Genomic DNA, 43830 nt, shown 5'->3' with positions numbered 1-43830 from the left:
GCCTGACTCCTGCGTCGTCAGGCGACCTTGACGTCGACCTCGTGGATGCCCGCGCCGGACGGTGCAACGCTGGCATCGCCGTTGCCGGCCGACGACAGGGCGCGCAGCGTCCAGGTGCCGGGGGCGGCGAAGAACCGGAAGTCGCCGGTGGCCGAGGCGACAACCTCGGCGGTGAACTCGTCGGAGCTGTCCAGCAGACGCACGAACGCGCCGGCGACACCTTGACCCGAGCCGTCGACGACACGACCGGTGATCACCGTCTCCTTCTCGAGGTCAACGCTCGCCGGCAACGTCAGTCCTTGTTTCGGTGCAGAGCACATATCAACTTCCCAACTCGATCGGGGCACCCACCAGGGAGCCGTATTCAGTCCAACTGCCGTCGTAGTTCTTGACGTTCTTGTGTCCCAGCAACTCCTGCAGCACGAACCAGGTGTGCGACGAGCGCTCACCGATGCGGCAGTAGGCGATGGTCTCCTTCTCGCCGTCGAGTCCGGCCTCGGCGTAGAGCTTGGCGAGGTCCTCGTCGGACTTGAAGGTGCCGTCTTCGTTGGCGGCCTTGCTCCAGGGCACGTTGATGGCGCTGGGGACGTGGCCGGGACGCTGGCTCTGCTCCTGCGGGAGGTGCGCCGGGGCGAGGATCTTGCCCGAGAACTCGTCGGGGGATCGCACGTCGACCAGGTTCTTGGTTCCGATCGCGGCGATGACCTCGTCGCGGAAGGCGCGGATGGTGTTGTCGGGGTCCTTGGCGGTGTAGCTCGTCTGATCGCGGTTGACCGCATCGGTGGACAGCGGACGTGCGTCGAGTTCCCACTTCTTGCGGCCGCCGTCGAGCAGCTTGACGTCCTGGTGTCCGTACAGCTTGAAGTACCAGTACGCGTACGCGGCGAACCAGTTGTTGTTGCCGCCGTAGAGGATCACCGTGTCGTCGTTGGCGATGCCGCGCTCGGACAGCAGCTTGGAGAACTGCCCGGCGTCGACGAAGTCGCGCTTGACCTGATCCTGCAGATCGGTTTTCCAGTCGAGCTTCACCGCCCCCGGGATGTGACCGGTGTCGTAGGCGCTGGTGTCTTCGTCGACCTCGACGAAGACTGTCTTCGGCGCGTCGAGATTGCTCTCGGCCCAGTCGGCTGTGACCAGGACGTCGGAGCGTGCCATGTAGGAAATCCTTTCGGTTGCTTTTCAGGAAGCGGACAGTGCGGGGGTGGATCCACGCAGCTTCGTGCGAAGCCGCGCGCCGAGCGGATACAGCCGGGTGATGGTGATGGTGTTCGACATAGTTGTGCTCCTGTTGTTTCGATCGGCTGGACGCGGCAGGACCCGGGGCCCGCTCGCAGAGTGCGGCGCGAAAAAGAGTGCGCGGCTACTCAGCAGCTGCAACAACAACAGCAACAACCCGCGACGCGGCACAGATCGACTGCGCGGCGCTTGGTGAGCAAGAGCTCGAGGCGGGCTGACACGGGAGACAGCTTACCCAATGACAGGGTGATCAAGCCAACAGCGGTTCCAGGGCCGACCGCAGGTCAGAAGTGGTCGGCACCCCTGAGGTGCGGTAGCGCTGCCGGCCATCGGCATCGAAGACGAACGTCGTCGGCAGCGACAGGACCGAAAGCTTGCGCGCAGCCTCCGGATTGGCGTCCATGTCGATCTCCAGGTGGGAGACGGCGGGCAGGTCCGCACACACGTCATCGACCACTTTGCGCACGCTCACGCACGGCGCACACCACTGCGCGGTGAAATGCACGACGGTCGGTCCGGTCGTGGAAAGCCCCAGGTCGCTGGTGTCCATGTTGGCGATCTCCGCTTCGGCCGCCGCTCCTGCGGCGGCCAGGGCAGCGCGCAGCGTCAGCAGCTTGCTGATCACGAACGCCAGGCCGAACACCCCGATCAGCGCGGCGATGACCACTATCCAGGTCGGGCTCATGACAGCCTGAAGTCGTCGAGATCGATGGTCATGTCCTCGGCGATGCCCTCGATGATGACGTCGGAGCCACGGGCGCCCTCACTGGTGGGTGCGATGCCGAACGGGAGTTTCTGGCCGGGAAGGCTCGTGGAGAAGGCGGCCAGGACCTCGGGTAGGCGGTCCTCCGGCACCTCCTGATCGGCGGTCCCCGGTCCGGTCAGCACCCCGGTCGCGGTCATCACCAGCGTGGTGGCCTCGGGCCCGGTGATCGACAGGTCGACCGCGATGCTCACCTTCTGGTCGAATCCCGCCTTGGTCGGGGTGCCGGTGAAGACGAGCCCGCGGTTGCTCGAGATGCCGGACTCGGTGGTGCCGCCCGTGGAGTCGTTCGTTTCCACCGTGGGCGCCTCCACGAGCAGGTCGATCACCCCCAGATAGCGGCCGAGGTGAGTGGAATCGATGATGATCCGGCTCTCCACCTTGCCCACGTGCAGCGTCGCGTCGGGGGGGATCAGCCAGGAATTCTCGCCGAGGTCGATCGAATGAAGGGTCGCCTCCAGCGATTCCTTGCCGACGACAGGGTGATCAACACCACTCGCCTTGATCTCCACCTCGTCATAGTGGGCCCGCGCCGCCTGTGGTACGAACGGGAAACCCAGGATCGCCACCGACGGGTCCCAGTTCAGGTCCGCGGCACTGCGCACGCTCCTGGCCAGGCGATATTCAGCATAGATGGCAGCGCCGAAGTCCGCGCCGAGGGCGCCGACCAGCACCGCGGTCAGGGTCGCCAAGGCGCTGATGACGAGTTTGCGCACGCCGACATTGTTGCCCACCGCACGATGATGATCGGTTCGGCACCGCTTAACGGTAGGTGGCACGCTATCGTTATGGAACCATCGGTCGAGTAACGGCCGTGTGTCAGGCATGAATCTGGGAAGTCACCGCGCGACAAGGTTGTCCCGGCGAATGATCTCCACTGCTGTTGGAGGGCCAGTTGGATCTACTGCTACTGACGGTTGACCCACATCCCGAGTCGGTGCTGCCCTCGTTGTCGCTACTGGCTCACAACGTGCGCACGGCGCCTACCGAAGTGTCGTCGCTGCTCGAGGCCGGCACCGCGGATGTGGCGATCGTCGATGCGCGCACCGACTTGGCCGCCGCGCGCGGTCTGTGCCGGCTGCTGGGGACGACCGGATCGTCGGTCCCGGTGGTCGCGGTCGTCAACGAAGGTGGGCTCGTCGCCGTCAACGTCGAATGGGGTCTGGACGAGATCCTTCTGCCCAGCACCGGCCCCGCCGAGATCGACGCCCGGCTGAGGCTGCTCGTGGGGCGCCGTGGCGGGATGGCCAGCCAGGAGAACCAGGGCAAGATCAGCCTGGGCGAGCTCGTCATCGACGAAGGCACCTACACGGCGAGACTGCGGGGAAAACCGCTGGATCTCACCTACAAGGAATTCGAGCTGCTGAAGTACCTTGCTCAGCACGCCGGGCGGGTGTTCACCCGGGCCCAGCTCCTCCAGGAGGTGTGGGGGTACGACTTCTTCGGGGGCACCCGCACCGTCGACGTGCACGTGCGGCGACTGCGCGCGAAGCTCGGCACCGAATACGAATCGCTGATCGGCACCGTGCGCAACGTCGGTTACAAGGCGGTCCGGCCGGCGCGCGGTCGGTCGTCCACGGCTGAACCGGAAGTCCCTGACGATCTGGATGAACCGGAGGACGCTGACTACGGCCACATTCCGGATGGTGTGCCGACCCCCCTTGCCGACCACCTGCACAGTAAGTGAGCCGGACCGACTGGCGCCCGAAGCTGTCCGCCGCCGAGCAGCAGGCGGTGCGTGAGATCATCGCCGCCGCAACGGATTTTGATGCGGTGCCTCCGGTCGGGGAACAGGTCCTGCGGGAGTTGGCGCACGATCGCACCCAGCACCTGATCGCGGTCGACGAGGTGGGCGAAGTCACCGGCTATCTGAACCTGGCGCCGGAGATGGCCGAGCTGGTGGTGGCTCCGCGGGCCCGCAGGAAGGGAACCGGGACCGCACTGATCCGCGCGGCTCTGGACCGGACGCAGGGACGCGGCCGGTTCTGGGCGCACGGCACGCTGGCCGCCGCGGAAGCGACAGCGGCCGCGCTCGAATTGACCCCGGTCCGCCGGTTGCTGCAGATGCGGCGCCCGCTGCGGGACGTCCCGGACGCCGCCGTCCCCGACGGCGTGCAGATCCGTTCGTATGCCGGTCCGGCCGATGACGCCGAACTCCTGCGGGTGAACAACGCGGCGTTCTCCTGGCATCCCGAGCAGGGCGGCTGGACCGACGCGGAGATCGCCGAGCGCCGGGGTGAGGCATGGTTCGACCCTGACGGGTTGTTTCTGGCCTTCGATCGCACCGGCGAGCGATTGCTCGGGTTCCATTGGACCAAGGTGCATCTCGACAAGCCCGGTGTCGGCGAGGTGTATGTCGTCGGTGTTGACCCAGCAGCCCAGGGGATGGGTCTGGGGCGAACCCTCACCGTCGTGGGGATGGCATCACTGGCCCAGCGGCTGGCCGATGCGGACGAGCCCACCGTCATGCTCTACGTCGAATCCGACAACACCGCTGCGGTGCGCACCTACGAACGGCTCGGGTTCACCGTGTACAGCACCGACACGGCATACGCATCCGCTCCGTGAACCGGGGGATGGCTTGATGGTGGCGAGGTCGGTCGCGTTGTTCGTCGTCGCGGCCCTGTTCGAGATCGGCGGGGCCTGGCTGGTCTGGCAGGGAGTGCGGGAACATCGAGGCTGGATGTGGGTCGGGTTCGGGGTCTTGGCGTTGGGGGCGTACGGCTTCGTCGCGACGTTGCAACCCGATGCCCACTTCGGCCGCATCCTTGCCGCTTACGGCGGCGTGTTCGTCGCGGGCTCGTTGTTGTGGGGGGTGGCCCTCGACGGATTCCGGCCGGACCGGTGGGATGTCGTGGGTGCGCTGATCTGCCTGCTCGGGGTCGCGGTGATCATGTACGTGCCTCGCGCACACTGAACAGTGAACGCTGTCGGCCGACACCGGAAGCTCCCGCCAACAGCGCCGCCATCGCTGCGACAACACCGAGTACGACGAACATGGCGCCGTAGCCGCCGAGCAGACCGGCCAGGGCGGCGCCGATGAACGGGCCGAGGGCCGTGGTGATCATGACCGGTGCGGACAGGATCCCGCTCAGGTGGCCGTAATGGGTGATGCCCCAACGTTCGGTGACCGCCGTGGCCTGGAGCAGTGTCATCACCCCGCGCGCCACCCCGGCGGCGACGGCCACGACCACCAGAACCGCCAGCGAGGTGAATACCCCGATCAACACCGTCGTGACCGCCACCGCGGCCATGACGAGCACGGTGCGTGGCACCACGCTGACCCGGCGGACCAGCGTGCGGTAGCCGAGCCTGCCCAGCACCTGGCCCACGCCACCCAACCCCAGCGCGACCGCGGCCGCCCCCGTGCTGATGCCGCGCTGGTGCATCAACGGGACGAGGTTGACGATGACGGCGTAGGACGCGCAGGCCGCCATCGCGTACGCCACGGTCAGGACGACGAATGGACGACTGCGGGCCGTCGTCCCTGGCGACGCGACCGGATGTGAGTGATCGAGGTGGGGCCAGGTGCGGCGCAAGCCGAGGGCGTGCGCCGGAATCGTGACGACGGCCAGCACCCCGGCGAGGGCCAGATACGTGTTCCGCCAATCCATCTGGGAGGCGAGCACGGCGGTCAGCGGCGCGAACACCGTGCTGGCCAGCCCAGCCACCAACGTCAGGACCGTCAACGCGCCGACTGCCTGATGTCCGTACCAGCGCGTCAGCGCGGCGAAGGCCGGCGCGTAGAACACCCCGCTCATCGCGAGCCCGGCGACAACCCAGGCGGTGAGAAACCACCAGTAGTTGGGGGCGGTTGCGATCCCGCAGAGGGCTGCGGCGCCCAGCACCGACCCGGTGGTCATGACGCCGCGTGGTCCGTACCGGTCCAGCCAACGTCCGACGGCGATGCCGGCCACCGCTGAGACCACCAGGCCGGTGGAAAACGCTGCGGTGACCGCCGCGGCGGACCAACCGGTGTCGGCACTGATATCCGGCGACAGCACGGCGAATGCGTAGTAGAGCACCCCCCAGCTGGTGATCTCCGTGACACACAGGGTGAGCAACACAGCGCGCAGCCCCACACCGGGGGCTGCGGCCGTGCTCTCGCTCTGGACTTGCGTCACGCGTCAATCGGGTCGAGCTCCGACGACAGTGGCGACACGTCGGCTTGGGTGGGTCCGCCGCAGCCGCCCTGGTGCGCCTCGGCCGGTGCGTCGGGCAGGCCGGCGCCGGTGCACACGCCGGTTTCGGGCAGCACCAGTTCGACCCGGCCGGCACTGTCATGATCGCCGCTCAGTTCTGCTGCCACACTGCGCACCTGCTCATAGCCGGTCAACGCGAGGAAGGTGGGGGCTCGCCCGTATGACTTCATGCCGACCAGGAACAGTCCCGGCTCTTCCGGATGGGCGAGTTCGGCGGCGCCGTGCGGGGGAACGCTGCCGCAGGAATGCAGGTTGGGGTCGATCTCGGGTGCGAGCTTCAGCGGCGCCTGCAGGACGGGGTCCAGTTCCAGGCGAAGCTCCGACAGGAAGGACAGATCGGGCCGGAAACCGGTCAGCACGATGACCTGGTCGGCGGCGGACAGGGTTCGGCCGTCCTCGGCGATCAGGGTGGCCCGTCCGCTCTCCACAGCGATCCGTTCCGTGCGGAATCCGGTGACCATCTGCACAAGTCCCGCGTTCACCGCGGCGTGGACGCGGGTGCCCAGTGCGCCGCGTTGTGGCAGAGCGTCCGACTCTCCGCCGCCGAAGGTATCCCCGATGCTGCCGCGACGAAGGACCCAGGTCACCCGGGTCGCGGGGTGCTGCCGTGCCACTTCGGCGAGTTCGATGACCGCCGTCATCGCCGAATGGCCGCTGCCCACGACGATGACGTGTTGACCGGCCCGGGCTGCCGAGTTCTCGGGTGCAGGCGGGGTGTGGGTCACGACACCCGCCGACGCGGCCGCCGCCTCCCCGAGAGCTGGAAGTCCATCGGCGCCGGCAGGATTCGGTTGCGACCAGGTACCTGAGGCGTCGACGACCGCGCGGGCTGACAACGTCGACTCGTGTCCGTGGTGGTCGACGACGTGCACCACGAACGGTGCCTCGTCGCGGTCCTTGGTCAGCACGCGGTCGTGGCCCTGTCGCGACACTCCGGTGACCCTGGTGCGATAGCGCACGTGATCACCGAGCGCGTCGGCCAGTGGGGTCAGGTAGCCGCTGATCCACTCGCCGCCGGTGGGGTACCCCGTCGAGGGAGCGACCCAGCCGTGTCGTGCGAGCAACCGCGTGGCTGCGGCGTCCACGAGTTCCGGCCACGGGGAGAAGGTCCGAACGTGTGACCACTGGGCCACCGCGGCGCCGGGGCCGGTGCCCGACTCGAGAACCACGGGTTGCAGGCCCCGCTCCAATAGGTGAGCGGCCGCGGCCAGTCCCTGGGGGCCGGCCCCGATGACAACAACGGGCAGGTCGGACATCCTCACTCCTCGCATCGATGAACTTCAATCTATTGCACCATGCGTGATGCATCGAAGTTTGTCAATATGTGTGGCATGATCGTGTCATGAGCCGCTCAGTCACCCTCGAAGCTGTTGATGGAGTCGAGGCCTGTTGCTCGCCGTTGACCGGCGGAATCCTCGCCGACGCCGCAGCCGAGCAACTCGCCGGGGTCTTCAAGGCGATGGCCGATCCGGCCCGGGTCAAGCTGCTGTCGCTGATCGCCGCGAGCGAGGGTGGTGAGGCGTGCGTCTGTGACCTGACTGCTCCGCTGGGCCTCAGCCAGCCGACGGTGTCACACCACATGAAATTGCTCGTCGGAGCCGGGTTGATCGAGCGCGAACAACGCGGCAAGTGGGCGTACTACCGCGTCAACGACGACACCCTGGACCGGCTCGCCAGGGCGGTCGCGCCGGGATGATGACAGCGGTGTCGGTCATGGCGCGGCGGCTCGCGACCCGGTAAGCGCTTCCAGGGCGGGAATGCCGACGGGCTCGGCAGCCAACAGCGGCACCACCGCAACCCGCTGCGCGTGGCCGGATCGCACCTTGTCGATCTCGGGCAGTTCGGCGACAGCTCGCCGACGGAGCAGCGGTGACGTCGGCTGCGCGGCGGCCAGCGAGTTGTTGACCACCCAGGCCCACGGGCGGATCTGGGCGCGTTCGAGTTCCTCCTCGAGACCGGTGGCCTCGAGGACTGGCGTGGTTTCGGCCAGAGTGACGATGATGACTTTGGTGTGGTCAGGATCCTGTAGGCGCATCAGCGGAGTGGTGAACTGGCGGTCACCCAGTTGACGGGCGACCTCGCGGTGATACGAGCCGGTGGCATCCAATAGCAGCAGGGTGTGTCCGGTCGGTGCGGTATCAACAACGACGAACTTGTGTCGCGATTCCCCGATCACTCGCGAGAATGCTTGGAACACAGCGACTTCCTCAGTGCACGGCGAGCGGAGATCCTCTTCGAGCATCCTGCGTCCCTGGTCATCGAGTGCAGCTCCCTTCGTGGCGAGCACATGGTCGCGGTAGGCGCGGGTGGCCTCTGCCGGGTCGATGCTCGAGACGTGCAAGGTCTCCATCGAGCCGTGAATCATGTCGGTCAGGTGTCCCGCGGGGTCGGTGGTGGTCAGGTGCACCGGATGCCCACGGTCGGCCAGGGCGACGGCGATCGCCGCGGCGACGGTGGTCTTGCCGACACCACCCTTCCCCATGCACATGATCAAACCGTGCTCGGCGGCAGCGAGTTCGTCGATCAGTGCTGCCAGTGGGGCGTCCGCCAGGTCGAGGGCCGTCTCCTCGTCGGCGTCCGGTGTGCCCGCGGCCGAATCGAACAGCGATGCCAGCGCTTCCAATCCGACGATATTGGTGTCCTTGAGCTCGACCTGATCAAGGGGTAGCGAACGCAGTTCGCCGGGAAGGTCTGAGATGGCTTGCTGTTCACGCGCATGGAGCGCCGCGGCGAGCGGGTCGCAGTCTCCCGCGGAGGCGGGCAGCACGCCGTTGATCACGACGTACTGGTGGGTTAGGCCGATGACGGTCAGTTCGCGCTGAGTGCGGGCGATTTCGGCGAGCGCTGAGCGCTGGGCGCGGGCCACGAGCACGAGACGGGTGCGCTGCGGGTCTGCCAACGCTGCGACCGCGCCGGCGTAGAGGTCCCGCTGTTTGTCGAGTCCCGACAGCGGTCCCAGACACGACGCGTCGCCCTTGCCTGCGGTGAGGAAGTCTGTCCACGAGCCGGGCAATTGCAGCAACCGAATGGTGTGCCCGGTCGGTGCGGTGTCGAACAGCACATGATCGAACTGGCCGACCGGACCATCGGAATCGGTGAGCAGTTCCGTGAATTCGTTGAAGGAGGCGATCTCGGTGGTGCAGGAGCCGGAGAGTTGTTCGGTGATCGACCTGAGCTCGTCGTCGGGCAACAATCCGCGCACGGGGCCGACGATGCGTTCCCGGTAGGCCTCAGCCGCCTGGTCGGGGTCGATCTCGAGGGCGGAAAGCCCTTCGACTGCGGGGATGGCGGTGATGGTGTTGCCGATCGTGATCCCGAAGACCTGGCCCACGTTGGACGCCGGGTCGGTGCTGACCAGCAGAACGTTTCTGCCGCGGCCGGTCAGGTGGATCGCGGCGGCGCATGCGATGGAGGTCTTGCCGACCCCGCCCTTGCCGGTGAAGAACAGAAACCGCGGCGCGGTATCAAGGAACTTCACGGGTTCTGGCAGCAGCCGGTGGTGCTGGAACCGTCGCTGCTGCAGCAGCTGTCCTCGGCGGTCGTGGTGTCGAGCAGGTTCATGTCGGCAGCCGGTTCGACGCCGGCCCAGGCGGCGAGCTGGGCTCGATCGGGGTATCGGCCGGTCATCGCGGTGACGCCGTCGACCAAGATCAACGGCAACCCGCCGGATCCCGCGACGTGAAGAAAAGCCCGCACCGTGTCGTTCTCCGCAAAGGTCTGCGGCTCGCTCGCCAGGTTGTAGCGGGAGACGTCGCCGCCGCGGCTGCAGACGAAATCCAGGTCCGCAGAGAACATCACCAGCTGCTGGTCCACGTCCTCGCCGCAGACGCCGGTGGCGCAACACAGCGCGGGTTCGAATACTTCGACCTTGCTCATGGGACCGTCTCTTTCAGTTGGGCTAGAAGCTCGGTGACCCGGACCGCGATATCGTCGCGCACCAGGCGCATCCGATCGATGCCGTCGATGCCACGCTCAGATGGTTCGTCGGTGTCCCAGTTCTGGAATTCGGTGCCGGGCACCGGTTCCAGCTGAGCCTCTCGTCCCAGGATCACGACCACGTCGACATCCCGAACAATTTGTGGATCAACCAGTGTCGGTGTTTCGCCGCTGATGTCGACACCGACTTCGCGCAGGCTGTCCGCCGACAGCGCATTGACCGACGCTCCCGGTTTGGTCCCTGCGGAATGCACGTCCACCGTGTCGCCGGCGAGCTGGCGCATCAGCCCCGCAGCCATCTGCGACTTACCGCCGTTCTTCACGCAGACGAACAGCACGGACGGCCGGTGCGTCACGGTTTCGTCTCGATCACGGTGGAATCACGTTGCGCGAAGCGCCCTCTGAGCGCCAGCGACACGTACACCAGAGCCACCAACACGGGCACTTCGATCAGCGGACCGACGACCCCGGCCAGGGCCTGCCCGGAGGTCACCCCGAAGGTGGCAATGGCGACCGCGATCGCCAACTCGAAGTTGTTGCCGGCGGCGGTGAACGCAAGAGTGGTCGTGCGGTCGTAGCCCAAACCGATCACGGCACCGAGGACGAAGCCACCGCCCCACATGATGGCGAAGTAGGCCAGCAGCGGCAGCGCGATCCGTGCGACGTCCCACGGGCTGGAGATGATCTGGTCGCCTTGCAGCGCAAAGAGAATCACGATGGTGAACAGCAATCCGTAGAGCGCCCACGGCCCGATCCTGGGCAGGAACGTGCTCTCGTACCACTCGCGACCCTTGGCCTTCTCGCCGAACCGCCGGGTCAGGTATCCGGCCAGCAGTGGAATCCCGAGGAAGATGAGCACCGACTTGGCGATCTGCCACACCGAGGTGTCGATCGTGGTCTGCTCGAGTCCGAGCCAACCCGGCAGCACCGAAAGATAGAACCAGCCCAGGACCGCGAACATGAACACCTGGAACACCGAGTTGATCGCGACGAGCACGGCGGCGGCCTCCCGGTCACCACATGCCAGATCGTTCCAGATGATCACCATCGCGATGCAGCGGGCGAGGCCGACGATGATCAGGCCGGTGCGGTACTCCGGCAGGTCCGGAAGCATCAGCCACGCCAACGCGAACATCAACGCCGGACCGAACACCCAGTTCAGCACCAGTGACGACACCAGCAGTCTGCGGTCACCAGTAACGGTGTCGAGTCGGTCGTAGCGGACCTTGGCCAGTACCGGGTACATCATGACGAGCAGGCCGATGGCGATGGGGAGCGAAACCCCGTCGAACTCCACTGCACTCAACGCCTCGCCGAGACCGGGGATCATTCGGCCGAATAGCAACCCCGCGACCATGGCCAAGCCGATCCACAGCGGCAACAGCCGATCCAGGGTGGAGAGCTTCTTGACCACTGCGGGATGGTCGGCGGTGGTGGGGGTGCTCATCGCACAATCTCCTCGATGCAGGCGTCAGATGTTGTCGGGATTCCGCCTTCGATCTGGAGAATCATCGAAAGCTGGTGCAGCGCTTCGGGAATGGCCCGGTAGTAGACCCAGGAGCCGCGTCGTTCGCTATCCAGGATTCCGGCGGACCTAAGCACCTTGAGATGGTGGGAAATCGTCGGTTGGGACAGGTCGAACGTTGCGGAGATGTCGCACACACACGCTTCGCCACCCGGATGGCTGGCGATCAGGCTCAGCAGGCGTAACCGGACCGGGTCGCCGAGAGCTTTGAACATCCGGGCAAGAGGTACGCAGGCGGTTTCGTCGAGTGCTGTTCGGCCGATGGACTCGTCGGCGCGCAGAAGAGATGACTTCGACATTTGTCTATATTGACAGATATCTAACCCATGGACAAACTGCGCGCCGTCGAAACCGGTCAGCCGAGGACGGGGACGTCGAGTTCGGCGAGCAGTCTGCGCACACGTTCCTCGATGTCGTCGCGGATCGGCCTGACGTCCTCCACGCTCTGGCCGGCCGGATCGTCGAGCTTCCATTCTTCGTAGCGAAGCCCGGGGAACACCGGGCAGGCGTCGCCGCAACCCATCGTGATGATCACATCGGCCGCGCGCACGATCTCATCGGTCCACGGCTTCGGGTACTCGCGGGAGATGTCGATGCCGCGCTCGGCCATGGCCGCGACCGCCGCCGGGTTGACCTCGTTGCCGGGTTCGGAGCCACCGGACCACGCGACGGCGGCGTCACCCGCCATCTGAGTGAAGAAGCCCATCGCCATCTGCGACCGTCCGGCGTTGTGGGTGCAGAGGAACAGTACGGTCGGCTTGCCGTCGTGGTGCTTGCCCTCGACCTTGGCCAAGGCTCGAAGGCGTTGCCGGGCAAAACGTTCGGCGAGTAGTGGAAGGAAGTTCGGGACGCTTGCGCGACCGGCAAACTGGTCGTAGGACGAATGCAGGAAGCGTTCTATGGTCTCGACACCGTAGATGCCGTCGAACTCCTTCTCCAACTGGGTCGCCGCAGACTTCATCGCCAGTTTCTGGTCGATGGACAGGTCGCGTCGCAAGTGCGGATGGGCGGCTGGGGCGAGGTGGTCGGTCATGGCGGTTCTCCTTGTCAGGCGGTCTTCAACATGGGCGCGAGATGGTGAATTCGTTCGGTGAGGTCGTGGACGGCCGCATCAAAGGCACCGGCCCGCTCGGTACGGGTGGGGTCGGCGACCGACCAGTGCAGGCGGGTGAGTTCAGCGGGTAGCTCCTCGTGGGCGTTGTCGCAGACTGCGACGACGAGATCGCCGACTGCCAGCACGTCACCGAGATAACGCGGGATCTGCGGGCGCAGGTGTAGGTGGTGGCGGCGGGCGGCGGACAGCGCCCCGGGATGGATCTGCGTGGCTGGGTGAGTGCCGGCGGAGGTGGCGGGCACTTCGCTGCGCCGGTTCCAGATGGCTGCGGCGAGTTGGCTGCGAGCGGAGTTCTGCGTGCACACGAACACCACGCGATCGGCCCGCTGGTGTCCGGTTGGCACCAGCGCCTCCAGGACGGCGTGGTCGAGGCGCAGGTAGGTGCGGCGGCCGTCGGCTTCCGAGCGGCTCTGTCGGACGAGCCGGCTCTTCTTGAGCACACCCAGATGATGGGCCAGCAGGTTTGACGGGATGCCCAGGACAGCGCTCAGTTCCGACGGGGAAGCATCCGCCACCATCAGATGATCGACGATTGCCAGCCTGGCGGGGTCGGCGAGCGCCGCAAAAACAACAGCGCGATCCGCCGCACTCGAATTCAGCTCAACAGACATTGACTCAATAGTTACTGAGTCAAATTGGTCAGGTCAACCCCTGTGGCGAGATCGTCGTCTCACCCCCGATGCCGGTTCATCTCTCGTTCACCATCCGTAGGGCGCTGATTCACGGGCAGCCCTTAGGTTCACAGCCGAGCAGCGAGAGTTCTGCTCGACGCGACGTGCGTCTCCCCGTATCCCGTCTTTGAAGGAGCTTCGTGAAGGCCAAACGAACTGGTGCCGCGCTCGGCGTGCTTGCCGCCGGCACCCTGTTGCTGTCAGCGTGCGGTAGTGACAACAACACGACCGCCTCGGACTCGGGCGACACCGGATCTGCTCCCGCGGGGGAATGCGGTGGCAAGGAGTCACTGAAGGCCAGTGGCTCGTCCGCACAGGCCAACGCGATGACCCGCTTCATCAACGCCTACGAGCAGGACTGCCCCGGCTACACGCTGGACTACACCTCCAGCGGGTCCGGTGCCGGGGTCTCTGAGTTCCTCGGCGGGCAGACCGACTTCGGTGGGTCGGACTCGCCGCTGAACGCGGAGAAGGGTGAGGTCGAGCGGGCCGCGGAGCGTTGCGGTGGCAGTGAGGCGTGGAACCTGCCTGCTGTCTTCGGCCCGATCGCGATCACCTACAACCTCGAGGGTGCGGACAACCTCGTCCTCGACGGACCCACCCTGGCCAAGATCTTCAACGGCACCGTCGCCACCTGGGACGCGCCGGAGATCGCCGCATTGAACGAGGGCGCCAGTCTGCCCGCCGAACCGATCACTGTGCTCTTCCGCAGCGACGAGTCGGGCACCACCGACAACTTCCAGCAGTACCTGGATGCGGCGTCCGAGGGCGCATGGGGCAAGGGTGCAGGCAAGTCGTTCGCCGGCGGCGTCGGCGAGGGCGCGAAGGGCAACGAGGGTACCTCGGCGGCGATCGCGAGCACGCCGGGTTCCATCACCTACAACGAATGGTCGTTCGCCAAGGCGCAGAACCTGGCCATCGCCGACATCGTCACCTCGGCAGGACCGGAGCCGGTCGAGCTGAGCGTGGAGACGGCGGGCAAGGCCATCGACGGCGTCAAGTTCAAGGGCGAGGGTAACGACCTGGTGCTCGACACCACGTCGTTTTACATGCCCACCGAGCCGGGTTCGTATCCGATCGTGCTTGCCGCATACGAGATCGTGTGCTCGCAGTACCCGGATCCCGAGGTGGCCACCGCGGTCAAGGCGTTCATGCACTCGGCGCTGGGCAACGGGCAGAACGGGCTCGAGGAGAACGGCTACATCCCGGTGCCCGAGGCGTTCAAGACGCGCCTGACCGAGGCTGTTGACGCCATCAACGCGACAACCTAGGTAGACATCCACACCCATGGCAGTCACACCACCTGACTCGACCGCTGTGGGCTCGTCGCCAACTACGGCGAGCCCACAGCAGATCGGGGATACTCCCGAGATGCCCACCAAACCTGCGACCGGGTCGGCGTTGAGGCGGGGCGATGGACGCTGGGGCGATACCGTTTTCAAGTCCCTCGCGGTCGCCGCCGGCGCCACCATCATCGGCGCGATCGCGCTGATGGCGCTCTTCCTGATCATCAAGGCGATCCCGTCGCTGCAGGCCAACGAGGCCAACTTCCTCACCAGTACCGAGTTCGTCACCAACGACTCCGACAATCTGCGCTTCGGCATCCGCGACCTCTTCCAGGTCACCGTGCTCAGCTCGCTGTTCGCGCTGGTGATCGCCGTTCCGGTCGCCGTCGGGATCGCGGCGTTCCTGACCAATTACGCGCCGAAGCAGTTGGCGCGGCCGTTCGCCATGCTGGTCGACCTGCTCGCCGCGGTGCCGTCGATCGTGTTCGGTCTCTGGGGGATCTTCGTACTCGCGCCCTGGCTCACCCCGGTCGCGACGGTCCTCAACGACAATCTCGGATGGTTCTTCCTGTTCTCTGACGGCAACGTGTCGCTAGCGGGTGGCGGAACCATCTTCACCGCGGGCATCGTGCTGGCGGTGATGATCCTGCCGATCATCACCTCGGTGACCCGCGAAGTGTTTGCTCTCACCCCACGGGGCCACGTCGAGGCTGCGCAGGCTCTCGGCGCGACCAAGTGGGAAGTCGTGCGGATGACGGTCTTCCCGTACGGCCGCAGCGGCATGATCGCGGCGTCCATGCTCGGTCTGGGACGTGCGCTCGGTGAGACCATCGCCATCCTGATCATCCTGCGCACCGCCGCGCAGGCCGGGACATGGTCACTGTTCGACGGCGGGTACACGTTCGCCTCGAAAATTGCTTCTGCGGCAGCGGAGTTCAGCGCACCACTGCCCACCGGGGCATACATCGCCGCCGGCTTCGTGCTCTTCGCGCTGACATTCGTCGTCAACGCGCTGGCCCGGGCCGCGGCCGGCGGAAGGGTCAGCGGAGGATGACGGCAACACTCGACCACGCGGTGAAAGGGCCCACCTTTCACCCGGTCAGCACCAGTCGAAAGCTCAAGAATCGGATCGCCACCGCACTGTTCACCGCGGCGTTCGTGCTGGCGATGATCCCGTTGGTCTGGCTCATCTACACCGTGGTCGCCAAGGGCATCACCGCGGTCCTCTCGTCGACATGGTGGACCAACTCGCTATCCGGAGTGTTGCCGGAGCAGATGGCCGGCGGTGTCTACCACGCGATCTACGGCACCCTGATCCAAGCGGCGATCGCCGCGCTCCTCTCGGTGCCGTTGGGCGTCATGGCCGCGGTGTACCTGGTCGAATACGGCGGGGGCCGGCTCGCGAAGGTCACCACGTTCATGGTCGACATCCTCGCCGGGGTGCCCTCGATCGTGGCAGCGCTCTTCATCTTCGCGCTGTGGATCGCGACCCTCGGATTCGAGCAGAGCGCCTTCGCGGTGTCCCTGGCCCTGGTGCTGCTGATGCTTCCGGTGGTGGTCCGCAACACCGAGGAAATGCTGAAACTCGTCCCTGACGAACTGCGAGAAGCGTCGTACGCGTTGGGGATTCCGAAGTGGAAGACCATCGTGCGGGTCGTCGTGCCCACGGCGTTGCCGGGAATGATCAGCGGCATCCTGCTCGCACTCGCCCGGGTGATGGGCGAGACAGCGCCGGTACTGGTGCTCGTCGGCTACAGCAGGTCGATCAACTTCGACGCCTTCGAAGGCAACATGGCGTCGCTGCCACTGCTGATCTTCACCGAGCTCGTCAATCCGGAAGCGGCCGGCGTCCTGCGGGTCTGGGGCGCCGCGTTGACCCTGATCGCAATCATCGCGGCGCTTTACCTCGGCGCTGCATTCATCAACCGATACCTGACGCGGAACCGAGTTTAGGAGCCTCATGGCCAAGCGACTGGATCTCAAAGATCTGAACATCTACTACGGCTCGTTCCACGCCGTCGCCGATGTGGGGCTGTCGGTGCTGCCGCGCAGCGTCACGGCGTTCATCGGCCCCTCGGGCTGCGGCAAGTCGACCGTGTTGCGCACCCTCAACCGGATGCACGAAGTGCTGCCCGGTGCCCGGGTCGAGGGATCGGTACTACTGGACGGCGAGGACATCTACGCCTCGGGTATCGACCCGGTGAGCGTCCGCAAGACCATCGGCATGGTTTTCCAGCGACCGAATCCGTTCCCTACCATGTCAATTCGAGACAACGTGGTAGCTGGACTGAAGCTTCAGGGTGGTCGCAACAAGAAGACCCTGGACGAGGTGGCCGAGCGTTCCCTCAAGGGTGCCAACCTGTGGAATGAGGTCAAGGACCGACTCGACAAGCCCGGCGGCGGTCTGTCCGGTGGTCAGCAGCAACGGCTGTGCATCGCACGGGCGATTGCCGTGCAGCCCGATGTGCTGTTGATGGACGAGCCGTGCTCGGCGCTCGACCCGATCTCCACGCTGGCGATCGAGGACCTGATCTCAGAGCTCAAGCAGGATTTCACGATCGTCATCGTCACGCACAACATGCAGCAGGCGGCCCGGGTCAGCGATCAGACCGCGTTCTTCAACCTCGAGGCCACCGGCAAGCCGGGTCGGCTTGTCGAGATCGACGAAACCGAGAAGATCTTCTCCAACCCCACCCAGAAGGCCACTGAGGATTACATCTCCGGCCGATTCGGATAGCCCGCCCGCAGGCGAGACCGCGTGACGACGCAGTCCGCCTGACGACAACGGCCCTACACAATTGTGTAGGGCCGTTTGCGTTGTGGTGGTCAGCGCGACGCAGGTAGCTCGGTGTCCTCGGGCGTGCTGCCGGTGACCTGGAAGATCACGCGGCGAGCCACCTCGACGGCGTGATCGGCGAAGCGCTCGTAGAAGCGGCCGAGCAACGTCACATCGACGGCGGCGGCGACCCCGTGCTTCCATTCGCGGTCCATCAACACGGTGAACAGGTGCCGGTGCAGATCGTCCATCGCATCGTCTTCTTCGCGGATCCGGGCGGCCTTTTCCGGATCGCGGGTGATCAACACCTCTTGCGCGCTGCGGCCGAGTTCCACTGCCACCCTGCCCATTTCGGCGAAGTATCCGTTGACCTCTTCGGGCAGCGCGTGCTGGGGGTGGCGCCGGCGGGCGATCTTGGCGACGTGCAGTGCGAGCGCGCCCATCCGGTCGACATCGGCGACGATCTGGATCGAGCTGACGATGGCGCGCAGGTCACCGGCCACCGGGGCCTGCAGAGCGAGAAGGACAAACGCGCTCTCCTCGGCGCGGATGCTGATCGCGGCGATCTGATCGTGGTCGGTGATGACCTGCTCGGCCAGCGCGAGGTCGGCCTGCAGTAGGGCCTGAGTGGCGCGCTCCATGGCCGCCCCCGCCAGCCCGCACATCTCGCCAAGCTGGCTGGTCAAGGCATCCAATTGCTCGTGGTACGCGGTTCGCATGGAGCAAGCCTACGGGCTGACCGCCTCGAACGTCACGAACTGGTCGGTGAACGAAAGGTGAATGCCACCTGCCCAAACGGCATCATTCGCAGGTGGTGTCGGCAGCATTGGTGACCGACAGGTCCTCCGGGAGCTCCGAGGCTGCGTCAGCGGAACCCCGGATGACGTGAACCTGCACCGACGATCCGCTGGGTGCGGGGGCGTCGACCGACTGGAAGTCACTGCCAAGGACCACCTGCACCACGTCGGCCATACCGGTCACGCGTTCGATTGTGGGGTTGGCGAACGACGAGGCGACGGTCGCGGCGGCTTCTTCGTTACCCGAGGAAAAGAACACCGTGGTCTGCGATAGCGGACCGGGATAGTCGTCGGGGGTGGTGACGTTGAAGCCGTGCACCTGCAGCGCGTCGGCGGCAGTGGCCGCGAGCCCGCTCTCGGCCGTCGAGTTCGACACCTGCACGGTGACCGCCTCGGGGTTGGTGGCCACGGCGGTCACGAGCTCGCCCTGTCCGGAGGGGTCATCGGTGTGCGGGACAGCTTCACCGGAGGCCGAGTTGATCAGCGACTCCGGCGTGCCGGGCACCGGTGTGTTGTCGGCGTTGCGCTCCTCGGGCAGCGGATCATCGTTGATGATCGCGCTGAACAGGGCGCGCATGTCATCGGTGCGGGGCACCTCGTTGCCCCACTCGTCGGCATAGCCGACGGTGGGCACGGTGACGAACGTGATGCGGCCCGCGGAGACGCCCTGCACGGACTGGCCGAGATCGACGAGGTCTTTGGTGTCCAGGTTGTCGACGTAGCTGTCGCCGATGAACATGTTGACGACGTTGTTGAGCTTCGACAGCGAGAAGAACGTCTCCTTGGAGATCAACGAACGCAGCAGCGACGACAGGAACAGCTGCTGTCGCTTGATCCGGCCGTAGTCGCCGTTGTTCTCGGTGGTCACCTGGCGCGCGCGAACGTAGTTCAGTGCGGTGTGGCCGTCGACCATCTGGCGGCCGGCGACGGGCAGTACCGTGCCGAGTTCGTAGTCCTCCAACGGTGCGGTGGTGCACACCTCGACCCCGCCGAGGGCGTCGACCATCTTGGAGAATCCGGCGAAATCGACTGCCATGAAACGGTTCACGTGCAGGCCCGACATCTTCTGGATCACCTTGACCAGACACTTGGGCCCACCGACGGCGAACGCCGAGTTCAGCTTGTACTCGGTGTAGGCGGTCTCCATGCCGTACATCGGCGATTCTTCGTCGGTGATCGGGCCGTACTCGCGGGTCTGGGGATCCCACGGCTCGCACTCCATCGGGTCGATCTCGAGGTCCCGCGGGAACGACACGGCCACAACACGTTCCCGGTTGGCGGGGATGTTGACCAGCATGATCGTGTCCGACCGGGAGCCGGCCGCGTCCTCGGTGGTTCCGGCGCCCATCTCGAGGTTTTCACCGAACCGGCTGTCGACACCGACGATGAGGAAGTTCTCGTCGCCGAACTGCGCATTGGGGTCGACGATGTCGCGGGAGTCCGGGTCCAGTGCCGAGACCCGGTTGAGCGAGTTGTTCTTCGACGACTGCCATTGCCAGGCGCCGCCGGTCAACACCAGTGCGAGCACCGCGACCAGCGCCGCCGCGACCCGCCCCACGAGCACGGCGCGGTGGTGGTCGGGTTTCGGCGGATCGCGGCGGACCGGAACCCGCGGTCCGGTCAGGTCCGGGAGTTCCGATGTGGGCAGCGCCGTGACGGGCAGGACGGTGGTGTCCAGGTCGTCCAGCTCGGGATACGGTTCGGCGTCGGGCACCGGTTCGGCGCGGTGCCGTTTGGGCTCCGAGGCAGGGGCGCCACCGTTGATCTTGGCGATCAGGTCGGCGACGGTGACGGGTTCGGGAGGGGGGCCTTCGGCGGAACGACGGTCGGTTGTCCGTTCCCACGGCGCGCCGTCTGGCGATGGCCGCCGTGATCGGGTAAGCCAGTCACCGTCGGTTGTGTCAGTCCCGTCGTCGCCGGGGAGGGGACGGCCAGGAGTGGCGTTACCGCCGTCACTCATGTTCGTACCGGCCTTCCAGCTCCCTACGGCCCCCACGGTGCGTGCGTCGTTGCGCATCAGTACCCGGGTGAGGACTGCCTGCTATCTGTTTAGAGCACTTACCCCGCCTCCGCCACCGGAGCAGAGTAATCGGACACCCATCGTACTGAGACAACCTGAGAGACAGCTAGTCGGACTAAGGTGTCAGTACCGTCTCGATCCGGCCAGCTCAGCCGCCCGAGTTCATCACATCCGCGGCGGCGGGCACCATGCAGTCGTCTGGGTCGTCGAGCCAGCCCTCGGGCAGCGTCACTGACGCCGGGGAACCCTGGCGGCCCCGCGGACCGCCGGCGGCGGGCGGGAACGGAACCTCCGGATCCAACTGCTCCAACAGGTCGTCGAGCTCTGAAATCGTCTTGACCAGTGCCAATGACCGGCGAAGGTCGGCTCCTGCGGGGAACCCGTGCAGGTACCACGCCACATGCTTGCGGATGTCCCGCATTCCCTTGTCCTCTCCGAAATGTGCAACGAGAAGCTCGCCGTGCCGACGGATGATCTGGGCGACCTCGCCCAGCGTCGGCGGGGTCGCCGGGGCCGTTCCGGTGAATGCCGCGGACAGCTCGGCGAACAACCACGGCCGCCCCAGGCAGCCACGGCCGATCACGACACCGTCGCAACCCGTCGCGGCCATCATGGCCAGCGCGTCTCGGGCGTCGAAGATATCACCGTTGCCCAGGACCGGAATGTCGGTGACATGGGCCTTCAGCGCGGCGATCTGCGTCCAGTCGGCCGTGCCGGAATAGCGCTGCGCGGCGGTGCGGGCGTGCAGAGCAACCGCCGCCGCCCCTTCCTGTGCCGCGATCGCCCCGGCGTCGAGGTGGGTGTGATGGTCGTCGTCGATGCCGATCCGGAACTTCACGGTGACCGGAATCTCGGTCCCCTCGGTCGCTTTGACGGCGGCCCGGACGATCTGACCGAACAGCCGCCGCTTGAACGGCAACGCGGCACCGCCGCCGCGGCGGGTGACCTTCGGCACCGGGCAGCCGAAGTTCATGTCGATGTGGTCGGCCAGTCCCTCGTCGGCGATCATCTTGGCCGCCGAATAAGTGTGCTCCGGGTCGACGGTGTAGAGCTGCAGTGACCGCGGCGATTCGTCGGGCGCGAACGTGGTCATGTGCATCGTGACCGGGTGCCGTTCGACCAGGGCACGGGCGGTCACCATCTCGCAGACGTACAGCCCGCTCACGGTGCCGGCGCGGGCCAGTTCGAGTTCACGGCACAACGTCCGGAATGCGACATTCGTCACGCCGGCCATGGGGGCGAGCACCACGGGACTGCGCAGCGCGATCGGCCCGATCTGCAACGCAGATCGGGCCGTCCGTTGGTCGATGCTGGCGGTCAACTGCCTGCGGAGGTTCCGACCAGCTGGGCTTTCGCGGCCTTCTTCTCGGCCATCTGAGCCAGCCGCTCCTCGCGACGCTGCTTGGCGATCTCGAACTTGTCGACCGACTCCTGCAGCTCCTCGACGAGGACGCCGAGGTCGTCGCGCATCCGGGCGCTCTCGCCGTTGAAGTCCTCGCGTTCGAAGATGCGCCACTTCTTGAGGACCGGCATCACGATGTCATCGAGGTGGATGCGCGGGTCGTAGACACCGCCGGAGGCGATGGTGACCGCCCGGCGCCGGAAGTCGGGAATGGTGTACCCGGGCATCTTGAAGTTGCGCAGCACCTTGTGCAGCGACTTCATCGCCTGGTTGGGGGCGATCTCGAAGCCCGCCTCGGACACGTCACGGTAGAAGATCATGTGCAGGTTCTCGTCGGCCGAGACCCGCTGCAACAACTGGTCGGCGATGGGTTCCTCGCACGCTCTACCGGTGTTGCGGTGCGAGACGCGGGTGGCGAGCTCCTGGAACGTCACGTAGATCACCGAGTCGAACAGGCTGTCGGCGAACAGGTCGGCCTCGATCTGATCGTTCTGGCCGGGGCTGAACCCGCGGGTCATCTGCTCGATGCGCAGCTGCTCGAGTTCGACGGGGTCGACGGCACGGGTGACGACCAGATAGTCGCGCAGCGCGATGCCGTGCCGGTTCTCCTCGGCGGTCCAGCGGTTCACCCAGAAGCCCCACGGGCCGTCCATGCTGAAGTTCATCGCGATCTCGCGGTGGTAGGACGGCAGGTTGTCCTCGGTGAGCAGGTTCACCAGCATCGCGACGCGGGCGACCTCGGAGAGCTGGGTCTGCTCGGGGTCCCAGTCCTGGCCGCCGAGCGCGTAGTAGTTCTTGCCATCAGACCACGGGATGTAGTCGTGGGGGTTCCAGTCCTTGCGCATCCGCATATGGCGGTTGACATTCTGCTCGACGACTGGCTCGAGTTCGGTCAACAGCTGCAGGTCGGTCAGGTCTTTCGACACGACACCTCCCAGTTATCTGTACCTGATGGTTGCACTCAATATATCTGTGTAAACGGGTGACATTCAAGCCACCACGCCAAGGCTCACACCCAGGTCGGCGGGCTGATCAGGTCGCAGCCCTGCTGAGCAGTAGCTCAACACAGTGGTCGATGAACTGTTCTCTGGTCGTGGCCAACCTGCCGTCGAGGTAAGCCGTGAACAGTGCACTGAGTGCCCCGATCAGGCCGGTGGCAACCATCGCCTGGACGGTGGGGTCGGTGATGCGGGTCAGCTTCTGCTGCAGCAGATCGATGAAATTGGGCATCCACTCGGCGCCCGAACGCGCCAGCACCGGTTCCACTTCCGGCGCGAGCAGCAGCACCCGGCCGCGGGCCGGGTCGTCGACCATCAGCGCGACGAACTGCTCGACGGCGTCGCGGGGGCTGTCGGCCTTCAGCAGCGTGGCCATCGCGGTGTTGCACACGTCGTCGTACACCGCACCCACGTAGTCGTCGCGGTCGGTGAAGCTCTCGTAGAAGTAGCGCTCGGTCAGTCCGGCGGCGCGACATGCGGCGCGCACGGTCAGTCGCGGTCCGCCCGGGCTGCCCAGTAGGCCGATGCCCGCGGTGATCAGTGCGCCGCGGCGAAGTATCTGGCGGTCCTGCAGCGGAACGCCCGACCATCGGCCGCGTCGTTGACCGGACGCCACATCACTCCTAGACTCTGTTGACAACGTTTGTAGTCAAAATGCTCGTGGCGACGTGACACGTTCAGGGGAAGGTCACCAGTGACTCAAGATACGTCCGAGACGTGCCCGGTGACCAGCCGATCTGACCCGGCACCCGAGTCGGTGGCAGTGGGCTGCCCGGTTGCGCCGGGGGGTTATGACTCGCCGCCGGTTCCGCTCGGGCCGGACTCGCTGACATGGAAGTACTTCGGTCAGTGGACCGGGATGCTGCAGGGCCCGTGGGCGGGGTCGATGCAGAACATGCACCCGCAACTGGGCGCTGCGGTGCAGCAGCACTCGATCTTCTTCCTTGAGCGGATGCCGCGGCTGTTCCGGTCGGTCTACCCGATCGGCGGCGTGGTGTTCGACGGGGAACGCGCGCCGCGGACCGGAGCCGAGGTGCGTGACTATCACATCGGGATCAAGGGGGTCGACGATCAGGGCCGCCGGTACAGCGCGCTGAACCCCGAGGTCTTCTACTGGGCACACGCGACGTTCTTCAAGTCGACGCTGCTGGCCGCGGAGTGGCTGGGCGGCGGCCTGACCGACGCGCAGAGGCGTCAGCTCTTCGACGAGCACGTCACCTGGTATCGGATGTACGGGATGAGCATGCGGCCGGTCCCGGAGACCTGGGAGGACTTCCAGCAGTACTGGGATCACATGTGCCACGACGTCCTGGAGAACAACTGGGCCGCGCGGGCCGTGCTGGACCTGTCGGCGATGCCCAAGCATCCGTCGCTGGAGTGGATGCCGAACTGGCTGTGGCGGCTGAACGTGGCTGCGATGCAGCGGTTCTTCAACTTCACCACCGTCGGGCTGTTCGATCCGGCGGTGCGGGAGCTGATGGGCTACAGCTGGTCGCCCCGCCAGGAGCGGCTGCACCGGCTGTTCGGTCGGGCGGTGTACCTGGGCACCAGGCTGCTGCCCAGGAGGATGTTGATGCATCCGCGGAAGCGCTCGGCCTGGGACCGCGCGCACGGTCGGGTGCCGGTCGACGCGCCACTGGTGGAGACCCCGGCGCGCAATCTGCCGCCGGTGGAATACCGGGACAACCCGCACTACTACAGCCCCAAGGTCTGACTCGTCAGGCTGCGCCACGGCCGTCGTTGAGGCTGCGCTGACGGCGGGTGTTACTCGCACTTCTCCGTCCTGACTGCAGTCTCAAAGCGCCTGGGGGAGCCCGAAAGGTTTGCGCCTGCGTCGGATCGGTTAGCTAGAACTCATGCAGGCGCCGGAGGTTCTTGGCGGACGCTACGAACTGCGGGGAGTCATCGGCCGCGGTGGTATGGCCGAGGTCCGCGACGGCTGGGACATCAGGCTGAGTCGTCCGGTCGCCGTCAAGCTGCTCTACCCGTCGGCGAGTGCCCAGCCGGACACCAAGCGCCGGTTCGCGACCGAGGCGCGCGCGGCGGCCCGCCTCAGCCACCCGCACGTGGTGGCCGTGCACGACTCCGGTGTCCACCACGGCAGGCAGTACATCGTGTTGGAACGGTTACCCGGGCAGAGCCTGGCCGATGTGCTGGCCCGCGGCGGCCCGTTGCCCGCAGAGCAGGTGCGCGCGATCATCCGTGACGTGCTGTCGGCCCTGGGTGCCGCTCATGCCCGCGGAGTGCTGCATCGCGACATCAAGCCGGCCAACATCCTGTTCTCTCCCTCGGGAGGGGTGAAGATCGCCGACTTCGGTGTCGCCAAGAGCGCCGATACGCCGCAGACGCTGACCAACCGGATCTTCGGGACGATGGCCTACCTGCCCGCCGACCGGATCGCCGGACGGTCGGCGGTGCCGAGCGACGACCTGTACGCGCTCGGGGTCGTCGCCTACGAGGCGCTGACCGCCCGCCGGGCCTTCCCGCAGACGAATCTGTGCGCTTTGGCGGACGCGATCTCAGCGGGGCGCACGACGCCGCTGCAGGCCTTGCGTCCCGACATCGACCCGGCTCTGGAGCTGACCGTCGAGCGGTCGATGGCCCGTGATCCACGCTGGCGCTTCGGCACCGCCGAGGAGATGGGCGCCTGCCTGGATCCACCGGCGCAGCAACCCCGACGCAGCGGCGGATGGCTGGCTGCGGCGACAATTTTCACCGTACTCGTGATCGCCGGGTTGCTGGTCGCTGTGTAACGCTGCACAGCCGATCTGACCTGCAGATATACGGCCGCTCACCGACCGGTACCGGTCAGGTAACGATCGGCGCGCCGTATTCATTTTTCTCGCCCCATGCTGTACTTTCCGCCGATTCCACGTATGTTGCAGGACGTGGGCCGGCACTCCGTAGCCAACGAACGGCGCAACCCGTCTGTCTTCGTGGCCTCCGTGCTCGCCCCGGCGGCGTTGTTCTTCATCGTCAAGGGCGACGCGAGTCAGCTCCCCGGGCCTGCCGCGACCACCCCCGTCGCCGCCCCGGCTCCGGAGATCGTCGAGGAGCCTGCGGCGCCGTGCTGCGTCGAGATCGTCGCCTCGCCCGTCACCGGGCCGGAGGCAGCCAGGACGATCGTCCAGGCGAGCGCGCCCGCCCCGCCGGATTCGGTGGTGACCGCGGCGTCGAGATGGCGGGTCGTCAGCCCCACCCTGCCCGCCGGGATCGCGCCAGAGCGTGGCCTGCAGGTCAGGACGATCCTGACCGCTCGCAGCATCAGCGCCGTGTTCCCCGAGATCACCCACATCGGCGGGCATCGCGACGATTCGTTGCCGTGGCATCCCAACGGGTTGGCGATCGACGTGATGATCCCCAACCCGAACTCCGCGGCAGGCATCGCGCTCGGCAACGAGATCGTCGCCTACGTGTTCAAGAACGCCGGGCGGTTCGGCATCCAGGACGCGATCTGGCGGGGCGTGTACTACACGCCGGGCGGCGCGCGGCCCGGCGGCTACGGCCACTACGACCACGTCCACATCACCACGACCGGTGGCGGATACCCCGACGGCGACGAGCTCTACTTCCGCTGACGAGCAGCGTGGTGCTGGTGCCCCCAGCAGGGCTCGAACCTGCGACCTGCGGATTACGAGGCCGAAATAATCTGCTGGCCTATCGGAAATCCGGGATCAAGTTCCGGAACCGCGGCGTGAATTATGACGGAATAGCGGCAGGGCTGGCAAACACTCGGGTGGTTGTGCTTCCCTCGTGTAGGGACGGGGATAAGTTAACGATCGCTCCCGATGATGGAGTGGCCCAAGGGGGTAATGTGACTAACCCACTGCTACAAGAGTGGATGCTGTGGCAACATGCCGCGAGGCTCTCTGAATCGACAGTGACAGAACGGGTTCGGGTCATCGCACAGTTCGATGTCGAGAACCCTACAGGGGCGTTCGCGGCCAGCTCGATCGACGTCATCAAGTGGATGTCGAAACATTCCGAGTGGTCAGCAGCAACGGCTGCCACATATCACTCATATCTCCGCGCCTGGTTTCACTGGCTAAGCATCATGGACTACCGCAGCGAAAACCCGATGATCAAAATTGCCTCCCCGCGCTACCCCGAACGGGTACCACGACCGGTGTCCGACGACGATCTGATCCGGCTGCTCTGCACACCCATGCACCATCGGACACGCGTGATGATTCTGCTGGCCGCGCTCGCCGGGATGCGCGTCGCCGAGATCTCCAAGGTGCGCGGCGAGGACGTCGATGTGACCACACCACGGCTGTTCGTCATCGGCAAGGGCGGGAAACGCGCCTGGATACCACTACACCCCCTGGTGGTCGACGTCGCGCTGACGATGCCCCGACGCGGGTGGTGGTTCCCCGCGAACTCCCGCCGACCCGGCAACCACGTGCACGCCAAGAGCGTCTCAGACATCATCGGTCAGGCGATGCGCCGAGCCGGCGCGCGCGGAACCCCACACAGCCTGCGGCACTGGACGGGAACGACGCTGCTCGACGACGGCGCCGACCTGCGCACCGTGCAGGAGCTGCTGCGGCACTCCTCGGTGGCGAACACCCAGATCTACACCCGGGTGCCCGATCAACGGCGCCATGACGCGATCAACCGTCTGGACCCATTCCGGGCGGCTTGAAGTGCTCGGTGCCCCCAGTCCGGCTCGAACGGACGACCCGCAGATTAAAAGTCTGCTGCTCTACCAACTGAGCTATAGGGGCGCTGGTCACGATACCGATTGGTCGCACAGTTGCGCAGGGCGGGGGAGTGGCGAGTGATGGACAATCCCGACCCCGACTACGACGACGAGCTCTTGCTGTATCTGACGCGCATTCTGGTCGCGGTCAGCCTGCCTGACTGCGAGCGGCCCGAACAGTGCAGTCGGGCCGCTGCCTGATTCGGCGGGTGCAGGCCGTGATTCGGCGGTACGCTCCCGAGCATGAGGGGATTGTCGTGAGGCGCGCGCTGGTCGCGTTCAGCGAGTCGCCCGCGTTGGTGTGGTGGGCGATCGTCGCGTGGACGCTTGCGGTCGTGATCGCGGTGGTCGCGGCGCTGCCCGGCGACGGGTGGCCCTGGACCTGGCTGACCGGCTAGACGCCGAGCACGGCGGCCAAGTGCCGCTCCGCAGGTCCGAGATCGAAAATATGGTGCGGGTCCATGTTGATCAGGAACTGGATGCCGGAGGTGATCGCGGCGAACAGCGCCCACACCACCTGCCCGAATTGCAGGACCAGGCCGAGGAGTTCCTCGGTGATGGAGTCGCGGCCGAACAGCTCGCCGTAGGCGACGAGCTTGATGATCGCGACTTTGAGCTCGCTGGCTTTGACGCCGATCTTCTTGTCGGCGTAGAGGTCGTTTTTGCGGCTGACCTCGGCGACACCGGGGATCGGCTCGGGTAGGCAGTATGGCGACAAGCCCTGGGTGTCGGGGTCGGGTTTGTCCTGGATCCAGGGCGCGACGGTGCCGGTTGGCCGGTTGGGGTTGCCGATAAGCAGGCCGCCGCGGAAGGTGCGCCAGATCGGGTCGCCCGGGTCGCGTTCCATCCAGTAGTGGCACCACGCCATCGCGGCGCGGCTGTGCATCGACACCCCCCACGAGGGCCGTTCGAGCAGCCGTAGCTGCGGTTCGTGCAGCAGCCGATGGATCTCGCGCTTCTGCCCGGCCAGGTCGAACGGGATCGAGTTGTTGTTGAAACCGCCGACCATCTGGATCTGCACCTGCTGGCGAACCTCGAGTGGGCGGGCGGCGAGGTAGTCGGGTCCGGCCGTCATGTTGCCCAGGTGGCCCATGCCGGTCAGCACCAACGGTTTGAGCGCGGCCGGTGCGCCAGCGTCGTCGAGACCCATCTGCCGTTGCACAGCCCAGTTGAACGAACCGTCCTCGGGCACACGCGGCCCGGCTCGGCCGTTGTCGATCTCGGCGTTGAACCGCGGCGCCCAGGTGCGCAGCGCGATCCCGAACTCGACGGTGTACTCGTCGGACTCGCCGAGCCCCTTGCCGTAGCTGTAACGGGACAGGAACCGTTTCGCGCCAGGGATTTTCGGGTGCCGGTCACCGGGCTGGTACGGGGCGGTGTAGGCCATGTCAGATCACCATGCTTTCAGTGCGGCTGCGGTCATGGGGCCGACGATGCCGTCGTCGACGAGTCCGGAGCGGCGCTGGAATTCGCGCACCGCCGCCTCGGTTTGTGTGCCGAAGTCGCCGTCGACGGCGAGGTGCCCGGCGTAGGCGCGGTAGGCGGCCTTGAGTCGGCGCTGCACCGCCCGCACCTGGTCGGGATTGTTACCGGGGCGTCCGCGGTAGAGCAGCACACCGGCGTAGTGGTCGGGGTTGGTGCCCGGCACACCGATCGGTGGCGGCTTCGGGATCGGGGGTTGCGCCACGCCGGTGAGGAACTGGCGGACGCGGCGCAGCAGCTCGTCGACGGGGAAGTTCGGCCCGGGGTCGGTGTGGCCGCCGCCCCACCGTCCGAGGTCGATGTGCCCGCAGATCCCGTCGTGTCCCCACGGCGGGACGTTGCGGCCGCCGATCCACTCGGCGGGGATGCGGTACTTGTGAGACCACCACGCGATGACGTGCGCGCCCCGAGTCAGCTGCACGTCTTCGTTCTTGCCGTCTGTGGCGTCGGTTTCGAGCCACTTGTTCCGTGACCAGCCCGCGTAGCTACCGGCGAAGCAGTGATGGAACGCGTATTCGTTCGCGCCGGCTGCAGCCCAGGGGGCGTCGGTTTCGGCGACAACTTTGAGCACTTCGTGTTCGTCGTTGACGGAGTGGTAGCTGACTTTGCTGGCCGGGTTGGCGAGGAACCCGGCCAGGCCGCGCGCGGTGCGTCCGCCCTCTTGCGTGTGGACGACGATCCAACGGGGGGTGCCCTTGCTGCGGCGGTGCCGGTTCGGTGACCACACGGCACCGGTGAACGGATCAGCAAGAATCGGCGGGGTTTTCGGCTGCTCAGGCGGGGTCGTCGGTGGCCGGTGGTCACCAGGCTCGAGGGCTGCGCCGAGCCACGGAATCGGGTCGATCTTGGTGGCGGGGTTGTAGGCGTGCGGCATCACCGACAGATGCAGGTGCGGCGCGATCGGGTTCTGCGCGGTGCCGCCGTTGGTGCGGCTGTCGGGGTTGATCCGGCCGATGCGCTGCCCAGCGCGGACACGGTCCCCGCGCGCCACTTCGCGGATGATGTGCCCGTACTCGGAGCAGCCGCCGCCCGCGTCGGCGGGGTGATCGACGACCAGCCAGCCCGCAGGATCCGGGCCGCCGTAACCCTGCGCCGCCCCGGCGTGGATCACGGTTCCGTCGGCGACCGCGTAGACCGGCATGTTGGCCGACCCGCCGTCGCGGCCGAAGTCAGTGCCGTAGTGGAATCCGCCGGAGCGCGGCCCGAACGGGCTGGTGACTTTGCGGCCTGCTCCGAGGGGCCAGTACCGCGGTGGGGTCATCAGCAGAACCCGGCGGGCAGGTCGGGGCCGTACATGAGGAGGAGGTATCCGCTGGCGGCGGCGATGACGAGGCCGGCGAGGGCGCCGATGAGGATGGAGCCGCAGAGGCGGGTCATAGGGGGACGGTAGGAGCGGCGGGTGCAGCCACCCGGGGTTTGCGGGCTGGTTACCCGGCGACCCAGTAGGCCGTGTTGCCGGAGCGGGCACGCAGCACCCCGGGGGCTTGGGGGTTGACGTGGTCGTAGTAGGTGTGGGGGTCGCGGAGTGCGTCGAGGATGCGTTGTATCCAGTTGAGGTCGAGTTTGCCGCCGGGGTAGCGGTCGGCGTTGGCCCAGCGGTCGCCGTGGCGGGCGATGTCGTCGGTGCGGTACTGCGTTTCGGGTGTGGCGGTGATGCGGGACCAGTCCCAGCTGAGGGAGCCGACGCCGCGGCCGCCGAGTCGTCGTCGCGGGTTGCCGATGAGGATGATGCGTTGCAGCAGCGCGGGGCTGGGCGCGTCGGGCTGGTCGGCGTGTTTCTCGGCCCACTCGCTCCACACCTCTGCGCCCTGGCTGCTGCAGAGCAACTCGAACGGCCGACCCGCGGCGACCAGCTTGCGCACGTGCTCGTTGAGTCGCATCACACCCGTGGGGATGGACGTGGCGCTGGCCGACTGCGGGTAGTCCACAACGATCCGGTCCCGTTTGGTGGCGTAGCCCTGCAGCGCGGTGTCGAGACGGTCGACCCGGCCGCGGTTCATGCCGCCCAACGTCAGAACCTTCATGCTCGATCACATTCCGCGCTCAGGGTGCAGGTCGGTATGCTCGCCGGTTATGTGGGGGAAGATCGCCGTTCTGTTAGCTGTGCTATTGACGCTGGTGGGGTGCCAGAGGGAGCAGCCCGCCTACGAGTCGCGGTACACCGAGCCGCCCGCGACGACCGTTGCGGAGCGCCCCACCTTCGACGTGACCTCGGTCAATACCGCGCTGTCAGGCACGCAGCCCTACACGGTGTCGGTGCTCGGCGACTCCACCGGCAACTGGATCAACGAATGGGTGCACCTCGTCGCCCAACGCATCGCCGCCGCCTACGAACGGCAGGTCACGGTGCATGACTGGAATCCAGACAGCGGCGAGTACGGCAGGGACACCGTTTACGGGCAGGGCGCCCCGGTGACGATCTGGAATGCGGCAGGCCCCGGTGAGTCAACGCAGTGGTCGATCCAGAACTTTCAGGAGCAGGTGCCCGGGCCGGTGGATTTGACGATCATCAACCATGGACACAACGACCCCAAAGGGGCCGTCTCCGGGATTGACCGACTGATCGGAATGTCGTTCCGGAAGGGCACTGGCGGGGTGGTGGTGTTGACGCAGAACCCGCGCATCGACGAACCCGGCAGGGCTCAACTGGAGGCTGACACCTACACCCAGATCCGCGACGAGTTCAACAACCCCAACCGTGGCACCGTCGTGGTTGACGTGTTCGCCGCGTTCCCTCAAGGCGATGCGCTACTGCCGCTGCTGGAACGTGACCGGGTCCACCCAAATGAGGCCGGTAGCCGGTTGTGGGCCGACGCTGTCGCTACGGGCCTGCAACTCAGGTAGTGCCGCAGATGTAGGGCACACCGCTCTTGGCGCCGACCGCCGAACCGAGATAGCTGGATTGCAGATCGGTTTGCGCGGTCACCAGGGCCGACAACCTGGGGGCGCGGAAGTGTTGATTCCCCATCCCCGCCGGCCCCTTACCCTGCAGGGTCGCCACAGCAGCGCCGGACACCTGCAAGACGGCGTAGGCGTAGGGCAGCCCTTCGGTCAGCGATACCGAACCCGTCAGCGGGACGGTGTACTCGGTGTAGGTGGCGTTCAGGGCGGTGCCGTGAACCGAAGCTGTCACACCTATCTGCGTCAGGTCACCCGTGCCGGGGTCGACCGAGTACACACCCAGCTTCACCAGCGTCGGTGTTGCGGCAGCCGCAGTGGATCCGGTGAAAACTTGAAGGTTGTTGATCGTGATGTCCTGCTTCGCGGTGAAGTAGGCGAACACTGCGATGCCCGTGTTGTTCGACATGAACGCGGTCGAGTCGCAGTACAGCCGATCCATGTTCGCCTCGGCGTTGACCTGGATCTCATTGGAGCCGAACGTCACCGACGATGCCCCCACCTGCGTGATAGGTGGCGACCCGCCAGCTAGGGACGGAACCGACCCGGGCATCAGGTAGATGCGGTCCACGTAGCACGACACCACAGCCGTGCCGGACGCTCTCGGGGACACCCTCACATGCAGAGTGGTGGCGTTCGAGGCGAACGTCTTCGTGACGTACACCCAGCAGTAGCGGTCGCGGGTGGAGGCGTCAACGTCGTTGGTGGTGGACTGCGCGGAGCCGTTGTTGTCCTGCAACGTCACCCGGACGGTCTGATCATTAGCCGCCGGGACGTAGACCCGCACCGCCACAGTCCACGTCTGATTCGCCAACAACCCGTTGATACCCAGCGAGTCGGCCGTCCCGCCCCACTGCGCATACGGCTGCCCCGAAGCCACGTCGGCGGTCAACTTCATCGACCACGGACCCGTCTCCCGAATCGTGGTCTCCTTCGCCGCCACACACGCAGGCGACGACGACATCGAAACCCCATCAGGATTAGTCGACTCCCACGACGTCAGTTCAGGATTGGCGATCAACTGCCGCGCCGGGGGAATCGCGGTCGGTTGAGTCACCACCGACACCCTCATTGCCCGCTCAAACGCGGCCTGGACCAGCGCCGCCCACAAGATCTGACCCGCCACCGAGGGATGAACCCCATCGGCGACAACCAGATCGGCTTCCCAGTCGCCGACGTAGTCGAGGAACGCCTGCAACACGTCGATGACACCCCAGCCGCGCCACTGCGCCGCCCTGGTCACCTCCAGCGCCCGCATCAACTGCCACTCGAACGGGTGCGACGGGGCACCCGAGGAGAAGTCGGTCTTCGGGTTCTGCAGGATGCACACCACACCCGCGTTCGGGTTCACGGCGGCAACCTCGTCAACGAACGACAGATACTTGTTGCGCTGCGCCTGCCGCAGCAGTGCAGTGTCGCCGATCAACCCCTGATTGTGCAGGTGCGACACGGTGACCAGATCCGCGTTCTTCATGATCGCGGCGTCGAACCTCGAACCCTGGAAGTAGCCGGTGTTCGACCCTGCCACGGCGGCGTTCCACACCGTCAAGGTGAATGGCCCGCCCCCGTTGGCGGTGCCGGTGCCGGTCTGCACGGTGACGGCGGTGGCGTAGTCGGCGTCGCCAACGGTGTCCCATAGCCGGTAAAGCACCGTGTACTCGTGGAACTGCGAAGCGAGCCACGCGGTGGTGAGGTACACCCACTCCCACGTCTCATTGCCCGTCGAATCCGACACGGACAGCCATGTCGCATCCGAGACGCCGCGGGTGAGTTTCGACATCAGGTTCCGCATCGCGCCGGATGCGGATTCATCAGCGGCACCGATCGCCGTTCTGGCGTCGGCTTCGGTCTCCGCCGACAGGACGGCCTTCCCGGCAGTCCCTGCCCCAGCAATCCCGCTGACGGTGGCACCCGGCAGCTCAAACGACGGCCCACCCGTAGGCACACCGTCCGACGCGAAAACCACCCCACCCTCACCGTCATCAGCGAGACCGAACGCGCGGGCAGCGAGGTTGTCGTCCACCGCGGGGCCAACGGCGGTCGTGACAGCGCTATCCACGGCGGGGGGCACAGCGGCATCCACAGCCGAGCTCACTGTGTCGGTGAGATCCCCGGACAGCTCGAGCAGTTCAGTCCGCACCGCCTCGGGGAGTTGTTCGCCCGGTTCGGCGGCGGTGTTGATGGCAACGAGCCGGTCAGCCACGAGTTCAGCCCTCCACTTGGCTGGTGTCAGGGATGTAGAGCCCGGAACCGGGAGGGTCCTGCACCAACAACCCACCCCCACCAGGCGGCGGGTTGGCGCTGCTCACAGCGGCGACGAACGACTCCATCCACGGCTCCACAAACCGAAAGCTAAGGACCGGGGGTGCAACTCAGCTCAGCCGTACTCCACCCAATCGACCGCCGGGGAGAACCGGCGGGCACCACCGAACACCCGCGCACCATCCATCCGCATCAACAACGACCGAAACCCCGACCCCACCGACACCGTCGCGCCCGCGTCGTCCCACTCCTCCACGAACGCACCATTCCTGGTCAACGTGTACAAATTCCCCGCGATCGTCAACCTGCCGATATCGCCGGCGTTGAACGACCCGCAATCCAACACCTCCGTATCGGTGCTGGCGACGCGCCGCACAATGCTCAAATGGGAGTTGTCCAACCGCACCCCCACCCCATGCGTCACACCACCATTCGAGCCCCGCGCGAACAGGTCCGTCTTATACGACGTCGACAACCCCGGCGACGAACCATTAGTCGCCACCCGGAACTGCAGATAGCCGTCATCGCCCGGCGCGACCGCATCGTCGAAACGCACCCTGTCCGTGAAATCACCCAACGGGCCGACACCATCAGCCACCGACAGGCGCGCCGTGCCACTGACCACGCACATCGGATACGTCGACGTCGGCCCGTAATGCGCCCACCCCAACGACGTCAAATCCGCCGTGTCGTCGACGTCGAACGTCTGATAGATCGCGGTCTTAGACCACACCAACTTCCCGGCCCGCCGGATCGCCAACACATCCTTCGTGCCGACCCGAACCCCCTGAACCGCCTTACCGAAAACCCGGGCAGGCATCAGTCATCTTCAACGATGAAATAGGTGGTCGACGGGTCCTCCGTCTCAATCGCCGAATGCTCCGACACCGTCAAATACATGAACGTCATCGCGATCGGGGTGCCATCGACTGCGACCGTGGTGGGCACACCGGTGTCCACCTTCGCCGGGGTCACCGCATTGTCGGCGATCTTGCTGGTTCCCACCGCGTCATCAGCCAAGTTCGTCGGCCCCACCTGACCGGCCGCGATATTCGTGGTCTGCACCGCGCCGGCCGCGAGTTTCGCGTTCGTCACCGCCTGGTCGGCCAGCTTCGCCGTCGTCACCGCCCCGTTGTTCAACGTCGACGGCGCAACCTCCGCGATCTCCGCCCGCACCTCCGGCCCGAACTTCGCACCCGCGGTCGCCGCAGGGTCGAACGACGGGAAGAACACATCAGCCACAAACCGAAAGCTAAGGACCGGGGGTGCAGCTACCTCATCGCCGCCGCGAACGCATCGAAGCTGGCCTCCACCTCGCGGCGGTCCTCAAACCCGGCCGGCACCGCCCCCGCAGACGCCGCGTCGTCGCCGTCCGGGTCCAACACCGCCAGCGCGGGCCGTTCACCCGGCTGCGGGCCGTACAGCCGCGCCAGATACGCCTTGCGTTCCATCTCCCCCGCCGCACGGTCCGCGCCCGACGTGATGCCCTGCAACACCATCTTCTCCGTGTAATCCAGCAGGTCATGCATCGACGGCAACGCCGTCAACGGATCCGCGATGCCGTTCTCCCGGATGAACTGCCGAACATCGCGCCAGTGGTGAGCCGTCGTCACACAGAGACTGACGACGGCAAAGTAGGGCGCGCGGTGCCCCACGCCGCCACCGCTTTGGCGATCCTCTCCACAGTGTCGGCGGGCAACGTGCCGTCCATCATGGCCACCAGATACTGGTCGAGGTCCTCGACGTGGGCGCGGAGGAACCGTTTCAGGTGCATCAACTGACTGGCGCGGCTGATCTTGTCGGTGTTCGCCATCGCCAAGTTCGGGACCGCGTTGGGCAGCGGATACCGTGCCCGCACGACACCCACCTCGTCGACGTCGAGGTTGGCGTAGCCGGATTGGCGGGTGTTGTGCTCGGCGTCGCCGAGCATGTCGTGATAGCCGGGAGGCGGATCGAACATGATGGACTCCTCGATGGTCAGGGGGAGGGTTTCGTGCCGGGCAGCAGCATCGTCACGCAGATCGAATGCCCCGACCACACCGGCCGTTTCGACGGGACGAACGCACGCTCACCCGTCGGGCGTGGCGGCGACGACAGTACCGCGATCGCCATCGTCGACGCCGCCCCCGTCACCTCCGACAGCACCGTCATACCGGTTGGCTGTTCCTGGGTGATGGGTGCCTGCGACAGGCCGTGCGAGAAATACGACAGGCACAGCAGCAGCTGCCCCGACCGGTCAATGCTAGGGGCGATGTGCCCGTCGTTGCGTTCCCACCACCGCTGCCGCAGTGACGACGCCACATACCAGCCGTCATCGAGCAGCAGCGACACGTCACGCACCACGATCAGATGGGTGATCTCCTCGGCCGCCAAACCGTTGTGGAACGTGTAAGTCTCGGGTTCGTCGTCGGTGGCGATCCGCAGGAACACCCGCATGTGGATGTCCTGCCAGCCGGCGTCGCGGACATGGATCTGTGTCCACCCCGACTCCTCCGCAACGATGTCGGATAGCAGGCCCCAGTTGTTCGCCACGATCGCAATGATCATGTCGCCCTCAGCTACCCCGGCTGGCACATCCACCACCGTTGGGACCTCGCCGAGCAGACCCGACACCTCACGGGCCGACTCGACCCCCACAATGGTGGGGTTCGGGCGCGGACCGGGGTCGACGATCGTCGGGATCGCGAACAAATCGATGCGGGTGTCGCCGGAGATGAACCCCGACTCCGACGACCCCCCCGGAACCGACGTGTTCTCCCAAAACTCGGTGCGGAACCGCACATCCACCCGGCACCACACCGTGTCACCGGACTCCACCCGGATCAGGCCCGGCGAATGCGGCATGAACGGCGCGCTCGTCGTGTTCTCCCGCTTCTCCGCGATACCGAACTCCGTGCCACCCAGACCGCCACCCGACCCAGTGTTCATGCCCCCACCGGAACGCGACACCTCGAACAGTTCGTAGGCGTCCGCGGCCGGTTTCGACGCTGCCGTCACATAGCCGTGGAAGTCCGCCAGATAGCCGCGGGAACGGGCCTGCAACCCGACCTGCACACCCGAACGGGTCACCATGCCGTGCAACCACTGCGCTTCCGGCGCCGTATTCGTCCACGACACCACCACCGACTGCACCAAGTCGTCCTTGTTCCCGCCGCCCGACGGGGCGTAGGACCGCGACACCGACATCGCCGACTCGGACGCGACCGGCCGGTACTGCATCCACGGATTCGGGGTGATCACACCGGCCGCGACACCGAAATGCTCCGACATCAGGCCGACCCCACCGGCGACGCCAACGCCAGCAGCCGGGACCACCGCGCATACGCTTCCCAGCGCGGCTCAAACTCACTCGGCGTGGTCCACGTGCCGGGGGTTTGGACCGCCGCCAAATAGCGGAAATGCATCGACTCTTTCGGCTCCAACACCCCGATCGGGACGAACGCCTGCGACGCATCACCATCCAAAAACAGCCGTCCGTACCGCAGCTTGTCGGCCTCCACCTCCGGCCGATCAACCTGCGCCCGACCCCCGAACGTGTCCTGAATAACGCTCGGATAGTCCGCGCTGGGCGACGCCCCCACCGCGAACGACCACGCATCGTGAATCACCACCGTCGCCGGCGACTGCGCCACCACCGACCGGGGTGCCCGCAACACCTGCACCAGCAGGTTCTGCGGCGCCCCCGAATTGTTGTAGTACGTCAAATCGCCGGTGATCATCGGCACCGGATCCGGCGCCCGGGAGATCTCACCGTCCTTCGTCGACTCCAGGAACGCCTCCGCGACGATCCGCGGGAACCAGTTGCGTCGCATATCCATGCCGGCCGTCGTCGACAGCATGTTCTCGGAGACACAGAGTTTGATGCTCACCGCGGCACCGCGCGGTGATTCGCGTCGAGGGTGCGCAGCGTGTGCCCACCGGACGGCAGCATCGTGGCGCCGCAGTTCTTGCAGACCCGCGGTTTGGCCGGTTCACCCGAATCGGGCGGCGCGAGGTGCTCTCTCATCCAGAAACCAACTCTCCCTGGGAAGGCATCGCCCAGATTTGGATGCGCGCCCAGTTGGCGCGCGCATCATGCAGCGGCTGATTTCGGTTCGCGTTATCCGACCATGGCGGCGGCGTCCACACGTAGCAGCGGTACCACATGTTGAACAGGGCACCCGGCTCGAGCGGCCCCCACCACTCGTCGACGCTGGTCGTCGGCGACCACGTCCACAACACCCCCGGGTTCGGCTCCGCCACCGAGTTGCTGGACAGGTCCAGCGATGCACCCTGCTGACCGTTGAACGGGCCGGTCGACACCGGAACCGTGGGTTCGGCATCCACGGCGTAGGTCCAGCGGTCCCGGAACTGGATCGCGTTCGGATTCGACACGATGATCGACCGGGACGCCCGAATCACACGGATCAGCAGCATCTGCTCCAGCGGGGAGTCGTTGCGCCAATTCACCTTCTGGTTGATCAGCAGTTTCCCCGGCAGCGCGGTCGTCGAGTACACCTTCCCGTCGCCGGCGGCGAGCGCGCGGACGTCGACGACGACGCGCGGCACACTCCACGGCTGCAGCCGCAACGCCCCGGCCTCGTCGGTCGTGAGGTTCTCCCCGATGCACACATTCGGCTCGGTGTACTCCAAGTACGCCACCCGCCGAAGGCTACGGAGCGGGGGTGATCAGGCCAGCTTCACAATCGACAGGTACGTCAGGACGCCGGCCTCGTCGCCGACAGCGTCGCGGGAGAACGTCATCAGCCGGCCGACCTGCAGCACATCGTCGGGCACACACCGCACGACCCGCAGATCGGCCCAGTTGTTCGAGTTGTCGTTCGTAGACCCGAACATCTGCTTACCGCGGGTGAACTCCGCCCCGTTCACCAGGATCAGAGGGGTGACGTTGTTGGTGTTGATATTGGTGTCCACCTGGATGCGGTGCTCCACCAGGTAGGGGCCTTCCGACCCGACCGTCAGGGCGCCGGTCGCCATGTCGAACCGGTCGGCCAGGTCGTTGGAAATCCAGTGCACGGTGTCGAACAGGCCGTCCGGGTATGCGGTGGGGGTCGCGGCGGCCGGGATCGCAATTTCGTCGGTGGTGGCGCGGAACACCCGCAGGGTCGTACCCGACACCTGCGGTGTGCCGGTGATTTCCGGGTCCGCTACCGGGTCGGGGGTCAACACAACTTCGCGGCCGTCGGTGTTGGTGAGCACCACCCGCCCGGCCGGGTCGCTGCCCATCACGTAGCCGCCGACACGCTGCGTCTGCTTACGCTCCAACGCCCGCAGCCGCTTGTCGAACGACCGGATCAGCTCCGCGGGGGTGTTGGGGCCGCGGCCGGCGTCGCTCACTGATCCACCCCCAGACCGGCGGACAGCAACTCCGGTAGGTCGTCGTTGACGGCCTCCAATTTCACCGCCACCTGACTGACCCCCTGAGAGTAGGTCACCGAAACCTGGTCGAGTTCCATGACGGCCAGCAGGCCGAACGCTTCGACGACGAACCGCGCCGACGGAATCAACTCGCCGATCGTGACCGGCGCGTCCGGCGCCAACACCGCCCCGTTGGGCATCGTGATGGAGTCCCGGACCGCACCGGTGTAACGCACCAGCTGGTGGGCGGCCCGGTCCAGGTTCGACACCCCGAACATCGACTCGATGTCCTTGATGGTTTGCCGGTTCAACCCGCCGGCCTCGACGCGTTTCGTGACGACGGCGTCGGCGCCGCGCACCATCACGTCGTTGAACATTTGCCCGCCCGAGCGGTGCAGCCGGAACGCGTTCTCGCCGACGAAATGGTGCTCGCCGAGCTCGGCCACCGAATCGAACGGTGCCGGCCCCAAGATCGGCCGGCCGGCCACCACCGTCCAATGCAGCTGCCCCACCTCGACGAGGCGGCGGATCGTCTGGTCCAGCATTTCGACCTGGCCGTCCTTGTTCGACGACGCGAAATCGAACCGGCCGCCCCGCGGGTCGAACCGCACCACCGGCCGGGTCTGCAACCCCTGAACTTCGATCATGCCGTCCCACAACTCGCCCGCGATCTGCGCCGGGTCGGCCGCCTCCCACCGTTTCGTGATCGGGCAGCGGGTGCCGCCCGCCCATGTCGCCGCGTCCGACGCTGCGACCGTCATCGCCCGATGGTCGAGGGTGACGTCGACGATCGGGCCCGACCAGTACCGTTCGTCGCCGTCACCGTTCCACACGTCGACCCAGTGCAGCCACGGCGTCGGCAGGTCATCAACCCCCGTCACGGGCGGCAACACCAGGTCGCACGTCGACACCTCCCGCTGCTCCCGCGTCCATTCCATCTGGACGATCCGGTCGCCGCGGAACTGGTACACCGGGACACCCGTGTGGGTGCGGATCGCCACGATCTGCTCATCAGAAACAATGCCCACGGGTCAGGGCTCCCGGTCGGCGAGTGAGAAGCTGACCTCGAACTCGCTGGACGCCGCGGTTTGCACGATGAAGTCCCAGCAGGTTTGCCGGTCGATCAGCGGCGGCCGCCACGGCGCGCCGTGCGGGGTGCCCACTACACCCTTCACTTTGTGGCGGCGCCCGTCGTAGTACGCCCAGTAGCGGCCGGATATGCCGTCCAACACCAGCTCCGCGCCCGCTGGCAGGCCGGAGACTTGCAGCGGCCACCGGTTGTCCTCGCAGCGGATGTCGGTGCCGCAGATCCGCCAGAACGCCTGCAACGTCAAGCTGGATTCGCCGGTGTTGCGGATGATCGTCGTGACCGCCGTCTCTCGGCAGCGGAACGCGTAATCCATCGTCGGGACCCGGTAGGAGTATTTGTCGATCTCCCCGACCGGCAGACAGCCCCCGCACACCGGCGGCGGGGTGTTGATCACCGCGATCTGTTCGGGCACACATTCGGTGGAGAACAGCACCGGCATGTCCAGGCAGGTGTCGGGTTTCGTGCAGTCCGCGGCGTGCACCCAGTTCACCGGTTGGCGGGCGATCTCATCCCAATCCGCGTCGAGCGTGACGGCCGGGAAGTAGGCGTACGGCGACAGGACCGTCAACTCCCACTGCACCCGGAACACGTTGGCCTGCTGGTTGGGGCCGCGGGTGGTGACGAACTGTTCGGTGACGCGCGGCGAACGCGTCAACACCGCGCCGTGCGCGTCCCGCAACAGACTCGCCGGATCCACCCCGGACCCCTGGGGGGACGCCGCCAGATACCTGAGCACACTGTCGGACATGGTGTTGGTGTCGCGCAGCAGGCATGACAGCCACTGCAGCCCGTACACGACGCCCGCGTTGGTGCAGCCGATCAGCAGCGCATCGAACGTGAGTGTGCGGGAGGCGTCGCGGTGCGGGCCCGCGACCGCGCCCGGCCCGGCCATCTGGGTGATCGGGCGTTCCACCGGGGCCGCGCCCCACCCGTCGACCTTCATCACCCACACCCCGCCGAACTCCCCCGACTCGGGCAGCTCCACGCTGTACCACGGCGCCAACTCGGGCCGATACACCGGGTCGTCGAGGAACTCCTGCAAGCCGGGCCACGAATCGTCGTAGGCGACCGTCACGGCGCACGATTCGCAGATCGCGGCCGCCCCCCAGCAGGTTCCGTCAACCACCATCAGGCCCGGCCCGTAACGCCGCGCACCATCCGGGGGGGACCACAGCCCGGGCCGCAGCTCCGTCGACGACCCGGGGATCTCGTACAGGTCGAGGTAGTCGTCGGCTTCAGGCAGGCCGCACGGCCCCAACGTCAACGGGTACAGGCCGTCCTCGTCTGCCACCATGTCGCCGGTGTCGTACAGCAGCGGCGCGTCCTCATCGGTTTCCGGCACATACAGGCCCGACCCGGGGGGGTCTTCGACGAGGACCTGGGTGGGGATCTGGTCGCCGCCGAACATGCCGGCGTCGCTGACTGGTTCGTCGCGGCCGAGGTGCGCCACGACGCGCGACGAGTTGGCGATCTCGATGCCGTTAAGTGAGAAAAAGCCTCTGAACACAGCCGGTTACCGCCCCACCAGTTTCATGATGCTGTCGGCGGCGTCGTCGGCCGCCGCCGGGCCACCGTAGATCTCCTGCGTGAGGTGAACGGTCAGCTGTTTACCGCCGCCGTTGGAGCGGGCGAACTCCCGCAGAGCGCCCGGCAGGTCCTCGAGCGCCTCGGTTTGGCTGGGCGACAGGACCCGTTCGGGGTGGATGGTGTTCTTCAGCAGCACACCCTTGCCGGTGGCGACGCCGCCGGAGTCGAACGTCATGTCCGCGACGCCGGCCAGCCCGGCGAACAGGCCCGCTAGCCCGCCGGACAGTCCGCCGATGCGGGGGGTGAATAGGTTCGCCAGCCACCGTCCGGAGAACAGGCCGTTGACGAGGCCGGGGAATACCCGTTCGATGAGGTCGCCGACGAGGTCGGTCGCGACGGGCGTGATGGCGTCGACGGCGCCGCGCCACACATCCATGCCGATCCCGACGGCTGCCTGACCGCCCGACGAGATCAGCGATGAGACGATGCTGCCCGCGCCGGGTGCCTGCGTGTTGAGCGCCATTCCAGCTGCGCTGGCCCCGGCCTGGATGGCAGTGTTCGCGACCGCCTCGGTGATGGGTATGACGAACTGCTTGATGATCCACTTGATCGTCTCCGAGATCACCAGTTTCAGGATGCGGACGCGTTCGTCGACTGCTGTTTTCTCGCTCGATTGGGTGCGTTCGACCAGGGCGCTGGTGTCGGACATCAGGCGGCCCATCGCGTCGAACGGCGCGAACTCGCCGCGGAACTGACGCACCTCACCCGTGATTTCCTGCAGGGTGTCTCGGGCCTCCAACTCGATACCCACCAGCCGCAGCAGAATCGACACGAGGACGTTGACGATGGTGGAGATGATGGGTATCTGCGACACCCCGAAGAACTCGGCGCCCACCACATCGTTCGTGGAGACACCGCCGCCAGTCGCCATGCGGTGCAGGCCGCCGTTTCGGTGCAGTGCATCACGGAACGCGTACACCCCGGCCTGCCCGCCCAGCGCTGCGACGTCAGGGACGGTCAGCATGTGTTCGCCGGGCATACCGAGGATCGGCACCGAATCTTTACCGGGGATGCCGCCCCAGATCGCGCCGCCTGTCGCCATCCCAGGCGGGCCGGGCAGCCCACCACCGCCGTGCGGCACCCCGCCAGTTGTAGCAGCAGGTGCAGCCGCGGGGATGGCGGCACGGACCGCGTCCGCTATGGGTGGTGCGGCTGCCTGCCCCATCGATTGCCCGATCGCCGACGAAGTCGCCGTTGAGATCGCATCGACGCCGGATGTGACACCGTCCTGTAACACCGGTTTCAGGAGCTTCTCGGTGAGGTGGTCCCGCACTTGACTGGTCACATCGAGCATCTGCTCGTGCTGCGCCTGGAGAACGGCCTGCAGCGAGGAAAAGGTTCGGTCCACCAAACTGGCGGTGTCGGAGAAGATGCGGCCGTCGGCCTGGGTTTTCGGCCCGCCGGTGAACAGGTTCTGCGCGTCCAAACCGCCGCCTTGTCGGCTGTAGTCGCCCACTTGGTAGCCCATCGCGGCTGCCAGGGCCATCGGGTTGCGCTCCTGGAAAAGCCGCCCCAGCTGCACGGGGTCGGTGGGCAGTGGACGGTTCCCGACGCCGAACACTGCATCCACGGCGTTTCCGGCTTGGTCGGCCAGGGGGACACCGGCGGCGTTGATCATGTCACCGACCACGCCGGGCACCTGGCCGCCGCCGCCGGGCCCGGCCACGATGTACACCGGCACCGGCGCCCCGTTGTAGCCGAGCGGATTCCCGCCCGCCCCGACAC

49 protein-coding genes, 1 tRNA gene and 1 pseudogene are annotated in these 43830 nt (G+C 66.5%); 14 read left to right on the top strand and 37 right to left on the bottom strand.

Annotation, left to right across the window (positions count from 1 at the left end; genetic code table 11):
* Positions 1 to 17 precede the first annotated feature (17 nt).
* The 5 genes from BEMPMBAN_RS00250 to lmeA form a co-directional block, all read right to left on the bottom strand.
* Positions 18 to 320 (bottom strand): DUF1416 domain-containing protein, encoded by a 303-nt coding sequence (locus BEMPMBAN_RS00250; RefSeq protein WP_159228423.1) that lies wholly within the window; start codon positions 318 to 320, stop codon positions 18 to 20.
* A gap of 1 nt (position 321) precedes the next feature.
* Positions 322 to 1155 carry a sulfurtransferase gene (locus tag BEMPMBAN_RS00245; RefSeq protein WP_159228422.1) on the bottom strand — a complete coding sequence of 278 codons (834 nt, stop codon included), beginning with the start codon at positions 1153 to 1155 and terminating at the stop codon, positions 322 to 324.
* 209 nt (positions 1156 to 1364) lie between these two features.
* Positions 1365 to 1457 (bottom strand): Ms5788A family Cys-rich leader peptide, encoded by a 93-nt coding sequence (locus tag BEMPMBAN_RS33060; protein WP_353961945.1) that lies wholly within the window; start codon positions 1455 to 1457, stop codon positions 1365 to 1367.
* A 29-nt stretch (positions 1458 to 1486) separates the two neighbouring features.
* On the bottom strand, positions 1487 to 1921 hold the full coding sequence (locus BEMPMBAN_RS00240) for a thioredoxin family protein (RefSeq protein ID WP_159228421.1): 435 nt from the start codon (positions 1919 to 1921) through the stop codon (positions 1487 to 1489).
* Positions 1918 to 2733 (bottom strand): mannan chain length control protein LmeA, encoded by an 816-nt coding sequence (gene lmeA, locus BEMPMBAN_RS00235; RefSeq protein ID WP_234897239.1) that lies wholly within the window; start codon positions 2731 to 2733, stop codon positions 1918 to 1920. Before lmeA ends, BEMPMBAN_RS00240 begins: the two co-directional genes overlap by 4 nt.
* 161 nt (positions 2734 to 2894) lie before the next feature.
* Here lmeA and BEMPMBAN_RS00230 point away from each other — a divergent pair, with 161 nt between their 5' ends.
* Genes BEMPMBAN_RS00230 through BEMPMBAN_RS00220 form a run of 3 tightly spaced genes read left to right on the top strand, consistent with a single transcriptional unit; the run spans position 2895 to position 4916 of the window.
* Positions 2895 to 3686: a winged helix-turn-helix transcriptional regulator gene (locus BEMPMBAN_RS00230; protein WP_159228419.1), complete on the top strand. Its 792-nt coding sequence runs from the start codon at positions 2895 to 2897 to the stop codon at positions 3684 to 3686.
* Complete coding sequence (gene mshD, locus BEMPMBAN_RS00225; protein ID WP_159228418.1) at positions 3683 to 4567, top strand: mycothiol synthase; 885 nt, start codon at positions 3683 to 3685, stop codon at positions 4565 to 4567. The genes BEMPMBAN_RS00230 and mshD overlap by 4 nt, the downstream gene beginning before the upstream one ends.
* A gap of 16 nt (positions 4568 to 4583) precedes the next feature.
* Positions 4584 to 4916: a YnfA family protein gene (locus BEMPMBAN_RS00220; protein WP_234897238.1), complete on the top strand. Its 333-nt coding sequence runs from the start codon at positions 4584 to 4586 to the stop codon at positions 4914 to 4916.
* On the opposite strand, the gene BEMPMBAN_RS00215 is transcribed toward BEMPMBAN_RS00220, so the two are convergent.
* Together BEMPMBAN_RS00215 and BEMPMBAN_RS00210 are read right to left on the bottom strand one after the other, a co-directional pair.
* Entirely contained in the window at positions 4891 to 6123 is a 1233-nt protein-coding gene (locus tag BEMPMBAN_RS00215) for an MFS transporter (RefSeq protein WP_159228416.1), read from the bottom strand. The two genes, BEMPMBAN_RS00220 and BEMPMBAN_RS00215, sit on opposite strands and share 26 nt — an antisense overlap.
* Positions 6120 to 7457, bottom strand: a complete 1338-nt coding sequence (locus BEMPMBAN_RS00210) for an NAD(P)-binding domain-containing protein (protein WP_159228415.1) — start codon at positions 7455 to 7457, stop codon at positions 6120 to 6122. Before BEMPMBAN_RS00210 ends, BEMPMBAN_RS00215 begins: the two co-directional genes overlap by 4 nt.
* 86 nt (positions 7458 to 7543) lie before the next feature.
* On the opposite strand from BEMPMBAN_RS00210, the gene BEMPMBAN_RS00205 reads away from it, so the two are divergent.
* On the top strand, positions 7544 to 7897 hold the full coding sequence (locus tag BEMPMBAN_RS00205) for an ArsR/SmtB family transcription factor (protein WP_159228414.1): 354 nt from the start codon (positions 7544 to 7546) through the stop codon (positions 7895 to 7897).
* Positions 7898 to 7912: 15 nt separating this feature from the next.
* Here BEMPMBAN_RS00205 and arsA read toward each other — a convergent pair whose 3' ends face one another.
* From arsA to BEMPMBAN_RS00170, 7 genes are read right to left on the bottom strand one after another with little or no spacing between them, the layout of a single operon-like run.
* The gene (arsA, locus tag BEMPMBAN_RS00200; protein ID WP_159228413.1) at positions 7913 to 9679 is read right to left on the bottom strand and encodes an arsenical pump-driving ATPase; all 1767 of its coding nucleotides are present in this window, start codon (positions 9677 to 9679) and stop codon (positions 7913 to 7915) included.
* Positions 9676 to 10077 carry an arsenite efflux transporter metallochaperone ArsD gene (gene arsD, locus BEMPMBAN_RS00195; RefSeq protein ID WP_159228412.1) on the bottom strand — a complete coding sequence of 134 codons (402 nt, stop codon included), beginning with the start codon at positions 10075 to 10077 and terminating at the stop codon, positions 9676 to 9678. The genes arsA and arsD overlap by 4 nt, the downstream gene beginning before the upstream one ends.
* Positions 10074 to 10493 carry an arsenate-mycothiol transferase ArsC gene (locus BEMPMBAN_RS00190; protein ID WP_272952196.1) on the bottom strand — a complete coding sequence of 140 codons (420 nt, stop codon included), beginning with the start codon at positions 10491 to 10493 and terminating at the stop codon, positions 10074 to 10076. Before BEMPMBAN_RS00190 ends, arsD begins: the two co-directional genes overlap by 4 nt.
* Positions 10490 to 11584, bottom strand: coding sequence for an ACR3 family arsenite efflux transporter (arsB, locus tag BEMPMBAN_RS00185; protein WP_159228411.1), 1095 nt, complete (start codon positions 11582 to 11584; stop codon positions 10490 to 10492). The genes BEMPMBAN_RS00190 and arsB overlap by 4 nt, the downstream gene beginning before the upstream one ends.
* Positions 11581 to 11961, bottom strand: a complete 381-nt coding sequence (locus BEMPMBAN_RS00180) for an ArsR/SmtB family transcription factor (protein ID WP_159228410.1) — start codon at positions 11959 to 11961, stop codon at positions 11581 to 11583. The genes arsB and BEMPMBAN_RS00180 overlap by 4 nt, the downstream gene beginning before the upstream one ends.
* A gap of 56 nt (positions 11962 to 12017) precedes the next feature.
* A complete protein-coding gene (locus tag BEMPMBAN_RS00175; protein ID WP_159228409.1) occupies positions 12018 to 12695 on the bottom strand; it encodes an arsenate reductase ArsC in 678 nt (225 codons plus the stop codon).
* Between the two features lie 14 nt (positions 12696 to 12709).
* Entirely contained in the window at positions 12710 to 13387 is a 678-nt protein-coding gene (locus BEMPMBAN_RS00170) for an arsenate reductase/protein-tyrosine-phosphatase family protein (protein WP_159228408.1), read from the bottom strand.
* A 200-nt stretch (positions 13388 to 13587) separates the two neighbouring features.
* Between BEMPMBAN_RS00170 and pstS the strand changes: the two genes are divergently transcribed.
* The 4 genes from pstS (at position 13588) to pstB (ending at position 17470) form a co-directional block, all read left to right on the top strand.
* Complete coding sequence (gene pstS, locus BEMPMBAN_RS00165; protein WP_159228407.1) at positions 13588 to 14718, top strand: phosphate ABC transporter substrate-binding protein PstS; 1131 nt, start codon at positions 13588 to 13590, stop codon at positions 14716 to 14718.
* Positions 14719 to 14818: 100 nt separating this feature from the next.
* Positions 14819 to 15787, top strand: a complete 969-nt coding sequence (gene pstC / locus BEMPMBAN_RS00160; protein WP_159228406.1) for a phosphate ABC transporter permease subunit PstC — start codon at positions 14819 to 14821, stop codon at positions 15785 to 15787.
* Entirely contained in the window at positions 15784 to 16686 is a 903-nt protein-coding gene (gene pstA / locus BEMPMBAN_RS00155; RefSeq protein ID WP_159228405.1) for a phosphate ABC transporter permease PstA, read from the top strand. The genes pstC and pstA overlap by 4 nt, the downstream gene beginning before the upstream one ends.
* Before the next feature lie 7 nt (positions 16687 to 16693).
* Entirely contained in the window at positions 16694 to 17470 is a 777-nt protein-coding gene (gene pstB, locus BEMPMBAN_RS00150; RefSeq protein ID WP_159228404.1) for a phosphate ABC transporter ATP-binding protein PstB, read from the top strand.
* An 89-nt stretch (positions 17471 to 17559) separates the two neighbouring features.
* Here the strand turns inward: pstB and phoU are convergent, their stop codons facing one another.
* From phoU to BEMPMBAN_RS00125, 5 genes are all read right to left on the bottom strand, one after another.
* The gene (phoU, locus tag BEMPMBAN_RS00145; protein WP_159228403.1) at positions 17560 to 18228 is read right to left on the bottom strand and encodes a phosphate signaling complex protein PhoU; all 669 of its coding nucleotides are present in this window, start codon (positions 18226 to 18228) and stop codon (positions 17560 to 17562) included.
* A gap of 82 nt (positions 18229 to 18310) precedes the next feature.
* Positions 18311 to 20266: an LCP family protein gene (locus BEMPMBAN_RS00140; protein WP_159228402.1), complete on the bottom strand. Its 1956-nt coding sequence runs from the start codon at positions 20264 to 20266 to the stop codon at positions 18311 to 18313.
* A gap of 208 nt (positions 20267 to 20474) precedes the next feature.
* Positions 20475 to 21608, bottom strand: a complete 1134-nt coding sequence (gene dusB, locus BEMPMBAN_RS00135; protein ID WP_159228789.1) for a tRNA dihydrouridine synthase DusB — start codon at positions 21606 to 21608, stop codon at positions 20475 to 20477.
* Positions 21609 to 21643: 35 nt separating this feature from the next.
* A complete protein-coding gene (locus BEMPMBAN_RS00130) occupies positions 21644 to 22654 on the bottom strand; it encodes an acyl-ACP desaturase (RefSeq protein WP_159228401.1) in 1011 nt (336 codons plus the stop codon).
* 106 nt (positions 22655 to 22760) lie between these two features.
* The gene (locus tag BEMPMBAN_RS00125; protein ID WP_159228400.1) at positions 22761 to 23342 is read right to left on the bottom strand and encodes a TetR/AcrR family transcriptional regulator; all 582 of its coding nucleotides are present in this window, start codon (positions 23340 to 23342) and stop codon (positions 22761 to 22763) included.
* A gap of 78 nt (positions 23343 to 23420) precedes the next feature.
* On the opposite strand from BEMPMBAN_RS00125, the gene BEMPMBAN_RS00120 reads away from it, so the two are divergent.
* The 4 genes from BEMPMBAN_RS00120 (at position 23421) to BEMPMBAN_RS00105 (ending at position 27371) form a co-directional block, all read left to right on the top strand.
* On the top strand, positions 23421 to 24440 hold the full coding sequence (locus BEMPMBAN_RS00120) for an oxygenase MpaB family protein (RefSeq protein WP_159228399.1): 1020 nt from the start codon (positions 23421 to 23423) through the stop codon (positions 24438 to 24440).
* 142 nt (positions 24441 to 24582) lie between these two features.
* A complete protein-coding gene (locus BEMPMBAN_RS00115; protein WP_159228398.1) occupies positions 24583 to 25479 on the top strand; it encodes a serine/threonine-protein kinase in 897 nt (298 codons plus the stop codon).
* Between the two features lie 135 nt (positions 25480 to 25614).
* Positions 25615 to 26304, top strand: a complete 690-nt coding sequence (locus tag BEMPMBAN_RS00110) for a VldE C-terminal domain-containing protein (RefSeq protein WP_234897237.1) — start codon at positions 25615 to 25617, stop codon at positions 26302 to 26304.
* Positions 26305 to 26804: 500 nt separating this feature from the next.
* Positions 26805 to 27371 carry a tyrosine-type recombinase/integrase gene (locus BEMPMBAN_RS00105; protein ID WP_234897236.1) on the top strand — a complete coding sequence of 189 codons (567 nt, stop codon included), beginning with the start codon at positions 26805 to 26807 and terminating at the stop codon, positions 27369 to 27371.
* Between the two features lie 9 nt (positions 27372 to 27380).
* On the opposite strand, the gene BEMPMBAN_RS00100 is transcribed toward BEMPMBAN_RS00105, so the two are convergent.
* A tRNA-Lys gene (locus BEMPMBAN_RS00100) sits at positions 27381 to 27453 on the bottom strand.
* Between the two features lie 232 nt (positions 27454 to 27685).
* Here BEMPMBAN_RS00100 and BEMPMBAN_RS00095 point away from each other — a divergent pair.
* The gene (locus tag BEMPMBAN_RS00095) at positions 27686 to 27826 is read left to right on the top strand and encodes a hypothetical protein (protein WP_159228395.1); all 141 of its coding nucleotides are present in this window, start codon (positions 27686 to 27688) and stop codon (positions 27824 to 27826) included.
* Here BEMPMBAN_RS00095 and BEMPMBAN_RS00090 read toward each other — a convergent pair.
* The 3 genes from BEMPMBAN_RS00090 to BEMPMBAN_RS00075 all read right to left on the bottom strand — a co-directional run bounded on the left by BEMPMBAN_RS00090 (position 27823) and on the right by BEMPMBAN_RS00075 (position 30934).
* A complete protein-coding gene (locus tag BEMPMBAN_RS00090; protein WP_159228394.1) occupies positions 27823 to 28815 on the bottom strand; it encodes a hypothetical protein in 993 nt (330 codons plus the stop codon). The two genes, BEMPMBAN_RS00095 and BEMPMBAN_RS00090, sit on opposite strands and share 4 nt — an antisense overlap.
* Before the next feature lie 6 nt (positions 28816 to 28821).
* Positions 28822 to 30171: a peptidoglycan-binding protein gene (locus BEMPMBAN_RS32420; RefSeq protein ID WP_159228393.1), complete on the bottom strand. Its 1350-nt coding sequence runs from the start codon at positions 30169 to 30171 to the stop codon at positions 28822 to 28824.
* A gap of 166 nt (positions 30172 to 30337) precedes the next feature.
* A complete protein-coding gene (locus BEMPMBAN_RS00075) occupies positions 30338 to 30934 on the bottom strand; it encodes a PE-PPE domain-containing protein (protein WP_159228392.1) in 597 nt (198 codons plus the stop codon).
* Between the two features lie 49 nt (positions 30935 to 30983).
* Here BEMPMBAN_RS00075 and BEMPMBAN_RS00070 point away from each other — a divergent pair, with 49 nt between their 5' ends.
* A complete protein-coding gene (locus BEMPMBAN_RS00070) occupies positions 30984 to 31754 on the top strand; it encodes an SGNH/GDSL hydrolase family protein (RefSeq protein WP_159228391.1) in 771 nt (256 codons plus the stop codon).
* Here the strand turns inward: BEMPMBAN_RS00070 and BEMPMBAN_RS00065 are convergent.
* From BEMPMBAN_RS00065 to BEMPMBAN_RS00005, 14 genes and pseudogenes are all read right to left on the bottom strand, one after another.
* Positions 31747 to 34011 (bottom strand): SGNH/GDSL hydrolase family protein, encoded by a 2265-nt coding sequence (locus BEMPMBAN_RS00065; RefSeq protein WP_159228390.1) that lies wholly within the window; start codon positions 34009 to 34011, stop codon positions 31747 to 31749. The genes BEMPMBAN_RS00070 and BEMPMBAN_RS00065 overlap by 8 nt on opposite strands.
* 4 nt (positions 34012 to 34015) lie before the next feature.
* Complete coding sequence (locus BEMPMBAN_RS32885; RefSeq protein WP_272952195.1) at positions 34016 to 34138, bottom strand: hypothetical protein; 123 nt, start codon at positions 34136 to 34138, stop codon at positions 34016 to 34018.
* Positions 34139 to 34185: 47 nt separating this feature from the next.
* On the bottom strand, positions 34186 to 34890 hold the full coding sequence (locus BEMPMBAN_RS00060) for a DUF7257 domain-containing protein (RefSeq protein WP_159228389.1): 705 nt from the start codon (positions 34888 to 34890) through the stop codon (positions 34186 to 34188).
* Positions 34890 to 35312 carry a hypothetical protein gene (locus BEMPMBAN_RS00055; RefSeq protein ID WP_200845815.1) on the bottom strand — a complete coding sequence of 141 codons (423 nt, stop codon included), beginning with the start codon at positions 35310 to 35312 and terminating at the stop codon, positions 34890 to 34892. Before BEMPMBAN_RS00055 ends, BEMPMBAN_RS00060 begins: the two co-directional genes overlap by 1 nt.
* A gap of 29 nt (positions 35313 to 35341) precedes the next feature.
* On the bottom strand, positions 35342 to 35683 hold the full coding sequence (locus BEMPMBAN_RS00050; protein ID WP_159228388.1) for a DUF7240 domain-containing protein: 342 nt from the start codon (positions 35681 to 35683) through the stop codon (positions 35342 to 35344).
* Positions 35680 to 36030, bottom strand: a complete 351-nt coding sequence (locus BEMPMBAN_RS00045; RefSeq protein WP_159228387.1) for a hypothetical protein — start codon at positions 36028 to 36030, stop codon at positions 35680 to 35682. Before BEMPMBAN_RS00045 ends, BEMPMBAN_RS00050 begins: the two co-directional genes overlap by 4 nt.
* Before the next feature lie 17 nt (positions 36031 to 36047).
* Complete coding sequence (locus BEMPMBAN_RS00040) at positions 36048 to 37385, bottom strand: hypothetical protein (RefSeq protein WP_234897235.1); 1338 nt, start codon at positions 37383 to 37385, stop codon at positions 36048 to 36050.
* Positions 37340 to 37939, bottom strand: coding sequence for a DUF7172 family protein (locus BEMPMBAN_RS00035; RefSeq protein WP_159228386.1), 600 nt, complete (start codon positions 37937 to 37939; stop codon positions 37340 to 37342). Before BEMPMBAN_RS00035 ends, BEMPMBAN_RS00040 begins: the two co-directional genes overlap by 46 nt.
* Positions 37936 to 38076 (bottom strand): hypothetical protein, encoded by a 141-nt coding sequence (locus BEMPMBAN_RS00030; RefSeq protein ID WP_159228385.1) that lies wholly within the window; start codon positions 38074 to 38076, stop codon positions 37936 to 37938. The genes BEMPMBAN_RS00035 and BEMPMBAN_RS00030 overlap by 4 nt, the downstream gene beginning before the upstream one ends.
* Positions 38073 to 38711: a DUF7172 family protein gene (locus BEMPMBAN_RS00025; protein WP_159228384.1), complete on the bottom strand. Its 639-nt coding sequence runs from the start codon at positions 38709 to 38711 to the stop codon at positions 38073 to 38075. Before BEMPMBAN_RS00025 ends, BEMPMBAN_RS00030 begins: the two co-directional genes overlap by 4 nt.
* Before the next feature lie 27 nt (positions 38712 to 38738).
* Positions 38739 to 39407, bottom strand: a complete 669-nt coding sequence (locus BEMPMBAN_RS00020) for a hypothetical protein (protein ID WP_159228383.1) — start codon at positions 39405 to 39407, stop codon at positions 38739 to 38741.
* Positions 39404 to 40456 carry a hypothetical protein gene (locus tag BEMPMBAN_RS00015; RefSeq protein WP_159228382.1) on the bottom strand — a complete coding sequence of 351 codons (1053 nt, stop codon included), beginning with the start codon at positions 40454 to 40456 and terminating at the stop codon, positions 39404 to 39406. Before BEMPMBAN_RS00015 ends, BEMPMBAN_RS00020 begins: the two co-directional genes overlap by 4 nt.
* 3 nt (positions 40457 to 40459) lie before the next feature.
* The gene (locus BEMPMBAN_RS00010) at positions 40460 to 42025 is read right to left on the bottom strand and encodes a hypothetical protein (protein ID WP_234897234.1); all 1566 of its coding nucleotides are present in this window, start codon (positions 42023 to 42025) and stop codon (positions 40460 to 40462) included.
* Between the two features lie 6 nt (positions 42026 to 42031).
* A pseudogene (locus BEMPMBAN_RS00005) lies at positions 42032 to 43830 on the bottom strand (hypothetical protein); the annotation flags it as partial.

This window comes from Mycolicibacterium austroafricanum (assembly GCF_902705885.1).
GTDB lineage: Bacteria > Actinomycetota > Actinomycetes > Mycobacteriales > Mycobacteriaceae > Mycobacterium > Mycobacterium vanbaalenii_A.
The sequence above is the reverse complement of the archived record's forward strand: the minus strand, read 5'-3'. Positions and strand labels throughout refer to the sequence as shown.

Excerpts from the sequence above, each read along its gene's own strand:
- BEMPMBAN_RS00175 (WP_159228409.1), bottom strand. The coding sequence starts at position 12,695 with ATGACCGACCACCTCGCCCCAGCCGCCCATCCGCACTTGCGACGCGAC.
- BEMPMBAN_RS00205 (WP_159228414.1), top strand. The coding sequence starts at position 7,544 with ATGAGCCGCTCAGTCACCCTCGAAGCTGTTGATGGAGTCGAGGCCTGT.
- BEMPMBAN_RS00250 (WP_159228423.1), bottom strand. The coding sequence starts at position 320 with ATGTGCTCTGCACCGAAACAAGGACTGACGTTGCCGGCGAGCGTTGAC.
- BEMPMBAN_RS00070 (WP_159228391.1), top strand. The coding sequence starts at position 30,984 with ATGTGGGGGAAGATCGCCGTTCTGTTAGCTGTGCTATTGACGCTGGTG.
- BEMPMBAN_RS00090 (WP_159228394.1), bottom strand. The coding sequence starts at position 28,815 with ATGGCCTACACCGCCCCGTACCAGCCCGGTGACCGGCACCCGAAAATC.
- BEMPMBAN_RS00045 (WP_159228387.1), bottom strand. The coding sequence starts at position 36,030 with ATGTTCGATCCGCCTCCCGGCTATCACGACATGCTCGGCGACGCCGAG.
- BEMPMBAN_RS32420 (WP_159228393.1), bottom strand. The coding sequence starts at position 30,171 with ATGACCCCACCGCGGTACTGGCCCCTCGGAGCAGGCCGCAAAGTCACC.
- pstC (WP_159228406.1), top strand. The coding sequence starts at position 14,819 with ATGCCCACCAAACCTGCGACCGGGTCGGCGTTGAGGCGGGGCGATGGA.
- BEMPMBAN_RS00240 (WP_159228421.1), bottom strand. The coding sequence starts at position 1,921 with ATGAGCCCGACCTGGATAGTGGTCATCGCCGCGCTGATCGGGGTGTTC.
- BEMPMBAN_RS00170 (WP_159228408.1), bottom strand. The coding sequence starts at position 13,387 with ATGTCTGTTGAGCTGAATTCGAGTGCGGCGGATCGCGCTGTTGTTTTT.
- BEMPMBAN_RS00105 (WP_234897236.1), top strand. The coding sequence starts at position 26,805 with ATGATCAAAATTGCCTCCCCGCGCTACCCCGAACGGGTACCACGACCG.
- phoU (WP_159228403.1), bottom strand. The coding sequence starts at position 18,228 with ATGCGAACCGCGTACCACGAGCAATTGGATGCCTTGACCAGCCAGCTT.
- pstA (WP_159228405.1), top strand. The coding sequence starts at position 15,784 with ATGACGGCAACACTCGACCACGCGGTGAAAGGGCCCACCTTTCACCCG.
- BEMPMBAN_RS00245 (WP_159228422.1), bottom strand. The coding sequence starts at position 1,155 with ATGGCACGCTCCGACGTCCTGGTCACAGCCGACTGGGCCGAGAGCAAT.
- BEMPMBAN_RS00180 (WP_159228410.1), bottom strand. The coding sequence starts at position 11,961 with ATGTCGAAGTCATCTCTTCTGCGCGCCGACGAGTCCATCGGCCGAACA.
- arsB (WP_159228411.1), bottom strand. The coding sequence starts at position 11,584 with ATGAGCACCCCCACCACCGCCGACCATCCCGCAGTGGTCAAGAAGCTC.
- arsD (WP_159228412.1), bottom strand. The coding sequence starts at position 10,077 with ATGAGCAAGGTCGAAGTATTCGAACCCGCGCTGTGTTGCGCCACCGGC.
- BEMPMBAN_RS00210 (WP_159228415.1), bottom strand. The coding sequence starts at position 7,457 with ATGTCCGACCTGCCCGTTGTTGTCATCGGGGCCGGCCCCCAGGGACTG.
- BEMPMBAN_RS00075 (WP_159228392.1), bottom strand. The coding sequence starts at position 30,934 with ATGAAGGTTCTGACGTTGGGCGGCATGAACCGCGGCCGGGTCGACCGT.
- BEMPMBAN_RS00140 (WP_159228402.1), bottom strand. The coding sequence starts at position 20,266 with ATGAGTGACGGCGGTAACGCCACTCCTGGCCGTCCCCTCCCCGGCGAC.
- pstB (WP_159228404.1), top strand. The coding sequence starts at position 16,694 with ATGGCCAAGCGACTGGATCTCAAAGATCTGAACATCTACTACGGCTCG.
- BEMPMBAN_RS00060 (WP_159228389.1), bottom strand. The coding sequence starts at position 34,890 with ATGCCTGCCCGGGTTTTCGGTAAGGCGGTTCAGGGGGTTCGGGTCGGC.
- BEMPMBAN_RS00115 (WP_159228398.1), top strand. The coding sequence starts at position 24,583 with ATGCAGGCGCCGGAGGTTCTTGGCGGACGCTACGAACTGCGGGGAGTC.
- BEMPMBAN_RS00220 (WP_234897238.1), top strand. The coding sequence starts at position 4,584 with ATGGTGGCGAGGTCGGTCGCGTTGTTCGTCGTCGCGGCCCTGTTCGAG.
- BEMPMBAN_RS00030 (WP_159228385.1), bottom strand. The coding sequence starts at position 38,076 with ATGAGAGAGCACCTCGCGCCGCCCGATTCGGGTGAACCGGCCAAACCG.
- BEMPMBAN_RS32885 (WP_272952195.1), bottom strand. The coding sequence starts at position 34,138 with ATGGAGTCGTTCGTCGCCGCTGTGAGCAGCGCCAACCCGCCGCCTGGT.